The following is a 55319-nucleotide window of genomic DNA, read 5'->3' on the forward strand; positions in this document are numbered from 1 at the left end:
GGAAGGACTATTCGGCCCTCACCATCTCGCGGGAAAGCTACCTGAAAAACGTGCTGGCTTCGCGCGAGTGGGCCATCAACGACAACGTAAAGAAATTCGGGAAGCCGATTGACCGCAAGGAGTGGGGTATGACGCCGCCTACGGTGAATGCCTACTACAACCCGAGCATGAACGAAATCGTGTTTCCGGCCGGCATCATGCAGCCGCCGTTCTTCGACCCCAAGGCCGACGATGCGGTAAACTACGGCGGTATGGGCGCGGTAATCGGCCACGAAATTACGCACGGCTTCGACGACCAGGGCCGGCAGTACGACGCCGAGGGCAACCTGAAAGACTGGTGGACCAAGGAAGACGCCGAGAAGTTCGACGCCCGCGCCGCCATCGTCGGCAAGCAGTTCGATGCCTTCTCGCCGCTGGACTCGGTGTACGTGAACGGCAAGCTGACCATGGGCGAAAACCTCGCCGACCTGGGCGGCCTCAACATTGCTTACACGGCTCTGCAGAAGCAGCTCCAGAAGCAATATGGCAGCAACCCGCGCCCGAAATACGACGGCCTGACGCCCGAGCAGCGCTTTTTCCTGGCCTACGCCCAGATCTGGCGCACGAATGCCCGCCCCGAGTACCTGCGCCAGCAGGTGATGACCGATCCGCACTCCCCGGCTCAGTTCCGCACCAACGGCCCGCTCATGAACATGCCCCAGTTCTACGAGGCTTTCGGCTGCAAGGAAGACGCCAAAATGGTGCGCGTGCAAACCGAGCGTGCCAAAATCTGGTAGTCGGTAGCGCCGTTTGCTTAAGTGAAAAAGGCGGCCCGCACGATGCGGGCCGCCTTTTTTGTGCTGCAGTAGGCCGAGTGATGCCTAACCACCAGCAAACTGCAACGTATCTTGCATCATGCCTAAAATCTTCCGCCTACTGGCGTGGCTGCCGCTGCTGGCTGCCTGCTCCCGCTCTGAATCTGTGCAAGAGCAAGTTGCTGATCCGCAAGTAGGCGACGTGTACGTGGTGCAGTTTCAGCCCCAGGGCAGCCCGGCGCCGCGCTATTACTTCTACCACCTGTTCCGCGTAGCACCCGACAGTGTGTACCTGCACCCGGCGCGCCAGGACTCGCCCCGCCCCGACGCCGACCTACGCCAGCTAGCCTTCGAGCCGACGCCCAAAACCATTGCCTATACCCGGGCCGAAGTGCGCGAGCTGCTGCTGCCCCAGCCCGGCGACGTCACGAAAAGCCAGCTGATTCAGGTGCGGCGGCCATAGGTGCGTTTGCCAAGTGTAGGCAAGACCAGGATAAAAGAACGTCATGCAAAGGCGCAGCCGAAGCATCTCGCCAATATGGTAGAATCAACTTACTACACTGGCGAGATGCTTCGGCTGCGCCTTTGCATGACGTTCTTTCAATTAGCGGTGAACCACCTTACGGCAGTATCTCCACGCGGATGCCCACGTCCTTAAGGGGCCATTTGTAGGCGTCTACGGGCTCGTTGGCTATCTTATCGATGACGTCCAAACCCTCAGTGACTTCACCGAATACGGTGTATTTGCCATCCAGGGAAGGCACGCCGCCCACGGTGGCATATACGCGCTGCTGCTCGGGCGTGAGGGTGCGGCCAGCCATGGCCTGGCTTTGGGCGGGCGTCATCTTTTCGCCCTGCACGAAGTAGAAATCGGTGCTGGAAGAAAGCTGGCCGGGGTTCTGCTCGTCGTCGTAGCGGGCCATGCCCAGGGCGCCGCGCCGGTGGAAGTGCTGCGGGCGCTGCTCAGGCGGCAGGCGGTAGCGGTTCAGCCGGATGGTGCGGTGCTCAGAAGCGCCGCCCTGCACGGCAAATCCCTTCACCACGCGGTTGAACACGGATTCATCGAATACGCCACGGCGGGAAAGCAGCAGGAAGTTGGCTTTGTGGATGGGCGTATCGTCGTAGAGCTTCACCCGGATGTCGCCGTGGCGGGTGTGTAGCACCACGCCGGAAGCCCGGTACTGCCGGCCGTAGGGCAGCAGCAGGGCGGCCGCCGTACTGTCGCTGAGGGCGGTGAGGGCCGGGCCGGGCGTGGGCTTTTCCTTGGAAACCACGGGCGCGGCCGTTTCTTCCACGGGCTGCTGGCGGTTGCAGCCGCCAGCCAGCAGCACAGAAAGCACAAGCACAGCAGGACGCACAGAAACAGGCATACAGAGTAGATGAGGCAGAAATGAAAGAGGTGGCTACCGTTCGGTAGCCACCTCAAACATACTACTCCTCGGTGGTTTGTGCCTTGCTGTAGGTTGTTTGGCCTGAGTTGGGAACAGTAAGCTGCGAGCAACGAGCGGCTAGAGCTTGATGCCCATCTTTTTGGCCATGTCCATGAACATCTGCGGATCGTACTCGTCTTCGCCGGGTGAATTCAGCTGGGGCTCCTCTTCCAGATCGGGGGCCGGGTAGCCTTCCATGCTGCCTTGAATGAATTCCAGCGGCTGCCCGTCTTCGGGGTGTACGCCACCTTCCCAGATCATGCCGGCCTGCTTGTAGTCGTCTTTGCTGAAGGTGTAAAGCTTGAGGTGCATCTTCTCGTCCATGAACTTCTTGGCGTCCGGAAACCGGTCGTTGCTTAAGTTCGGGATGGGCAGCAGCTTATCCACGGCCACACCGGTCAGCTTTTCGAGGGCGCGGGCGTAGGCCACCACGTGCACGCCGCCGCGTACCAGCAGGTAGCCCACCATCTTGCGGGCCGTAGGGTCGGTCACCATTTCGTATACCCGCATCTTGTTGGCGCGGGCCCCACACTCCAGAAAGAAGTTGTGCAGCAGATCGAGGCGAAGGTTGCCAGAGCTGAACACGTTCTGGCCATTCCAGAAGTGGCCCATCGAGTCCATGGGCAGTGCGGCCTGGCCGCTGGCAATGTAGTGGTGCGTGTTGCGCAGGTCGACGGCAGCTTTCAGCGGCGCTTCGGCCGGGTTGTGGCCCCGCTTGGTTACGCCGGTCAGCAGCAGGTTAATAGCATAGCTGACCACCTCAATGTGGCCGTATTCTTCACCGGCAATACTGGCTGTCAGGTCGTAGAAAGGCCGCAGCTTGTTGCGGCCCCGGAAGTTAAACGACTGATAGGTGTAATTCATCAGCGTCGACATCTCGCCAAACTTGCCACCGAGTAACTCCTGGATGGCAGCGGCGTCGTTGGGCGACGGATTGGTGGGGGTGGGCAGCTCAATCGGCAGCCGATCCATACGTAAGATCATCGGACAAATAGATTAGGTGAAAAGAATAAGGCACCTGCTGCCTCACGCAACAGGTGCCTTATTGCTAACGCCATCTGCTAACTGCCGGACGTACAACTTTTTAGGTCGAGCTTCTACCAGCCGGAACCGGACGGGGTGCCCCAGCCGTCGTCTTTTTTGGCGGCTTTCTTTTTGCGGGCTGGCTCTGCTGCTTTTTCCTTCTGCTTGGCCGTGCCGTCGGCTGTCTTGGTTTTTACCTTCACTTTCTCGGCCGATGGAGCTGGCACAGCCGGCGCTGCGGGTGTACCGGCTGCCGGCGCCGCACTTGCCGGCGAGGTGGTTTCCAGTACGGGTGGCGCCATATCGGTGGCGGCATTAATCTGGTCGGCCTGCACGGCGGTGGCTTGCTTCTGCAGGGCCAATAGCTGCTGCTCTGCCACCAGGCCGTTGTCTTTCCAGGTTTTCAGCTGCGCATCCAGCGAGTCTTTGTCGGCTTTGCCGGGCTTGCGGCCCATCAGCTCATTCAGGTTGGGGCTGCCGCCATCCTTCCAGGCCGTCAGCCACAACGACGAAATGAAGGTAGGCGCCAGCTTCAGGCGGAAGGCCACCATACCGCCTACTTCCTTATGGTAGGCGTCGGCAAAAGCATCAGAATAAAAGCGGCGGGTTTTGCCAAACTTGTGCGAGAAGCTGTATTTGGTTTCGGGCGTAAACTGCCGGGTTACTTTCTCTTCCCGGTCAAAGGTTTCGCCCAGGAAGCCATACGACTCCTGCAGCACCTTCCAAATGTCGTTGAGCGGGTCTTTCACGTATTTGGCTGGGTCCGAGTCCAGCTTGTATTCGGCAATGTGGCGCTCGGGCAGCTTGCTTTCCCAAAGCGAATGCAGGCCCGCCTGGTTGGTGAGCTGGCCATCGTAGTTTTCGGTGGTATGCAGCGGCACGTAGGCATCGGCTACGTAATGGCACAAATCGGCCGAAAGCCGCACAATGGCCACGGTGTCGCGCTGCTTAAAGGCCTGCGTGAGCTGGTCTTTCACGTCAATAATAGTCCAGGGCACGGTGCCGTACTTGCGGAGTGTGTCGGCCGTGTACTTGGCTTCGGCCTTTTCCCAGGCTTTGGGCATGGCCCCGAACGGGTTATCGCCAAAGTGGTCGAGGTCGATGAAGTGCTTGCTGGCTTCCGTAGGGTCAGAGTCACGCCGCTCGTCGGGGGCAATGGACAGGCGCACAATTTCCCGCATGTGCCGGAAATAAAACGACTGCATGCTGGCCGGCAGCGCGTATATCGATATCTGGGCAATGGTGCGATGCGCAAAAAAGCCCCAACCCGGCGACGTAACCGGCACCAGCAGCACCAGGCACAGCAAGAGAAGAAAATGTTTTTTCATGACGGACAGGCAAGTCTGGTAATGACCTTTGCGAAGGTAGCGGATTGACGGATTGCTACGATAACTCCATGATAGATTGCGCGCTAGTTCTGCGTATAAGCAAACCCAATCACGGATTAGCACGACTTTCAACACCGCAGCCCGGCCTGCCGTTGAAGAAGCCTGGCCTGCGTGCCAGGGTGCTAAGCTATACCGCACCAGCTACGCTGCCCGGGCAATTCGCAACAACCTGTGCTAATCTGCGCTACATGACGCTCATCACCAAGAAGAAAATCACCTACGCCATTCAGGAGCCGCTGCGCATTTACCTGCAGCACTACGACCGGGAGGCCTCCCTGCCCATTACGTACCAGGACCTGACCTACAGCAGCGGCTCCTATCCGCTGGCCGACCGCCAGGGCCGCGACACGATGTGGGAAACCGTGGTGTATGAGCCCCAGGCCCTGCGCGAATTGGGCGCTGGCCTGGCAGAAGTGTACGCCTTGCTGAAAACCGGCGGCGACCTGAGCTTCACGGAGCACCTGCTGGCCGACCGGATAGACTATTGCCGCTTCGGCAACTCCAATCCGTTTCGGGTGCGCATCGTCAATCAGCTCAACGACAACTACGACTATTTCTACGTGAAGCGGGCCGACGCTTCGCGGGTGTATGGCCTGGAGCTGGAACATCTGCTTTCGCCCAACAGCCTCAACTACCTGGTTTCCGGCGACACCATTATTGAGGAGCATATCGTTGGGATTCCCGGCGACGATTTCATCCGCGACCGACTGGCTGCGCCGCACCTCAACCAAGTGCGTATTGCCAAGGAATTTGTGAAGTTCAATGAGCGGTGCTTTGCGCGCCTGCTGGGCGATATGCGGGCCTATAACTACGTTATCGACGTAACGCCAGACTTTGAGGACGAGCAGTACCGCGTGCGCGCCATTGACTTCGACCAGCAGTGCTACGAGGGCAAAAAGACCATGTATCTGCCGCAGTATTTCAAAGACAACCGCGCCGTGGTGCAGCTCTGCAGCCGCCTGCTGAACGCCGAAACCACCCGCCAGTACCAGACCGAAGAGCGCGCCCTAATGGCGCGCCGGGCCCGCTCGGAGCGCTACCGCCTCAAAGACCTTATCGACTGCCTGCGCCGCGACGAGGTGTCGCCGCCGGAAAAAGTAGAGCAACTCAAAGAGCAGCTAAGCCAGCACCACCACACCGACCAATTCCGCCGCTGCCGCTCCATGGGCGACATCGTGCGCCTCAACCTGAAGCTCATGCTGACAAAGGGCAGGAGTGACAGGTGATTTTTGATGATGAGGCAATGGAGGGATGAGGAATCTTGCCAGTATGCTAATGCATGGAAACGCAACGTCAGCACGCGAGATTCCTCGCGCTGCTCGTAATGACGTTCTTTCCTGATGACCTCATCACTTCATTACCTCATCACCAAAAACCGCCTCACCGCTCAAAAGCCTCCACACGCACGTCGTCAATGAGGATGCGTTGGGGGCTGTCTGTATTCCAGAAAGCCACGCGGATGTTGTCATAGGCCTGGTCGTGCGGGGCCTCCAGGTCCAGGTAAACTTCGGTGGGCCAATCCTGGCCGACTACGCGCTGCAGCCGGATCATGCCCTCTTTTACCTTCTCGTCGCCGCGGCGGTAGCTCACCAACAGTTGCGTCATTTTCCAGGTGTCCCATTCTTTCTGCACGCACTTGGCGCGGGCGCGCACCCGCACCCAACGCACATCATTCTGGAAAATATCGATGCGGTATTCGGGGCTGGACTGGTGGGCTGGGTCGAGGGCCAGTGAGCAACGGCCCTGCAGTGCGGGCGTGCCGCAGCCAGCCGTAGTGTCCTGCTCGAAATCGGTGTGCCACAGCTCCCGGACATTTTTGCGGTCGGAGTCATTCACCAGCTGGTCGGGGTTGTCGAGCAGCCAAAAGGTGGAAACCGGCACGGCATTGCGGCCTACTACCTGCCAGAAAAACGACCGAGTCATGTCGCCGGCCGCAATCAGGCCGGAGCCGCCGTGGGCCTGGTGCGTCATCCAGAGGTTGTAGTAGATGCCCACCATCAGTACCACCGCAAAAGCCGCCACGCGTATTCGCTGGGCTAGCAGCCAGCTCATGGCGGCGGCCAGCGGCCAGGCCAGCACCGGGTAGCTCTGCACCATGGCGCGCTGCCCCAACGAGCCGCCGTACCACCAAATGTCCCAGGCAAACGTGACGTAGATAAACAGCACCGTATACACCAGCATTGCCCAGAAAACCTCGGGGTGCCGCCGCCACAGTGCCCCGAAGCCCAGCAGGGCCGCCGCCATCAACGGCGAGTAGGTCAGCCATCCACTCCGGAAGCTGAAGATACCGTCCCAGAGGTGGGGGCGCAGCCAGCTGAAGCTTTGGTCGCCGTAGCTGTACACCAGCCAGCGTCCCGTCACGTAGTGCCAGTAGAATAATTGAATGCTGCCAATGGCCACGGCTGCCAGTGCCGCCAGTAGCAGATGGGGCAGGTGCTGGCGCCAGAAAATTAGCCGGGCAGTTAGCACCTGCCGGTTGGGCCGCAAGCCCCATAGTATCGGAATCAGTGAAGCCAGAACTTCGGTAGGCCGGGTTAGGGCCATCAAGCCACACAGCGCCCCAATAGCTAGAGCCCGGCCCAACGTGGGCCGTCTGTAAAACGCCTGTGTAACCAGAATAAGGCCGGCATATAGCGTAAACAGCCAGTTATGGGTCATGGCCGCGTCGATGGCGGCGTAGTTGAGGTAGTTGGAGCCCAGAGCCAGCACCACCAGCGTCAGGGAAGTAGCCGGCTCGCTGAACCGCCGCCGCAACGCCCACCAAACCAGCACAAAGCCCAGGATAGCCACCAGCTCAGCCCCGATCTGTAAGCTCAACTGGTAGGGAGCCGAAAACCCATCGGCGGGGTAGCCCAAAGCTTTGGCGGCCAGGTGGCCGGCTGCAAAAAACGGCAGGCTTTGCACGGCCAGGCCCGCCGGATACTTCATCACCTTATTGCCGCTGGTCGAGTCCAGATAGGCCTGGTTCTGGTACGGGTCGGGGCTGTATTTCTGCGTGATGGCCGGCAGAAAGTCCAGCTTCTTTAGGTCATGGTAAATGAACGTTGCCGGCAGATACATGTAATACCCCGAGGCATCCCAGCTGATCAGGGCCTCTGTCTGGGATTTATTCCAGCGCGGATAATACAGAAACGAAGTCAGTAAGATAGAGGCAGAGCAGAACAGCAGCACCCAAAAGGAAGGAGACTTGCGAAGAGGCATTAGTACAGCAGGTGGCCGATAGGGATGAGCCAGCAAATTGCTCAAAAAATCAGCAGCATGTACCCAGGCAGCAGCAAATCAGGACGCGCCGCAAAACCGGATAGGCCCCGCCGCACTACTATGCCAGCTTTTCCGCTACTGCCTCGTTGGCAAGCTCCTCGGAATAGGTGGTCAGCAGCTCATGCAGCTGCTGGAAGATGAAGTCCACCGCCAGCTGCCGCACCGTATCACAGGAGCCTTCGAACTCCTGGCGCAGCTCGTGGGCCCGCTTCTTATGCAGAATAGTGAAGTACATAGTACCCACAGGCTTGCTGTCTGACTCGGAGGCGCCACCGGCGCACAAACCCGTCACGGCCACGCAGATATCGGCAGTTGGCAGGCGCTTGTGCAGGCCCATTACCATTTCGTTGGTTACCTGCTGGCTTTCGGCAGTGTACAGCGTTAGGGTTTCCTTTTTCACGCCCAGCAGCTGGTGCTTGGCCTCCGGATGATACGTCACCACAGAACCCAGCAGCACTTCACTGCTTCCTTCGGCTTTCACAAACTCGGATGCCAGGAGCCCGGCCGTACAGCTTTCCGCAAAGGCCACCTTGAGCTTGTACTGCAGAAACTTCTTAACTAAAGCATTCAGTTCGGCAGGCTTCATAGCAAAAGAAAAGGATGAGGAAATAGCCTCCTTACGCTGCCGGGCTGGTGCTTGGTTATTGTTGAGTTGCTGTGTTTTGGATGTAAACTGCTGACAATAAAAGTATTGTACTTGTGTTATTCGCTGCGGTATACCACGCCCTGCTTCATCACAAAACGCACGCGCTGCATGGCGTTGATGTCCTGCGTGGGGTCGCCGTCTACAGCCACCACGTCGGCCAGCTTGCCGGGCTCCAGTGTGCCCAGGCTGGGCGTCTGGCCCAGCAGCTCGGCCGCCGATACAGTGGCAGCGCGCAGCGCCGCCAGTGGTGGCATGCCGGCTTCCACCATGTAGCGAAACTCCAGCGCATTCACCCCGTGCCGAAACACCGCTGCGTCCGTGCCGAAGGCAATCTTCACCCCGGCTTTGTAAGCGCGTCCAAACGTGTCCTGCAGCCGCGGCCCAATGGCCAGGGCCTTGGGCGTCACGAGAGCCGGGTAGTAGTTCGGGATTTTGGCCGAGTCGGCTACCGACTTGCCGGCTGTGATGGTGGGCACGTACCAGGTGCCGTATTTCTTCATCAGCTTCATGGTTTCGTCGTCCATGAGTGTGCCGTGCTCGATGCTCGTGACGCCTGCCCGGATGGCGCGCTTCATGCCTTCGGCGCCGTGGGCGTGGCAGGCCACATTCAGGCCTAGGTCGCGGGCAGTTTGCACGATGGTGCGGATTTCCTCCTCAGTCATCTGGGCGCTGCTGCCGTCTTTGGCTACACTCAGCACCCCGCCGGTGCTGGCAATCTTGATAAGGTCGGCGCCCCGCTTGTACTGCTCGCGCACCGCCTGCCGGCCTTGTTCGGGGCCGTTGGCCACGCCTTCGGTGGGGCCGGGCATGCCCATCAGGTCCTGGCGGTAGCCGTTGGTGGGGTCCATGTGGCCGCCGGTGCCCGATATGGCCTTGCCCGCCGTGAAGATGCGCGGCCCCACCACCTGCCCCCGGTTGATGGCGTTGCGCAGGGCAATGTTCACGCCCGATCCACCTAAGTCGCGCACCGTGGTGAAGCCCGAAAGCAGCGTTACGCGGGCGTGAGCCAGTGTGCCGAACGCCACATCGGCCGGGTTCTGAGTGAAGCCTTTCAATTGGTTGTCTTTGCTGGTTTCGCTCTCCAGGTGTACATGGCAGTCAATCAGGCCTGGCAGCACCGTACGGTTTTTCAGGTCGATTACCTTATCAGAGGCATTAGGCGGCGTGGTATAGCCGCGTTCTACGGCTAGCACGAGGCCTTTTTCCACCACCAGCGTCATTTCAGTCTGGGTACGGTCCGAGCGCATGTCCAGCAAGCGGCCGCAGTGCAGATACGTGCGCTGGGCCATGGTGGCAGCAGGCAGCAATAGGGTAGCGGCCAGCAGGCCGGGGAGTAGTTTTTTCAGCATGAGCTTGAAGCGCACAAGGTGAGGCAGAGAGGGCAAGAAAGATACAGCAAGAAAAAACGCTGCATGCCGCCTATTTTTCCAGCAATCCGTATCTTTTGCCACTGGTTCCGGTTTGTCGGAACAGCCAACCCTCTATTTCACCCCTTCACTTTTCACCCTATGGCCACTCCCGAAGAATTTGAAGCCGCCGCGGCCCGCAGCAAAGAACTGCCCGCCAAGCCCGACAACATGACGCTGCTCAAGCTTTATGCGCTCTACAAGCAGGGCAGTGAAGGCGACATTTCCGGCGACCGTCCGGGCGGCTTCGATTTTAAAGCCATTGCCAAATACGATGCCTGGGCTGGTCTGCGCGGCAAAAGTCAGGACGAAGCCCGCCAGGAATATGTGGATTTCGTGACGTCCCTGTTTTAAGAAAGCGAGGGTAAGCCTGCGTAAAGCGCGAAGTTCCCCTTCGTGAGGCGTTAAAACAGAGTCGGCGGGAGTACCCGGTTAACTCAGTTGCAACGCTTCGCGAAGGGGAACTTCCTATTTCCCTGCTGCCAGCTTACGCCAGCGGCGCAGCACTAGCATCAGGCGCAGCGGGGGGCACTACGGGCGGCGTGGCAGCTTTAGGAGCCGGCAGGTCGAAGGCTACGGCCGCATGCTCGAAGTGGCCTTTGTGTGAGCCGTCGCAGAAGGGCTTCTGGCTGCTGAGGCCGCAGCGGCAGATGCTGATTCGCTCCCGGCCGGCCAGGCCGTAAGGCTGGCCCTGGGCATCTACGAGTTCGAAATCGGTGCCTTCCACGCGGAGGGAGCCATTGCTGAGGACGGTGAGTTTGGTGGTGGCCATAACTGAGGTGGTGAAATGATGAGCTGGTGTTTCAGGTACGCAAATTGGGTATAACGAACGTCAAACGCACTATCAAACTACCGGCACATTGCACCCTACAGCTCTTTCCGCATTACGTAGTCGTTCATCCAGTAAGGGCCGATGGCAATATCTTCTTCGCGGTGCCGCGCAAATCCAGCGTGCTCGTAGAAGGCCAGTGCGGGGTTGTGGCGGTTCACGTTCAGCTCCAGAATGTGGCCTCCCGCGGTTCGCACGGCTGTTTCTACGGCGTGTAGCAGCAGCTGCCCAAAGCCCTGGCCCTGGTGCGAAGGCAGGATGTAGATCTTGTTGAGGTGATAGGAGCCGGGCGTTTCCTTAGCCGAATAGGACGCAAAGCCGCCCGGCTGCTGGTCGGCGTCAAGCAACAGCAGAAACTGGTGGCCCTGCTCGGTCATCTGGCGCAGCAGCGAGGCCGGCGTGTAAATCACGCGGTACATGTAGTCAATCTGCTCTTTCGAGATGATGAAGCGGTAGGTGGGCTCCCAGGTGGCTTCGGCCAGCTCAACGATAGTGGAAATATCGGCCGTAGTGGCCGCCCGGATAGTAGCAGAAGCTGGTTCAACGCGTGACATAGGCCGCAAAAACGGCATTATTTCACGAAAAACCGAACCCAAAACGCCCGCTCACTCGTTTTTGGGCCAGAAGTTGCCTGTTGGGGCATACGGCAGCGCGGCCAGTCAGCGTTGCTGATTCTTCTCCCGTTTTCTCTAGGCTCATGAAACCATTTCCCTTTTTACTGGCAGCGGTGCTGCTGTCTGCATCGGCTGCAATGGCCCAGCAAACTTCCGCGCCTAAAGCGCCTGCCACAAAAGCACCGGCCACGAAAGCCCCTGCTACAAAAGCGCCGGCCAGCTCTACAACCCGCCCCACAACCAGCAGCACTGCCTCGGCGGTGGAGCGCGACCTACGCATTTTCTCTGATTGGGTGAGCGACAAAGTAACCCGCGTAGCCGACGATATTGCGCGCGAAACGCCCCGCATCACCGCGGAGTTTGACCGCCAGAGCAAGCGCATCGACAAAGCCGTAGATAGCCTCACGGTGGAAGGCAAGCGCGAATACGACATCCAGAAAAAGCGCTATGGCTCCTGGCAGGCCCGCCAGGATAGCCTTGACCGAGCGGCCCGCATACCCGAAAATGCGCAGCAGGCCCAGAATAAGCTGCTGGGTGAAAACGTAACCATCAGCCGGGCCCGCGCCACCGAGCTGCCGGACCTCTACAGCCGCTTTATTGAAGCCACCCGTACGCAGCGCCGCCAGTGGGCTGCTGCTGACTGGAGCAATGCTTCTGCCGTGCTCGACCGCCTGAACGCGCGCTACGAGCAGGTGCGTGAGCAACTGCCGCTGGAAGAGCGGGTCCGTATTCGGTCGTGGCAGGGCGAATTCCGTACGCTGGAAAAGGCGCGCGACGTGAAAGGTGTGATGGCCGAGTAGCTCTTGCCACCCCCTGATAACCGCAACCCCGATAGTGCGCTACAGCAGAGCATTGTCGGGGTTGCTGCTGTTGTAGCCTAGACTTACTATAACTGCTTTGTCAGCCATTCGTGAGCAGAGTCGGCGTCGTAGAAAAGCTTGATAGCTACGTGTGGGCGGATGCGGGTAAAGAAGGCCAGCGCGGCCAGCTGATTGTGCATGTCGGGCGCAAAAACGTAGGCAAAGGCCCGCATACCGTATTGCTGGGCCAGCGGCAGCCACTCATATTCCAGCCAGTCCATGGCTTCTGTCCAGTCGCCGGTAGCTACGCTTTTGTCGTTGAGCACCAGTGCCGGCCGGATCTGCTGCATGCCTTGTAAGCTGGCCCGGGCGCCTGCAATCACCGATTCGGCTGTGAGGTTGCCAAACCACTGGCCGCAAAGCAGCTGCTCGGGTGCGTAGTAGAGCTGGCGCAGCAAAGGGGCACCGTGTTCATCACGCAAAAAGCCTAACTCCTGCGTACCCGGAGGAAGTGCGTGTTCTGACTCGGGTGAGGGAAAATGGGAAGAGAAAGGCGCCAGCATAAAAGAGAGGGTAGGAAAGAAGTATTAATATAGTCATTATTAAATATAATATAGGTGCCTAAGCTCGTCTGCTTTTGACTTGCGGCGGGTTGTGTACTTTTGTGGTTCGGGCCGGGCCAAGGCGGCTGGCCGCCTTTTCTCTCAGACGTATGCACATTGCCATCGTCGGCAACATTGGGGCCGGCAAAACCACGTTAGCCAATAAGCTGGCCCATCATTTCAACTGGGAAGTATTTCTGGAGGATGTTGACCACAATCCGTATCTGAAGGATTTCTATGATGATATGCCGCGCTGGGCATTTCATCTGCAGGTGTATTTCCTTAACAGCCGCTTTCGCCAGACCCAACAGATCAAGCAGTTGCAGCAGGCCAGCAAAGGCGTGATTCAGGACCGCACTATTTATGAGGATGCCCACATCTTTGCGGCCAACCTGCACCAGTCCAGCCTGATGACTGAGCGTGACTACCGCAACTACCTGGGCCTCTTCGAGTCGATGGTGAGCATGGTGGATCCGCCGGACCTGCTGCTCTACCTGCGCGCCGACCTGCCCAAGCTGGTGCAGCAGATTGAGCGCCGCAACCGCGACTACGAAAACAATATCAAAATCGACTACCTCAAGCATCTCAACGAGCACTACGAGGAGTGGATCAGCAACTATAAGCACGGCAAGCTGCTCATCATCGACGTCAACAACCTCGACTATGTAAGCAAACCCGAAGACCTAAGCGGCATCATCGAAAGCATCAACAGTACGCTGTTCGGGCTGTTTTAGGGCTTAGGGCTTGGTGCCTAGTGCTTAGGAATGAACAAGCAGAAAATAGGAGGCCCCGCCGTAACCCGGAGGGGCCTTTCACATTTACCCTAATCCCTAATCCCTAATCCCTAATCCCTAATCCCTAATCCCTAATCCTAGCTTCTCATGGCTTCATTGAGGAAGCGTACGAAAGGCTGAGCCACGCGCCATGATTCCAGGACCTGGGCCGGAAAGTCAGGGCGCAGCACGTCGGTATCGGGAATGGCCCGCCACACGAAGAAGCGCTTCAGGCGCAGCCACTCAATGTCGGGGTCCAGCTTGTCGTAGCCCTTGGGAGCTGTTTTGAGGGCGTCGCTGGGGTCGAGGCCTGCGGGAAAATGGCGCTGGAAGTCGGGATTCTGGAGCAGGGTACGGAACGCTGGCCCGTTGTAGTGGATTTCCTGCCGGATGCAGGCCAGTTGTGCCGGCTCAGGCTCCCAGCGGCCGGCTCCCACATACGACTCGCCGCCTGGCTCCAGCACCACGTAGTAGCCGGCCCAGGGGCTGTGGCGGCCGCCAGGCTTGAGGCCCGCACTCATATGGCGCTTGTAGGTTTCAGGGTCGCGCTGCGAACGGTCGTTTTTGTGCAGGCGGTACATCACATCGGCCGGGGTAAGGCCGCGGATGGTGGGCTCAAACTGCTGCAGGCCGTCGAGCAGCTCGCGGAGCAGGATTATGAATTCGCTGCGCGCCTGCTGGTAGTCGGCCCGGTGCTCATCCATCCAGGCTTTGTGGTTGTGGGCGGCCAATTCGCGCAGAAACGCCAGCACCAGTGCTCGGTCCATGAGGCAGGAGTTACATGAAAAGGAAACCCTGATACGACGAACCAGCCTTTCAGATGCACCTAGGCTTCTGGCAGACTATATTATTTGTGCAAGGCCTGCGTCGCCGGTAGCGGCTGCTGGTCGTTGAGCGTCCAGCTAAAGGGCAGAAAATCAGGAGTAGCGGCGGCGGCCACAGGTGCTGTAGCGTAGCGGTTGATGAATTCCAGCAGCTGGGTTCGGCTCCCAAACTCGGTGGCGTAGAAGTTGAACAGGCTGGACAGCTGTGGCTGGGCGCCGGTTAATACGTTGCGGGCCGGGTCGTTGATGAAGCGTTTGGTTTGCCGCTCCAGCTGCTGCGCTAGTTGCTCGCCATTGTACGCCTCGGGCAGCAGCTGAGGTCCTGAAACAGCGCCCTGCACCAACGCAAAGTGCAAACGTGGGTCCTGGAAGCGTGCGGTCAGCTTTTCACGCTCAATCTGGTTGAGCGAATACTCTTTGTCGCCGACCTGCACGCAGGGCGCTTCCCACAGGGAGTGAATCCGGCCTTTCGGATGAATATCGTTGATGTTGCTGACGGGGTAATATTGCAGCACCATATACACTATGGCGGCATTGTAGATGTTGATCCAGTAGGCTTCCTGCTCAGCGGCCGACCAGCCAGCTGCTTCCGGCGACACTTTGCGCTGGGCCATCAGATAATCGAGGAGCTTGTCTTCCTCCTCAAGCATGCCTTGGTAGTTCACGAGCCCATCAGGCGCTACGTATTGGTGCAACAGTTCATCCCAGGCAGAGTGCAACTGGGTGCTGGAGGATGTTTGGGCCGCGCCGATCCGGGGCAGGCTGCCCGCCAGAAACAGGAGCAGAACGATAGCCCGGCCGAGAAGCACGCGCGTCATAGGAAAGCAGTAAGGAGAAAACAACAGGTGTGCAGCCCGCAGGCCAGCCAGCATGTTGCCAGGCTGGGTAAGAGGTAGTATAGAGGAGCGGCGTAAAGAGGAATACCTGAAGCAGATGCAGTTAGAAAACAAGTCGGCCCGACCTGCTGTCTGCGCAGAAAGCAACATAGTATCCGGCAAATATACCTATTTCAAGGATATGTACAACCTAGGCAAGATTGCAACGTGCGAGCAGCGCACGATTCACCATTTATGCCTACCTGGCGCAGCAGAGGTAGAAAATAAAGCAATTAAGTGTAGCGGTAAAGCTTACTTCAGGCTGAGCACCTGCAGGGCGTCGCCCAGGCGGAGCTGGCCGCGGCCCGGTCCGGTCACGTTTTGCCCAAACATCACCTTGCTGCCCTGCGTGCGGAAGGTGGCCAAAGTGCGCAGTGGCTCCCCCGCAGTATTCTTTTGCGCCGACTGCTGGTCGATGGTGGTAAGCACGCACCGGCCGCAGGCGCGCACGGCCCGGAAAGGCACGTCACCCACCTGAAACTCCGCCCAGCTATCTTCTTCAAACGGTAGGCCGCCACTGAACACGAGGTTGGGCCGAAACCGGTCCATGGGTACGGGTTCGGCGAGGCGGTTATTGAGGTCATCGAGGGCACTCTGGCCAATAAGCAGTAATGGGTAGCCGTCGGCAAAGCTCACCAACTGGCCATCCGGATTGAATTCCGGCTCTACGTCGCGCCGCACCATATCCGACATATACACCAGCTTACAGGGGCGGCCCAGCGCCTCGCACAGCCATTCATCGGCCTCGCGGGTACCGCGCCAGGCAAACACCATATCGTCCCAGATGGTGACGAACAGGGTGCGCTCAGGAGTAGCCACGAAAGGCACGTACAACGGTAGCAGATCGGGCCGTTGGGCATGCGTGAGCAGAAAGCCATTGTAGGCCGAACTCACCCGCAGCAGCGCCATGTCGGGCGTCTGACGTTGGGTCATGAACTGGTTGCGTTCATCTACCAGCAGCCAGCGCCGGTCGTGGCGCAGGCCCCGGGGCTCAACGTGCGCCTCGGTGAGGCGGATGCCGCCCAGCGACTTAACCGGATAGATATAGAGGTCTTGCAGAGTGAAAGTAGCGGCCATGCCGCGAAGGTAATAGCCGGCACCCACCATTTGCAGTATTAAAAAAGTCTGTTATTTGCGATGTGCCTCCTCATCTTCCCTGCCATGTCTGTTGCTGCCGCCCCCGAAGGAGCCTGTTTGAACTGCGGGCATCCGCTGCCGCCCGGCACCTACTGCCCGCACTGCGGGCAGTAGGTGCCGGGCGGCAGCGGCTTACGCTCGGGCACGTTGCCCACGAGGTGCTGCACGTCTTCACGCACACCGACACGAGCATCATCGGGTATGCGCCGCAGATAGTGCTGCAACCCGGCCGCGTAGTGGCTGACTACTTGGCCGGCCGGCGCAAGCGCTACTTCAATCCGTTTCAGTTTCTGCTGCTTGTGGTAGGTCTGGCCGCCGCTGCTGCCCTGCTGCTGCATTATTATGAGGACACGGGTGCCGAAATCCAGCAGCGCTACGCCAGCCGCATACCCGCGGCGTATGTGGCCCGCATGGGGGAGTACTTTCACTATGTGGGCAAGTACTACAACCTGTGGTGGCTGCTGCTTATGCTGCCGACCTATGCCCTGATAACGTGGTTGGTGTACCGGCGCCAGGGCCTTAACTATGCCGAGTCATTTTTTGTGCACGTTGTAGTGGGGTCGGTATTTCATTTGCTGGTGGCCTGCGTGATGCTGGTGCTGTGGGCCCTGCACATTCGGGCGGTGGCCAGCAGCAACATTGCCAGCAGTATGCAGGTAGGTACCATCACGCTCTACCTTATCCTGATCGGCCGGCAGGCTTTTCAACTCACGTGGGCCGGAGCCATCTGGCGCGCCTTGCTGGTGGTAGCAATTGGGGCCGCGGCCAGTGTGGGCTACAATTACGTGGCTTTTCAGTGGTACGTGTTCCGGTAGCTTATACCCCCAAAAGGCTGGGTTGGAAAAAACAGCCAGCACTTGCTGGGCTACTTCTCGGGGCAATAGGGCCTAATGCAAGGGACGCTTCTTGATCATGCCGCCCTTGGTGTCTTTCACGCTGTGCATCACAATGAAGGCCTGCCGGTCAATCTGGTCGACTTCGCCTTTAAGGCGCGACAGTTCCAGACGCGTAACAACGGTAAATACGATTTCGACGGGGTTGGGCTGGTCGCCGTGGGTGCCATAGCCGCGCTTGCCCAAGTACACGGTGGCACCACGGCCCAGCTTTTCGGTGATCATGCGCCGGATAGCATCGGAGCGGCCCGAAATGATGGTGACGCCGGTGTACTCCTCGATGCCATCAATCAGGAAGTCAATGGTTTTGGCCGCCGAGAGGTACGCCAGAATGGAATACAGCGCCGTTTCGATGGACAGCACCCAGGCGGCCACGGCAAAAATAGCAATGTTAAACAGCAGAATAATGTCGCCGACAGTGAGGCTGGTTTTCTTGCTCAGAAACACAGCCAGGATTTCGGTACCGTCGAGCACACCACCGCCGCGCATGGCCAGCCCAATGCCCGCCCCAAGGAAAAATCCCCCAAAAACGGAAATCAGCAGCTTATCCTGGGTCAGAGTGGGAAACGACACGACCAGCAGTACCGCCGCCAACGCCAGAATAGCGCACAGTGATTTAAGCGCCAGCGTGCGGCCCATCTGGAAGTAGGCCATGGCAATAAACGGCGCGTTGATAATGACAATCAGCAACGAGAGCGGCAGGCCAGTAAGCTGGCGTACCAGCAGCGAAATGCCGGTTACGCCTCCATCGATAAAGTCATTGGGAAGCAAAAAAGCCTTGAGCCCGAATGCGGCCGACAGCACCCCCAGCGCCAGATACAGAGCACTGAACAGGTGGTGCCGAAACCAGCGGCGGGTTGCGGCCGCCGTGCGGTGCGGCCGGCGTTTGAGGCGGCGCCTGGGCCCACTCGGTGGCGCGCCGGTAGGGGTTTTGTTGCGCAGCTTGTCGAGGAAAATCAGTTGAGGTATAAGCATACGGACGCTGGTAGAACTCCTCGGTAGTACGCCGGCTATGGCTGAATGTTGAGAATCTGCCGGAATTGGACAGAGTTGGCCTGGATTTTGGAAACCGCCGCTCCGGTGCTACCAGGAGTAGCGGTACAATTCGTCAACCCGTAATTAGTATGAAACAATACGAATTCTTGCAAGGGCGTTTGGGCCGTTCCGATTATGCGTTGCGGCTGGCGCTGGCCCTGGTGCCGTTGCTGCCGGTATTCTTTCTGCCAGCGCCACAGACTTGGTATCAGGTGCTGCTGGCAGGGCTGGTGCTGGCAGCCAGCACCGCTTTAGCCGCACTGTTTTCGGTGCGCCGCCTTCACGATATGTACCTGAGTGGCTGGTACGCGCTGGTGCTGCTGGTGCCACTGCTGAATCTGCTGGCCTACCTGCTGCTGGTTGTGCGGCCCGGCACGCGCGGCCCCAACCCCTGGGGTCTGGCCCCCGGTGCTCAGCAGTTGGCGTTGGTGCCGGTAACGCGCCACCCAGAGCAACCAGCAGCCAGGCACTGGCTGGCCAATCCGGCAGAATAGCCGCGTAGCCTCCTTCCGGCAATAGCCATAAAGCCGCGTAGCGGCGACAGATCGGGGATTCTCCTGAACCTGTCACCGCTACGCGGCTTTATGGCTTCGGGCAGCGCTATTTCGTGGCTTCCGCGTCGGCGAGCTGCACGGCGCGGTAGAGGTTTACAAGGCCGCCGGTAGCCGATAACTCGGCAAAGTCCACTTGCTTGGTGGTGCCGGGTCTGAGCACTTTGGTGTGGTACATCACCGCCGATTGCAGGATGATACGCTTCAGGTCCGTAGCCGTGAGGGTGGGGAAGTACGACTTCAGCACGGCTGCCATGCCCGATACCACCGGTGAGGCCATGCTGGTGCCGCTTTTGTTGCCGTATTGCTGGCCGGGCAGTGTGGAGTAGATCTGGTTGCCGGGCGCAAATACGTCCACGTTTTTGCGCCCGTAGTTGGAGAAGTCTGCCACCAGGTGCTGGTCGTTGGTGCGGGCACTGGCACCCACCGTAATCATGTTCGGCACGGGCTGGCCATCAGGGTACACCGGCGACGGAAACTCCACATTCACGTCGATATCGTCGTTTTCGTTGCCAGCCGAGTGAACCAGCAGCACCCCTTTGGTGGCGGCGTAGCGCATAGCTGCATCCACGGCCTCGCGCTGCGGCGAGTAGTACTTGCCAAAGCTCATGTTGATGATGCTGGCCCCGTTATCCACGGCGTAGCGGATGGCGTTGGCAATGTCCTTGTCCCGCTCGTCGCCGTTGGGCACGGCCCGCACGGCCATCAGGCGCACGTTGTCGGCAATGCCGAGGATGCCCAGCATATTGGTGCGGTCGGCCCCGATGATGCCGGCTACGTGGGTGCCGTGCATGGGGTCGGGGCCGTGGTTGTCGCGGTTGCCGTAGCGGCGGTCCTGGGTATCGGTGGGGTTGTCGCCGATGATGGCTGCGCGCGGGTTGTAGGCGGGGTTGAGGCTGAACTCCAGCTGGCTGCGGCTATCATCGAGGCCTTCTTTCATATCAGCCAGCACCGTTTCCAGGTCGGCGTAGCCGGCAGCGCGCAGGTTGGCATAGAGGCCAAGGGCGGCGCGGTAGAGGTTGGGGTCGGTGGGAGTTGCGGCGCGCAAACCAGCCGTGTCCAGTCGCGCCAGGCCCAGGGCTTCGCGCAGATTGTCGGCGCCCTTTTTGTTGACCGTGTACGCCTGATCCAGGGATGCAACCCGCTCTTTGTTTTCGGCTACCTTTTCGGCCTGGCTTTTCTTGACTTTCTGGTACAGGTCGTACTCGGCGCGCTTGGCGGCGGGCACCACGGTGCGGGCTTTGCCCTCATACAGCGGCCGGAGCCGGGCTACAAGGCGGGTGTCCTCGTAGGTTTCCACGTCCACGTTGCGGCCGTCGGCGCCACCCAGGAAGTTCCAGCCGTGCACATCGTCTACGTAGCCGTTCTGGTCGTCATCGAGGCCATTGCTGGCAATTTCGCGGGGGTTGGTCCAGAGCAGGCGCCGCAGGTCGGCGTGGGCCGTGTCGATGCCGGCATCAATGATGGCCACCACTACCGGCGTGGAGGGCCGGTTTTTGAGCAGTTCATCGTAGGTTTTACGCACGCTCACGCCCATCACGCCGTCGGCGACGGGGTCGAGTAGGTACCACTGCTGCGGCGGCACGGCGGGTTGTGGGGCAACGGAAACAGCATTCTGCGCCGTGCCCAGCAGGGGCAGCAGCAGGGCCACGCCCAGCAGGCGCAGGCGGGAAGGAACAGAAAAAAGCATCAGCAGATATCAAACGGATAAGGAAACGGCCTATACGCAGCCCCGCCCACGGCGGACGTTGCGTGCTAAACCCCGCTGCCATAGACCCGGTTCCGCCCGGCCCGGACGCATGTCCATTCCGGTCCGACGGCAGCCGTCTGACCGGGAAAGACCCGCTTCCCCGCTTTCCTGAACAGGGTCGGCGGCTCTGGGTTATCTTCACGCCCTCAAGCTGCTTCCCTCTATGCGTACTCGCCTGTTCCGCGCCGCCCTGTCGGCATTACTCATTGCTAATTTTTCATTACTAATTGGCGAAGCCCAGGCCCAGGCTCCCAAAACCTGGTCGTCGTCGGAGATTCTGCTGGGGCTGAAGAAGCTGAACGTGCTGGGCTCGGCCCTGTACGTGGCTGCCCACCCCGACGACGAAAATACCCGCCTGATTGCCTACCTCGCCAACGGCCGCCTCGTGGAAACCGGCTACCTGAGCTGCACCCGTGGCGATGGGGGCCAGAACCTCATCGGGCCGGAGCTGCGCGAGGGGCTGGGCGTCATCCGGACGCAGGAGCTGCTGGCGGCCCGCCGCATCGATGGGGGCCGGCAGTTCTTCACCCGCGCCAACGACTTCGGCTTCTCGAAAACGCCCGAGGAAACCTTCACCATCTGGGACAAGGAGCAGGTGCTGGCCGATATGGTCTGGGTGATCCGCCAGCGCCGGCCCGACGTCATGATTACCCGCTTCCCGCCCGATGCCCGCGCCGGACACGGCCACCACACGGCCTCGGCTATGCTGGCCATTGAGGCCTTCTCGGCCGCCGCCGACCCCAAGCGTTTCCCCGAGCAGCTCCAATATGTGCAGCCCTGGCAGGCAAAGCGGCTGCTCTGGAACACCGGTTCCTTCTTCGTGAAAGCCGGTGAGGACATGAGCCAGTACCTGAAGCTGGATGCCGGCGGCTACAACCCGCTGCTGGGGCAGAGCTACGGCGAAATTGCCGCCCGCAGCCGCTCCCAGCACCGCAGCCAGGGCTTCGGCAGTAGCGCCCAGCGCGGCGAGGCCCCGGAGTATTTCCAGCTGCTGAAGGGCGACAAGGCCACCACCGACCTGTTCGAGGGTGTGGATATGACTTGGAACCGGGTGCCCGGTGGCGCGGCCGTAGGCAAGCTGGTGGATGAGGTAATTCGGAAGTACGACCCGGCTAATCCGTCGGCGAGTGTGGCAGGACTGCTGAAGGTGCGGGAGGCGTTAGATAAGTTTCAGCTTGCTGCGGTAGTCAAAGAAGGAACGGTAAAAGGTGTTGCCAATTTTTGGTACGATGAAAGGCTGGTGCAGATTGAGAAGCTAATTCAAGCCTGTCTGGGGCTGTATATAGAAGCCGTTGCAATTAGCCCAACGGTCACAAAAGAGGATTTAGTGTTGGGTAGAAAGGCAGTCCGTTCTCTGGTGTTGTATGAGATAGTAAATCGTTCAGCTACACCTGTGCAACTGCTCGACGAAGTGGCTTATGTCTATTCACCAGAGTTGGATAAAGTATTTTCTCGGGGTGGTATGAGCGGTATGCATAGTACCAATCCGCATCGTATAGATCTTATGCCAGGTAAAAGACGACAGGATACTCTCTTTATCAAGGAAGATTCGAGGGGCTCGGTCGGAAACTCACAACCCTATTGGTTGCAGAAAAATGGCTCTGTTGGAATGTACACCGTTGAGGATTTACTCAGCCGTGGAAAAGATGAGAATGAGCCTGCAGCTAAGGCGCGTTTTGTCTTTGATATTCCAGGGCATCGAATAATGCTCACCGTCCCCGTCCAATACAAAAGCACCGACCCAGTGGAAGGGGAGAAGTACCGCCCGCTGACGGTGGTGCCGCCGGTGATGGTGAACGTGGGCGGCCACGCCTACGTGTTTGCCGATAACCAGCCCAAAACCATTCCCGTGACGCTGCGCGCCGGCAAAGCGGGCGTGAAGGGCAACCTGACCCTGAATCTGCCGAAAGGCTGGACGGCCGAGCCCGCCAGTATTCCGTTCGAGCTGGCCGCCAAAGATGCCGAGCAGACTGTGCAGTTCCGGGTGCAGCCCGGCGCGGGCGCGGCGGAAGGTAAATCGGAGCTGCGGGCCGTGGCTACCGTGGAGGGGCAGGCGTACGCGCGCGGCTACCAGACCATAGCGTATACCCACATTCCCACCCAAACGCTGTTCCCGGAAGCCGTGGCCCCGCTGGTGAAGCTGGATCTGCGGCGCAAGGGCCAGGAAATCGGCTACCTGATGGGGGCCGGCGACGAGGTGCCCGACGCCCTGCGCCAGATCGGCTACACCGTCACCCTGCTCAAGCCCGAAGACCTCACCGAGCAGAATCTGCGCCGCTACGACGCCGTGGTGCTGGGCGTGCGCGCCTACAACACCGTGGACCGGTTAAAAGCCCTGCAACCCACGCTGCTCAGGTACGTGGAGCAGGGCGGCAACTTAGTGGTGCAGTACAACACCAGCCGCAGCACTGTGCTGCCCCAGGTCGGCCCGTACCCGCTCACGCTCTCCAACGACCGGGTGACGGTGGAAAATGCTCCCGTCACCTTCCTCAATCCCACGCAGCCGCTGCTCAACACGCCCAACAAAATCACGAGCAAGGATTTTGAAGGCTGGGTGCAGGAGCAGGGCCTCTACTACCCCAGCCAGTGGGACCCAAAATACAAGACTGTATTCAGCAGTCAGGACCCCGGCGAGAAAGCCAAGGAAAGCGCCATTCTCGTCGCCGACTATGGCAAAGGCCACTACATCTACACCGGCCTCAGCTTGTTCCGGGAGTTGCCCGCCGGCGTACCCGGCGCCTACCGACTGCTGACCAATATGGTGTCGTTGGGCAAGTAGGGCAGACGTATCAGCCCGACGGTGGTAGCCGTCCAGCTGATACGTTTGGGGACATTGCGCCTTTTGTGGCTGGTGTTGCAATGCTTTACTTTACCTTCGTTTTCTATGTCTGCTACCCCTGAATCTGAAAAGCCCCCGCTGCTGCCGTCGTGGCGGGCCTGGTACTGGTTGGTGCTGGGCGCGCTGGTGGCGGAAGTGGCGTTTTTTACTTACCTCACCCGCGCTTTCGCTGCATGAGTACCTTCGACTGGCTGGTGCTCAGCAGCACGCTGTTGTTTATTGTCGGCTACGGGGCGTGGCGCACGCGCGGCGCCGGCGCCTCCCTGGATTCCTACCTGCTCGGCGACCGGGACGCTTCCTGGTGGGGGGTGGGCCTCAGCATCATTGCCACCCAGGCTTCGGCCATTACCTTCCTCAGTACGCCCGGCCAGGCCTACGACGACGGTATGCGCTTCATTCAGTTCTACTTTGGCCTGCCCCTGGCCATGGTGCTGATTGCGCTGTTTGCGGTGCCCATCTACCACCGCCTGAAAGTTTTTACGGCCTACGAATACCTGGAAGGTCGGTTTGATAGACGCACGCGCACCCTGGCGGCGTCGCTGTTTCTGGTGCAGCGCGGCCTGAGCAATGGCCTCTCGCTGTATGCGCCGGCGCTGGTGCTGTCGGCCATTCTGGGCTGGAACATTATGCTGACGGTGTGGCTGCTCGGCGGCATCATGATTGCCTACACCGTGGCCGGCGGCACCCGCGCCGTAATGGTGACGCAACAAGGCCAGGTGGCCGTGATTTTCACGGGCATGGTGGTGGCCGGCTACCTGCTGGTTCATTATCTGCCCGCCGAAGTAGGCTTCAAGGAAGCGCTGCAGGTGGCCGGCCACCAAGGCAAGCTCAACCTCGTCGACTTCACCTTCGACCCCACGGACCGCTACAACTTCTGGTCGGGCATGACGGGTGGCCTGTTTCTGGCGCTGTCGTATTTCGGCACCGACCAAAGCCAGGTGCAGCGCTACCTGGCTGGCCGCAGCGTAACGGAAAGCCGCCTGGGCTTGCTCATGAACGGCCTCGTGAAAGTGCCTATGCAGTTTGCTATTCTGCTGGTGGGCGTGCTGCTGTTTGTGTTCTACCAGTTCAGCCCGCCGCCGCTTACGTTCAATGGCCCCGTGCGCAATCAGGTGGCACGCTCGGCCACGTATGGCCCGCAGCTGCGCGAGCTGGAGCAAACGCATGCCACGCTGTTTCTGGCGCGCCGCCAGGCCACTACCCAGCTGGTAGAGGCCCTGCACGCCGAAGACCCCGCCCAGCTGGCCGCCGCCGAAACCCACTTGCAGGCTACCACCGCCGCCACCCGCGGCCTGCGCGACCGGGCTCAGGCCCTCATCAAGAAAGCCGTACCCTCGGCCGAAGCCAAAGACACCGACTACGTGTTTCTGACCTTCGTGCTCAACAATATGCCACAGGGCCTAGTAGGGCTGCTGATTGCGGTGGTCCTGTCGGCGGCTATGGGCTCGGCGGCGGCCGGCCTCAACGCCCTGGCTTCCACCACCGTCATCGACCTGTACCGGCCCAGCCGCCCGCTGGCCAGCGAAGCCCACAATGTGCAGGCCTCGCGCTGGGCGGCCATCGGCTGGGGTGTGCTCGGCATCGGTTTTGCCACCTTCGCCGCCCGCCTCGAAAACCTGATCCAGGCCGTAAACATCCTCGGCTCACTGTTCTACGGCACCATTCTGGGGATTTTCATGGTGGCCTTTTTCCTGAAGCGCGTGGGCGGCACGGCGGTATTCTGGTCGGCCATTGTAGCCCAAACGGTGGTGCTGCTGCTGTTCTGGAAGACCGATATCGGCTACCTGTGGTTCAACATCATCGGCAGTCTGCTGGTGGTAGGGCTGAGCTTGTTGCTGTCGGTAGTGCGGCCGCAGCCTCAAGATTTGCCTCACGAGGGTATTACTCCTTAGTCCCCTCTTCTGGGGGAGAGTGGGACTAGCTATAAAGATTTCACAACAAAAAAGCCCGCCGGAGTGTCCGGCGGGCTTTTCTTTTTTCATAGCAAACGGCTAAGCCACTCTAAAAAACTAGTAGCTAGCTCCCCCTCTCCCCCAGGATAGGGAGTTAGGGGGTGAGGTAAGCAGGGAGCTTACTTCGCGCCGTTCTTCTTGGCCATGGCGATGATGTCGTCGTTCATCTTCACGTAGTCGGCGTTTTTGGCGGTCTGGGCCAGGGTGCGCGACTGCTCGGCGGCGGTGAGGGCGCCTTTGTAATCCTTCATCTTCATGCGGATTTTCGCCTCGGTGTGCACGTTCCAGAACTTGGGCTCCTTCTCGTTGACTTTCTGCATCCAGGTCAGGGCCTGCTTCAGGTCCTTGTCGTTGTCGTAGTAATAGACGGCGGCCGCGGCTAGGTCGTTGGTGCTTGGGGAAGCATTTTTGGTTACTTTCTCCTCAATCTGAGCCATCACCTTCGGCTCCACCTCGGTCACCACTTTAAACTTGACACCCGTCGTTTCCCACTGCAAATCCACGTTGGCGGTGGCAGGCGTGAGGTCGATGAAGTTCATGGTGAAGGTTTCCACCTTGGCGGCCGTTTTATAGGGCTTCACCAAGAAGGTGGCTACGTCATCCTTGGCTTCGAAACCGTCGACGTTAGCGCCCTGCTTGGTGTTCTTGCTCAGCACCATCTTCCAGGAGGCTTTGCCGGGCACCGTGTACAGGCCATACTCGCCGGCCGGCACTTTTTTGCCTTCCACCGTCACGTCATCCGAAAATTTGATGGTGGTCGTTTGATTGGCGCCCGTGCGCCAGCGCTTGGCGTAGGGCACAATGGCTTTGGTGGTGGAGTCGCCGAACACCATGCGGCCCTTCACGCCGGGGCGTGAATAGGTGAGGGTGATGTCGGTGAGGCCCACGCGCTGCATGATGGTGCTTTTGGGGCTGGCCGCCGGCGTAGCAATCTGGGCTTGCATGGTCAGCGGGGCCGCCAGCACTACCAAGCCGGCCGAAATAGAGAGAAGAGCTTTCATGAAGTGGGAAAATGATGGAATGGGGTAACAGCCCAAAAGTAGCAAACCCCACGTTGGAACTAGGGTTTGACAGAAATCGTAGAGGCCGCCAGTGGAAATCCGCCCGGTCCGACGGCGTAGCCGTCCAACCGGTTGTCGCCTCCTAACATCGCAGGCATTGGTGGACGGCAACCGGTCGGACGGCTGCGCCGTCGGACCGGAACTACAGCTCTTGCACCGGAATCTGGTGCTGTTGCAGCAGCGCTAGTACCTGCTCAGGCGTGGCCGGGGCTGTCAGGCGGCGCAAATCCAGGTAGTAGCAGGCGGCTTCGACGGGATAGAGCAGCAGCCAGTCGGGGTGCACCCACACGGCGCGGCGCAGCACTTGCCAGCGTATGGCGAAGTGCCCGTTGTCGCTGCGGCCGCGGAGCTGTTCAGCATCCAGCTCGAAGCTGATGGGCGTGTGCAAACCGGTATTGCGGGCGTAGCCGCGCCGGAGTTGGTAGCGCACTAGCTGCATCCGCACCAGCGCATACAGCACCGCCACGGCCAGAAACACGACGGTACTTTGATTGACAACCTGGCCCAATCGGATGACTTCCAGCACCACGCTACTGGCCAGCAGCAGAATAGCTGCTCCCAGCAGCCAGTGGTTGAAGCGGGTGCGGGGCCGGCGGCGCCATAACCGGAAACTCACGGCCACAAACTCGTCGGCCGTCATCTGGACGTTGGGCAGTAGCAGTGGATACGTAGGCACGGGCTAGTGGGCAAGGAGTTGAAAAGTGCCGCTAAACCGACTCGGCCAGCTGGTGCCGCTCGTTTTTCACCACGTTGGCCAGCGTCCAGGGAATTTCCTGGCTGAAAGCATGCTGGCGCACCGGGCAGTCAGTCATGTGGCAGTGCGAGCAGGCCGAGAAGGCGCAGGGGTCGGCGTGCACGAACATTTCCACGTCCACCTCAAACCGGTCCCGTACCAGCTCCTCGATGCGGTGCACTTCCGCATGGGTTTCTTCCAGACTGAAGTAGTAGGGCATGGTCACGTGGCAGTCGATGTGCAGGTTGGAGCCGTAGCGCTGCACACGCAGGTTGTGCACATCAATCCAGGCGGCGCGGCGCTGCTGCTGCAGCTCGGTTATCACCTGCAGCACCGTGACTTCGTCTGATTCGTCCATCAACCCGCCCACCGAGCGGCGCACCATCCGGTAGCCATTCACCACGATGAAAAGGCCCAGAATAACCGAAGCTGCCGCATCGAATAGTACCTTGCCCGTGAGTATCACCAGCACCAGCGCCAAGCAGGATACCAGCGTACTCACGGCATCCAGGTACAGATGCTGCCCATCGCCGACCAGCGCCAATGAGTGGTGCCTGCGGCCCGCCCGCACCAGCACGAAGCCCACCAGCAGGTTCACGACGGCCGTAGCCGCCAGTAGCGCCATGCCCCAGCCCGGCTGCTCCAGCGCGTGCGGCACCAGCAGCGCCCGTACAGCCGAATAGAAGATGTAGCCGCCCGCCATCAGAATCAGCCCGCCTTCAAACCCCACCGACAGATGCTCGATTTTGCCGTGGCCATAGGGGTGGTTTTCGTCTTTGGGCAAGCTGGCCAGATACACGCTATAGAGCGCAAAGCCGCTGGCCACCACGTTGATGATGCTTTCTAGCGCGTCGGTCAGGACGGCTTGGGAGTGTGTGAGGAAGTAGGCGTAGAACTTCACCAGCACCAACGCCACGCTCACCACGAGCGAAAGCAAAGCCAGACGTTGTTTGAGGCGCTTGGTGGTCATGGGAGCGGTGCTGGTTGGGTTATGAGGCGAAGCCACACAGGAAGGGTAGTACAAAAATAGGCCGCTCCGGATTCCGGAGCGGCGCAGAAAAGGACGCGGGCGGCCAATTTCCCGTCTGCCTAGCTCATCTCAAACTGCAGCTTGAGCAGGTTGGCGTACAGGCCGTTATCGTTGTGGGCCAGCTCTTCATGGGTGCCTTGCTCCACAATGCGGCCGCCGTCAATCACCAGAATCTTGTCGACTTTGCGGATAGTGCTCAGGCGGTGGGCAATAATGATGCTGGTGCGGTGCTGCATCAGCTCGTCCATGGCCTGCTGCACCAGCTTCTCACTTTCCGAGTCGAGGGCCGAGGTGGCTTCGTCGAGCAGCAGGATGGCGGGGTTTTTCAGGATGGCGCGGGCAATGGCAATGCGCTGGCGCTGCCCGCCGGAGAGCTTGATGCCCCGCTCGCCCACTAGCGTGTCCAGCCCTTCGGGGAAGGAGCTGATGAACTGCCAGGCATTGGCTTTGCGGGCTGCCTGCATGATTTCCTCGTCGGTGGCGCTGGTTTTGCCATAGGCAATATTCTCCCGGATCGAGCCGCCAAACAGGATTGTTTCTTGGGGCACGATGCCAATGTGGCGGCGCAGCTCCGTAAGATCGTACTGCCCAATGGGGCGGCCGTCGATGGTAATCTGTCCGCCGCTGAGCTCGTAGAACTGCATCAGCAGCTGCACGATGGTGCTTTTGCCGGCGCCCGACGGGCCCACCAGCGCAATCTTTTCGCCGGCTTGGATGGAGAACGTAATGTCCTGCAGCACCGTCAGGTCGGGGCGGGTGGGGTACTGGAATGCTACGTGCTCGTACGCAATGTTGCCCTGCAACTGCACCGGCTGCGCGCCCGGCTGGTGGGTGGGCTCGGTGGGCTCATCCAGGATTTCGAGGATGCGCTCGGAAGCGCCCAGCGTGCTTTGCACCTTGCCGTACAACTCGCCTAAGCCCGCCACCGAAGCCCCGATGAACATGGTGTACAAGGCAAACTGCGTCAGGTCGCCGATGGTCATCTGGCCGGCCTGCACCAGTGTGGCGGCGCGCCACAGTACCAGCACGATGCCGCCGAACAGGCCAATAATAACGAACGACACGAAGCCGCCGCGGTAGAGGTTGCTTTTCAGGGCGGCCCGCACGGTGTTGGTGAGCGAGGCGGTGTAGCGCTGGGTTTCAAACTGCTCATTGGTGAAAGCCTTTACCGTGTTGATGCCCTGCAGCGTCTCCTCCACAATGACGTTGGTTTTAGCCAGCTCGTCCTGGGTGGTTTTGGCCAGCCCCCGGATTTTCTTGCCGAACACCATGGCCAGCACCACAATCGGCGGAAACGTCACGAGCATAAACATCGACAGCTTCACCGACACCACCATGATAAACACGATGCCCGCCAGCAGGGTCGTCACCTGCCGGAACAGCTCAGCCAGCGTCAGGGAAAACGAATCCTGAATGATGCTCACGTCGGAGGTGATGCGCGAGGTGATGGCGCCCACGCGGTTTTTCTCGAAGTACGGAATGGGCAGCGTCACGAACTTGCGGTAGAGCGCCTGCCGGATGTCGCGGACGGTAAACTCGCTCACCTGCGTGAAAAACCAGATGCGCCCGAATGAAAACAGGCCCTGCAACAAAATCAGCACGCCAAAGCCCAGCGCAATCTGATTGATGGAAACGGCCGTACCGTTGGGCAGCACCACCAAGTTGCCGTTGGCGGCGTCGGCCAGCTTACCAATCAGCCACGGAAAGGCCATGGTGCTGGCGCTAGACAGCGTGAGGAGCACCGTGCCCACAATGAATTTGGCGCGGTAGGGCAGCGTGAAACGGAAAATCCGCAACCCCTGCTGGAAGCTTTCCTTCGATAATTTCTTTTTGGGTGCGTCCGGGTCAAGCGTCGCACCGCTGGTATTCATTCCGCTTCGGGCCATTCGGTATGGTAGAAGTGAGACAGGAGACGGGAGAAGCAAAACCTACGCGGGCATCAACCAGATGACAACCGCCATGTCTTGCTTCTGACTTCTGCTATTTCAACTCGTTAGTTGAATTTGGGTTTTCCTTGTTCCACCTTCAGGATCTGGGAGTTGCCGAACGGCACGGGCAGCCGCACCTGCACGGGCACCGGCTCGCCCTTGCGGGTAGCAGGCTTCCAGGCTGGCATGAGCGCCAGCACCCGCAGCGCCTCCGCGTCGCAGTCGGGGGCCAGGGATTTGGCCACTACCGGGTTGGTCAGGCGCCCATCAGCCCCGACGGTAGCCGTGACTTCCACGTTGCCGGTAATACCCTTGACGCGCGACGCCTCCGGATACTGGATCTGCTGCTGAAAAAAAGCGCCCATAGCCTGCGCACCGCCCGGATACTGGGGCGCTACGTCGGGCCGGTTGGCAGCCGGGCGGGCCTGGGCCTGCATGCGGCCGGCCTTCAGCTCGACCGGCGTTTTGGGTGCGGCCGGCTGCTGGGCCTGCGCGGCGTGGGTGGCCACTACCGACAGCAGAAGGAAGAAAAGGTGTTTCATAGGAGAAGGAGGGCGGCGCAAAACGGCATTTTGCGCCACTTGCACAAAGGTACGCCTACTTCCCCGGTAAACACGCCTCAGAAAGCAGGGTTCAATTCGGTGGCCTGGCGCGGCCGCGAAACCGCCAGCAGCCCCAGGAAGGTGAGGATGCCGTTCAGAATCAGAATCTCGAAACCGAACTCGTAGCCCCACCACGCCTTGGAGTTGGCGTTGATAAACCATGTGACAAGCGGCGCGGCCACGCACACGGCCGGCACCAGCCGGTCGTGCAGGCCCCGGCTCGTAAACAGCCCGAACGAGTAGAGGCCCAGCAGCGGCCCGTAGGTGTAGCCGGCCGCCTTAAACACGGCCGTAATCACGCTCTGGTCGTTGATGGCGCGGAAAATCAGGATGATGACGATGAGCACCAGCGAGAAGCCAAAGTGCGTGAGCTGCCGCACGCGGGTCTGCTTTTTCTCGTCGTACTGCTTGATGTTGAGCATGTCCACGCAGAACGAGGTGGTGAGGGCCGTCAAAGCCGAGTCGGCGGAGGCGTAGGTCACGGCAATGATGCCCAGAATGAACACGATGCCCGCAAACAGCGTGAAGTGGCCCGTAGCCAGCAGCGGAAACACGTTGTCGCCGATGATTTTGCCGGTGGCCGGGTTGGTAGGCAGCGCAATGCCCTTGGCAGCCGCGTATTGGTAGAGCAGCACGCCCAAGGACAGGAAAAACACGTTCACCAGCACAATGGCAATCGTGAACCAGAACATGTTTTTCTGGGCGTCCTGGAGGTTGCGGCAGCTCAGGTTCTTCTGCATCAAATCCTGGTCGAGGCCGGTCATGACGATGGTGATGAAGGCGCCCGAGGCAAACTGCTTCCAGAAGAACTTGTCGTCTTTGGGGTCGGAGAAGTAAATCTGCGACATGCTGCTTTCCTTCACCGTTTTCACCAGCCCGGCAAAGCCCAGGTTCAGCTCGTCGGCCATCAGATAGATGCTCACGGCCACGCACACCAGCATGGCCATGGTCTGGAAAGTGTCGGTCCAGAGGATGGTTTTGAGGCCGCCGCGGAACGTGTAGAGGTAAATCAGGAAGATGCTGACCGTCACGGTCACGGCAAACGGTACGCCCAGCGCATCAAACACGGCCAACTGCAGCACGCCCGCCACCAGAAACAGCCGGAACGCCGCGCCCACGGCCCGCGAAACCAGGAAAAAGAACGCGCCCGTCTTATAGCTCCAGAATCCAAACCGCTGCTCCAGATAGGTATAGATGCTCACCAGCCGCAGCCGGTAGTAGAGTGGCATGAGCACGGTGCCAATCACGAGGTAGCCCACAATGTAGCCCAGCACCACGGCCATGTAGCTCCAGCTCTGCGTGGCCACCATGCCCGGAATGGAGATGAACGTGACGCCCGATAGCGAGGTGCCAATCATGGCAAACGCCACCATGTACCAGGGGGCATTGCGGTTGGCAATAAAGAACGATTCGCTGGTGGCTTTACGCGAAGTCAGGATCGAAATAATGATCAGAACAACGAAATAGCCCGCAATCAGGCTCAGAATAAGGGTGGGCGACATGTGCTGGACGTCAGGAGGTAGTTGTCAGTTGCTGATTGTCAGGCTCAATTTCAACAACGGACCCGATCAAACAATAAAAAGGTACCAAAGCTACCAACTCGCTGCCAACAATCGGCAAACATCTGATAACTGCCCACACAACCGGTCAGCTATTTCCTTATTCCCAATCCTGCCAGCGCAGCACCTCGCCCACGGCGGGGGCATGCAGCTCGCCCCGGAGCATGCCACCCTGGGCTACTTGTTGCAACTCGCGCAGCGGCTCCGAGGCTGGCTCGTCGCTCAGATCGAAGGTGCCGTAGTGCATGGGCACCATATGGCCGGCACGCAGCAGGTTGGCTGCCTTCGCCGCTTCGTGTGGGTTTACGTGGCTGAGCTGCATCATGTAAGCCGGCTTGTAGGCCCCGATGGGCATCAGCATAATGTCGAGCGGCCCAAACTGCTTTTCAATCTCCTCGAAGTGGCCGGACATGGCCGTGTCGCCAGCGAAATAAATGGTGCGGCCGTCGGGCAGGCGCAGCAGAAAGCTGCCCCACAGCACCTGGTTTAGGTCGGCGAGGCCGCGGCGGTGCCAGTGTGAGGCGGGCAGATAGAACAGTTCAAAGGGTGGCTGTTGAGGATCTTCCCACCCCATAGCTTCCCAGTCGATGACGTACTGCTGCCACCAGCCGGCTTCCTGCACCGAAATGTTAGGAACCATACCCCGGAGCAGCGGCGTCATACCTAACGAAGTCAAAACTTGCATGGTCCGGTTTTGCCGGGCCAGGAATTTCACCGATTGCTCGTCGAGGTGGTCACGGTGGCCGTGGCTGAGCAGCAGGAAATTAATGTTGGTAAGATCTTCGGGGCGGCAGGGCAGGGCGTGGCGGCGGCGCAGCCCTAAGGAGGAAAACAGCACCGGGTCGAAGAGAAGAGTGGTTGCCTCGATGCGTAGCAGAAACGTGGCGTGTCCCAGCCACACCAGGCCGTCGTCGTGGCCGCGCAGGAATTCGGTGCAGTCCACCACATCCGGTGTCCAGAGGTCTGCTTTCTTCTCTTTTTTCTGCAGATTCTCGCTCAGCTGCCACTTCAGCACGGTGCTGAAGGTGGGCTCGTACAGCTCCTCGCCGTTGCAGTATTGCCGGCCAATCATCTTATTGCCGGGGTAGTTGGGTTTGATGATGGGCAACTGCGGGTTGCTGACGTAACGGGGGGCGGAAGCCATGCGAATAGAACGTTGAAAAGAAATCAAACCTAACACGTCTTACCTACACATGTTCGGCGGGCGCTACCAAGACTCTGCTTTGGCTGGCCGGCAGAATGATGGATAGGGAAATCTGCGTAGGACACGGACCATTTTAAGTGAGCAAAAGCTGCTGGTAAGGCCAGCCAGAACGGAATACATTGGCGATACTGGCTAAAGTCATATATTACTGACTAACTGCTATTTTCTCACCTTTAATTCCCCATTCCTATGCGTGCTCTTACCCTTATTCTCGTCTGCGGCAGTTTACTGACTGCCTGCCAGCACGAAACCGACGTAGCGCCAACCCCTAAAGCACCTCCCGTTGCGCAAGACGCCACCGGCTCGTTGGGTTTGGTTGGCGATGCGGCCGATGTGACGCCCGCTACCGCCGGCGGCACCGTGCTCATGGGCGGCGGCACCGACGTGGATGCGGCTATGCAGTGGATGATTGCCAAATCCGGCGGCGGCGACTTTCTGGTGTTGCGCGCTACCGGCACCGATGCGTACAATGCCTACATCTACGGACTGGGTGGCGCCAACTCGGTGGAAACGCTGCTGATCAACTCCCGCACGCTGGCCAACGACCCGCAGGTGGAAGCGAAAATCCGGGCGGCCGAGGCAGTATTCATTACCGGTGGCAACCAGGCCAATTACGTGAATTTCTGGAAGGATACCCGCGTGGAAGATGCCCTCAACTACCTGCGCAACACCAAGCAAGCTCCCATTGGTGGCACATCGGCGGGCTGCGCTATTCAGGGCAGCACCTATTACAGCGCCCTTAACAACAGCGTTACGTCGGCGCAGGCCCTTTCCAATCCGTATAATGCCGACATGACGCTTGGCCGCAATGATTTCCTCAGTCAGCCGTATCTGGCTAATGTTGTGACAGATACGCATTTCAATAACCCCGACCGGCGTGGGCGCCTTGTGGCATTTCTGGCCCGCATGACTCAGGATAATGGCGTGGTAAGCCGCGGAATTGGGGTAGATGAAGCCACTGCCGTGTGCGTGGAGCCCAACGGCACGGGCAAGGTTTTCGGGACGGGAACGGCCTTTTTCCTGAGTCAGAACGGCGCCTCTGCCACTCCGGAAACCTGTGTTAGTGGCTCCCGCCTCGATTGGTACCGCGCCAAGCAGGCAGTACGGGTTTACAAGATTACGGGCACAGCTACCGGTACCGGCAGCTTCAACCTCAGTACTTGGGGCGGCGGCACCGGTGGTAGCACGCAGTTCTACTACGCCGACCGCGGCACGCTGGGCATTTCGTATTAGCCCCGGCAGGCTCTCACGGACAACGCCGGCCCGGTAGCTTTGAGTAGCTGCCGGGCCGGCGTTGTCCGTGAAAGAGGAGTGAATGCGCTAATGAGCTCTGGCCTACCAGAACCCGCCCGACAGCCCCGGCACGTAGCCCGGGAAGTTGGCGCCTTGGCCGTTGCTCATGCGCAAACCTCCTGAAATAGACAGGTTTTCGGTAATCAGGTAATCGGCCCGCAAGCTCATGCCCGAGCCCATGCTACCGAAGCCGGCGTATGGGTTGATGCGCGGCTGCGCGCCCGGAATTTCCTTCCAGGCCGTGCCCGTGAGAGCCAGCCGCGGCGACACCAGATACTGCGCGCCGCCCTGCATCAGAAACTGGTTGTAGCCGGTCCAGGGGCGCAATTGGTTGTCGGCGGTGGCGCTGGGGTAGTAGGCGGGGCCGGGCGTAAGGCGCAGATAGGTGAGGCCGCCGAACACACTCAGGCGCGGCGTGAGGCGGTAGCTGGCAATCGGGCTCACCCAGGCCGCCGTGCCCAGCCGGCCGGCCGTCATCATGCCGGCGCTCAGCTGCACGTTCTGGCGCGAATTGCGCAGACCAAGCAAAGGGGTGCCTACGCCGAGCGTGGCGCCGGGCAATGGGCTTTGGGCGAAGGCGCCGCCGGCCAGCAGCAAACCGGTAGCGAAAATGGATAGGCGGAGAACAAGCATAGCGCAAAGTACAGAACGACGTACAGCTGATAGACGCGCGCCGCCACCGAAAAGTGGCACGAGCCAAGCGCGGCTTCTGAAAAGGTACCACCAGCCCGCGGAAAAGTTGGTATCTAGCGAGGAATTATTCCCGTTGCGCTATGCCCGCCGAGTTTATCCAGTACCAGACCTTCCTGACCTCTGAAGCCGCCCAGCCATTGCTCTTGCTGCTCAGGCAACAGGAAATTCCCTTCGAAACCAGCTCCGACCAGCACAGCTTCGACCCTGCTTTTGCCTACAACACCACTCGCGCCCAGTTCACGGTGAAGCTGCGCCAGCAGGACTTCCTGACAGCCCGCGGCCTGGAAGCAGCCATCAACGAGCAGCGCACCGCCGAAGTAGATGCCGACCACTACCTGTTTGGCTTCACCGACGACGAGCTGTTCGACATCCTGGCCAAGCCCGACGAATGGAGCAATTTCGATGTGACGCTGGCGCGCCGGATTCTGGAACAGCGCGGCCGCAACGTGTCGGAAGATACGGTGCAGCTGCTGCGCCAGAACCGGCTGGCGGCCCTGGCCCGGCCCGAGGAAAGCCAGCGCGCCTGGATAATGGCCGGCTACGCACTGGCGCTGCTGGGCGGCGTGATAGGGCTGTTTATCGGATGGCACCTGTCGTCGCACAAAAAGCTCCTGCCTGACGGGCGGCAGGTGCCGGCCTTTGCCGCCGCCGACCAAACCCACGGCCGCCGCATTCTGGCGCTGGGCGCCGTCAGCCTGGTTATCTGGACTACGCTGCGCTGGTATCTGCGGGAGTAGCGGTGGCGGGGAGCGTAGCGCGGTTCCAGCCGGCCAATACCGCCACGGCGGCCAAACACAGCGCAAACCACGCCCACGGCAGCCGCAGATCCAGCACCGACAAGGCCCCGAATACAATCGTCGTGGCAAAGCTGGCCAGCCCCTGAAACGCCTGGTTCAGCCCGAAAATCTCGCCCCGATCCACGTCGGTGGTGCGCTGGGCCAGCAGGCCTTCCAGCAGCCCCTGAATCAAGGACAGCGTGAAGCAGTCAATGACAACCAGTACGTAGAGCGCCACCACCGACGTGCCCACCAGCCCGTAGGCGGCCAGCACCGGCGCACCCAGCGCCGCCAGCCACACAATGGCCTTGCGCTGGTTGATCCGGTCGGCGAGGTAGGTGTAGAACCCGTAGTTGAGCGCCACGCTCAGGGCGCCGAAGCACATGAAGAAGTACGAAATGGCGCGGGCATCCATCTGCAGCGGCCCCAAACTCAGAAACGGCACCATGTAGAAATAGTAGCCAGTGCTGAGCGTGAGGGCCACTTGCGTGAGCACAATGCGCCGGACGCCGGGCGTAGTAACTTCTTTTTCGCGCAGCCGCGCCCAGAGCGTGAGCGGGTTGAAGGCCAGCGCCAATTCGGCCCGCAGCTCGGCGCCGCGTACGCCGTTGCGGCGGGTGTGAGTTTCACGCAGCAGCACGCTCAGCACTACGTTCAGGGCGGCCAGCACCAGCGCCAGGCGCACCACGTAGGTGGCTTCCTGGCCCGGCGGCACCTGCAGCAGCGTCAGCAAAACACCCGACACCATGGGCCCCAGTACGAAGCCCAGCGAAATGATGGCGCCCTCGATGCCCAGGTTCTTGAACAGCTTCTCGGGCGGCGAAATGTCGGTGAGAGCCGAGCGGACGGTGGCGTACATGCCGTTGGTGAGGCCGTCGGAGGCGCGGTTCACGAAGAACAGTCCGGCCCGCACCGGCAGCAGCAGCGCATTGGCTAGTAGCGTGCCCACCGCCGATAAAATGAAGATGGGCCGCCGCCCGTAGCCGTCGGAGAGCCGGCCCAGCACCGGCGCCGAAAACAGCTGCACCCCCAGAAATAGCCCCGTGCCCACCGACAGCCACAGCTGCGGCTGCGGAAGGCCCTGCACAAACTCCGGCATCACCGGCCCGATGGCCGCCCCCACAATCACGTCAATCAGGATAATCAGGTAGATGTGGGGCAGGCGGCGGTCCTTGGGGGCGGGCATGGCGCAAAGGTAGAGGCTTTGCGCTACGGCATCGGCAGCGGGCGTTTGGCGTTAGGTTAACCTGCCGCAAACCCCTAATTTGCCTCGACTTTATTTTCACCTCTCATCCTATTCAAATGGAAGATTTTACTTCTTAAAACTATCAGGAGCCGCAACCCCAACTGACCCTTTCGCCGGAGGAAGCCTCCCAGGTAATGGCGCGCTTCATGACGCAGGTGTACGGCTGGATGGCCGGCGCACTGGCCGTGAGTGGCGCCGTGGCTATGCTGGTGGCTTCTTCGGCCGCGCTGCAGGAGCTGGTGTTCGGTAATCGGTTTGTGTTTCTGGGGCTGATTGTTGCCGAAATTGCGCTGGTCGGTTTCCTCTCGCGCAAGGCGTTTGACTGGTCGGCGGGCACTACTACGGCGGCGTTTATGGGCTATTCGGCGCTCAACGGCCTCACGCTGGGCATCATCTTCATGGTGTATACCATGGAGTCCATCAGTTCCACGTTCTTCATCACGGCCGGCACCTTTGGCCTGATGAGCCTCTACGGCTACTTCACCCGCACCGACCTCTCGCGCTGGGGCAATCTGCTGTTTATGGGCCTGATTGGGCTGGTGCTGGCCTCGGTGGTAAATATTTTCCTGAACAGCGAACTGCTGTACTGGATTTCCAGCTTCGTGGGCGTGCTGCTCTTCACGGCCCTCACTGCCTATGACACCCAGAAAGTGAAGATGCTGGCCTTCCTCGGCTACGAAGACGAAGCCACCGACCGCAAAGCCGCCGTGCTGGGCGCCCTCACGCTCTACCTCGACTTCGTGAACTTGTTCCTGTTCCTGCTGCGCCTGTTTGGCCGCCGCCGGTAACGGAAACTATCTGTCATCCTGAGCAAAGCGAAGGACCTTGCTACGTCGGAACGATTCGTACACACGATGGTCGTTCCGACGTAGCAAGGTCCTTCGCTTTGCTCAGGATGACAAACGCTACAGTTCTACTTCGCCTTTCCGCTGAGCCAGGCTTTGCGGAAGGCCAGCTGCTTGCGGGTGGCTTTGTCGTTGAGCACTACTTCCAGGTCGGTGTTTTCCTGCAGCGTGACCGGCACGGTGCGTTTGCCGTCGCGTGCACGCACTTCCACCTGCACCACGTCGCCGGGCTTGTGGGTGGCTAGTAGCTTCTGCACCTGCGGGTTGCCGGTTAGCTTCTGGCCGCCGAGCTTCAGTAATACATCTTCCCGGTCAAGGCCGGCCAAGTAGAGCGGGCTGCCGAGCAGCGTAGTGCCCAGCGTGGCGCTGCTGTCGGCGGGGTTGAATTGCAGGCGGGCGCCCAGCGTGGCCTGGCCGGGGTGGGCGCGGCGCACCAGCAGGCCGGCCGGGGCCAGCAGCTCGTCGTACTTCGGCAGCTCGTGGCCGGTGATGTGCTGGCGGAAAAACTGCCCCGCAAACGTGGTGTCGCGCGTGACTTCGCCTAGCACCCGCTGCAGGTCGCGCAGGTTGTAGGGCTTGGCGGGGGCGTAGTTCTGCTGGGCGCCGTGCTGCTGCCAGAGCGTGCGCATGTAGGTGTCGAGGTCGGTGCGGTAGCGCTGGCGCAGCTCCAGATCTAGGGCCAGCGCATTGGCCGCCCCGATGTAGTAGTAGCTCAGGTAGGTGTTCGAGCGGTTGTTGGGGTCGATGGCGGCGGCGGCATCCACAAACGGCGCCTGCTGGCTCATGTGCACCGGCGAGTACCGCTTGGGCCCCGGCATACTCAGCATGGCATCCACAATGCCGCTCAGGGCTTCCTTGCAATATTCCTCATCGGTGTATACGCCGGCCCGGCGCAGCAGCAGCTCGCCGTAGTATTGGGTAAAGCCTTCGGCGAACCACAAGTTGCTGCTCATGTTGGCCCGCTGAAAATCAAACGGCTCAAGGTCCTGCGGGCGCAGGCGCTCCACATTCCAGCTATGGAAAAACTCGTGCGCCACGGTGCCCAGGTTGTCGATGGCCTCGGGGCCGCGCAAGGGGCGCCGGCTGGTCAGCGACGTGGAGTTGCGGTGCTCCATACCGTCGCCGCTGGTCTGGGGCAGGTAGTTGGCCACGAAGGTGTAGCGCCCGAAGTCGTACTCGGGCAGGCCCCCGAAGATGGCCGCGGCTTCCTTCACCACTTTTTTGGTGTTGGCGGTGTAGGCATCCAGCTCAGCGTCGGTGCCGTCGTGCAGCACCTTCAGCTCGATGGTGCGGCCACCTTCCTGCCAGGTGCGCACCTGCTGCTCGCCCAGGGAAGTAGGCGAATCCATGAGGTATTGCAGGTTGGGCGCCTGCCAGACGGTGCCGGCGGCGTTGGGCTGCAGCTGGCTGGCTACCGTCCAGTTGGCGGGCATGGCAAACTGCACCTCGGCCGGCCGCTGGGCCAGCGCGGGGGCGTAAGCCAGCGTAGCGGGCATGTTCAGGTGGGCGTGGCGAGTATCAATGCCGACGTACGTGCCGTCGGTCCGGTCGCCGAACAGCGTGTAGGTGAACACCACGGTGCCATCGTGGCCGGGCACGTCCCAACCGTAGGGGTCGGGGTGCGTCACGGTCAGAACCTTGCCTTTCGAGTCAGTGGCCTGCACATCGTACACGTTCTTGGCGAATTCGTGCAGGGCATAGCGGCCCGGCGACGAGCGAGCCATGCGCACCTCCAGCGGCCCGGCGGGCAGCTCCCGAAACGTAGCCGTAATACGGGCCTCGTGGTGCACGGCGTTCGGAAAGGCTACCTGATAGGCAACGGGCGCCTGCGCGGCCGCTGGCCGGGCCAGGGTTAGTGACGATGCCAGGAAAAGCAGAGCGGCAAATTTTTGCATGGACAAGGGAGGAGGAATAGGAGTGAGGGCTGGCCGTAAATGTAAGAGGACGCGGGCCTTCACGACCACAATTCGTCACAATGTCACGTCCTGCCACACCACGGCTTCCACCATCCCGCCAAAAAACCGCAGCTCTTGCACCGGGCGCAACCCCAGGCCGCCCAGCGTCTGATGAATAGGGGGCAGGCTCCGGGCGCTGATGCCGGTGGTGAGACGGAAGAAGCCGTACATAGACATCAGTAGGCCGCGCTGCCACCACGTGCGGGGCGCCGCAAAGTCGGCCAGCAGCCAGGGGGCGCCGGGCTGGCGCGCCTGGTGCAGGCGGGCCACCAGCTGCCGCAGCCGCCCGGGCTCAAACAGGTCCAGCAGAAAAAACGTGACGATTACCTCAAACCGCTCGGTGGGGAGCAGCGTTGCTTCCGTGCCCAACCGGAACTCCACCTGCGCGGCCCCAGCAGTAGGCAGCAGCTGGCGGGCACGAGCCAGCATCCGGGGCGAAGCTTCCAGATACAGCACCCGCGCCTGGGGCCGCTGGTGGAGCACTTCCAGCAGTACCCAGCCCGTACCACCCCCGATAATGAGCACCCGCGGGGCTCCGCCTGGCAAACCCGCCTGTAGTGCGGCCTGCTGCGCGGTGTGCAGTGCCCGGCCGTACACCAGCCGTGCCAGCGGGTCGTAGAAGGCGGCTACCCGGTCGAAACCGGAATCTGGCAAGGAGTGTGGCATAAGTCAGGGTTTGTATCGTACGTATAGGTGTGCGCACCCCGGCTGGCCCGGGCCTCAGGACTGGGCTACCAGCTATACGGTCCTGGCGGCGGCCTATACTACAGTTTGTTTCTATGACCAATCATTTGCGCCGGCTGCTGGCTGGCAGCGTACTGTTTCTAACCGAGTTTGCCGTGACGGTGCTGCTCGGCATTGTGGGAATAGTCGGGTTTCTGGCGCTGGGCCGGGAGGTGTTCGATCAGGACGCCGCCACCTTCGACGCGGCAGCTTTCCGCTGGGCGCGGCACCTGCTCGGGCCCAAGCAGCAGTGGGTGGAAGCCGTGACGTTTTTTGCCTCGCGCAACTTCATTACGGTTACGGGGCTGCTGCTCATCAACTGGCTGCTGCTGTTGCGCCGGCACCGCTGGTACTCGCTGCTGGTGCCGGTGGTGGCGCTGGGCAGCATCACGCTCAATCTGGTACTCAAGCAGTTATACAACCGGCCCCGGCCGCTGTTGCCGCTGGTGTCGGCGTCGGGGCTGAGCTTCCCGAGCGGGCACGCCATGATTTCAGCTTCGTTTTACGGGCTGCTGGTTTATCTGGTACAAACGCACGTGCGGCCCCGCTGGCTGCGCTGGCTGCTCACGGTTTTGCTGGTGGCGCTCATCCTGCTCATCGGCCTCACCCGCGTATACCTGCGGGTGCACTACGCCACCGACGTATTGGCCGGCTTCACGGCCGGACTGGTGTGGCTGGTGGTGGCCATTCCGGTGCTGAAGCAGATAGAAAATCGGGTGAAAAATAGATTTAGAAATCAATTGCAATCAACTGAAAAACAGCCTGAATAGCCTGAATAGCTAATTTCTGCACAACTATTTATCGACTTTTTTTGCGCAAAGCTTGTCTGATGACAAAAGATGCCCCTATCTTTGCAGCATCAAAAGCCACCCCGCTAGGGCAAAATGGCCGCTGATACACAAGATGCGCTTGTGGCGAAATTGGTAGACGCGCTGTCTTCAGGCGGCAGTTCCGCAAGGTGTGGGAGTTCGAGTCTCCCCGAGCGCACGAAAGCCGGTCCAGAAATGGACCGGCTTTTTCGTTTTTATTCGTGCTAATCTAACCTGCATGAAGAATCTGACGGCTCGTTTACTGGCACTGTTTAGCTTCCTGACCCTGGAAATCCTGCTGGTGAGCAGCGTGTTTCTGGCGTCGCTGCTGCTGTTTTTCTACCTCACGCGCATCGTGTTTGGGGCTCACTCATTGGTTTTCGATAACTGGGCCATCGGGCAGGCCAATGCGCTGCGGGCCTTCTGGCCGCCGATTACCAACGGGGCCCTGTTCATTACTTTCTTCGCGTCGCTGCCGTTTCTGGTGGCGGCGGCTGTGTTGCTGCCGGCCGCGCTACGGTGGCGAGGGCGCAAGCGCGAAGCCTTGGAGGTTTTTCTGGCCGTGGCGGGCGCCTCGCTGTTCAACCAGCTGCTCAAAACGCACTTCCAGCGGGCCCGACCCGCTACGGCTTTGCTGCCTCAGCTGGGGCTGAGCTTCCCCAGCGGCCACGCCATGATTGGCATGGCGCTCTACGGCTGCCTGGCGTGGCTGCTCTGGCGGCACGGCCGCCACCCGGCCTGGGCACTATTACTGCTGGTCTGGGCTGTGCTGATCGGCCTCACCCGCATCTACCTGCAGGTACACTACGCCACCGATGTGCTGGCCGGATTCGCCGCCGGCCTGCTCTGGCTGATTCTGCTGCGCACCGCGCTACGGCTGTACTGGCGGGAAAAGCAGGAGTTGAACATCAAAGGATAAGACATAAGAAAAGGCCGTTCGATGACTCATTACGAGCTACTAAACGGCCTTCTCATGCTTTAGTGGTCGGTTTCTAGCTGATCCGGACTTTCACCCGCAACGCCAGCAGGCCTTTTACGCCCTGCAACTCTTCCAGCTCCAGCTCCTCAATCTCGTCTTCGAGCATACCACGGTCCTGGAGGTAGTCGAGGTATTCGAGGTATTCGTCGGCTTCGCGCTGCTGCGAGTATACCAGCGCAATGCGGCCGGGCTGCGTGAGCCGCTCGCCGGTGCCCTGCACAGTAGCCTTGTCAATGCGCTTCTTGATGATTTCGTAGCGAATATTGTAGGCGCCGTCCACATCAAACTGGCGCTCATCCTGCCGGAAGCGGATGCCCAGCGGCTGGCTATGAATGAGGATGAGCTGCGTGGTATCGAGCGGCACGGGCAGTTGCGGCTTGAGGGCCACTGTGCGCCGCGTAATTTCAATCATGGTGAGCAGCTGCCACAGCCGCAGGTTCTTCAGGAATACCATGTCGAACGGCTTGTGCTCCACCAGTGATGCGCCCACGTAAATATTGTACTCCACGCCGTCGGTTTTGAAGCGCTGGAAATAGTGTGGGAACATCTGCTGAGCCTTTTCCTCTTCCTCATCGAGGTAGTCGCTCACGGCGTCGTTGAGCAGGGTGGTGCTTTGCTCGAAGGCCTTGCGGCGCTTGTAAAGCACCCCCAGCTCCGGGTCGATGTTCGACCAGTACTGGCTGATGACGGCCTGCAGCTCGGGTGTGTTCTGCCCCAAATACTCAAACAGCGGCTCTACCTCTGTCCTGAGCGACTCAAAGATGCTCACCTCATCGCCCGAAATCAGGCCCTGGCGCAGGCGGCGCAGGTTTTTATTGACGTAGAACTTCAGCTCGTCAAGAATGGGCAGCGCCTGAAACTCCGACGCTTTTTTCAGCACTTTATTGGCCAGCGTGAGGTGCTCCACCAAGTCGCCCTGGATGGCCTCGTTGCGGGCCGTGCTGGACCCCCGAATGTCGCAGGAGCCGTGCAGCGGATACACGTCATGGAACACGATGTCTTCCATTTCGGCGCCCCGGTTGCCGTCTTCCTGCTTTTGCAGCAGATTTTCAGCCGCGTTGGTGAAGCGCCATTCCATGCTCGGATGGATGGCCGTAAATTTCTCCTTGATGATGGATTGCACGCGCGTCTGGATTTCCTCGGCGTTGCGTTTCACGGCCACCGCAAACAACGGCGCAAACTGCGCTACTGTCTCAAGATCAAACTCGTCTAGGTCACCCACGTTTGGCGAGCCCAGCTCCAGCAGGCCCACGGTGTCGTCGCCGTAGCGAAGCAGCGCCAGGATGGCCGAGCGAATGCCAATGCTCAGGATCTGCTGGCGCAGGTCTTCCGGAATATCAGCGGTTTCCACGTCTTCAATCACCAGCGGCTGGCGGTTCTGCCAGAGCTCAGAATAGATCTGGCGGAAGCCGGAGCCGGCATCCTGGTTGTGGAGTTGCTTGGTCAGGAAGCTGTGGTTGATTTTGCGGCCAAAATCCACGAAGGCCCGCTTTTTCTCGTTGTAGGCTGCAATGCCAAGCTGCAGAAACGGCCGCTTAAACAGCACCCGTAGTTTCTCCTGAATCTGCTCCAACCGGTCAGAAGCCTGCAGAACGTCGCGCTCCAGCAAGTCGTACTTCAGCTCCGACAGAATTTCCTGCTCGGTCACATCGGCCAGGTGCAGGATATTGAAGCCTTCCAGCGCGAAGTGTGTTGGCGGCAGCAGCTCCTGCCAGATATCAGGGCGGTTAGGGTTACGCGTCAGCAATTCCACCTGCTCTGATGTTAGCTCGGGCCTGGGCCCCACAAGCCGAACGTCCAGAAATGTGGAGTCGAATACCACGCTATAATGCCGGTACAGGCCGATGCTGTAATCAGGCACGGTGAAGATGATGGTGCCGTTGTCGGGCATCTGCACGCCGTATACTTTATCCAGTACCAGCTGGTACGCCATGCGAGCGGTGTGCACTTCCAGCGTGGCAGCATCAATGTTGAGCGGCTGCTTTACGGTTTTGGCACTCGTAAGCAGTACCTCGGCGAAGCGTGGCGTGTGGTAGAAGCTGTAGCGCTGAAACGGCACAATAGCACCGCTGATATCATGGCGGAAGGAAGCCGGCGGAAACATGGCCAGCATCAGCGTATCCACCAGGTCGCAGTTGCATTCCAGCGTGCTCATGTCGGTGATAGGGCCACGGCACCAGGCTTCGGCCGCCACTTTTTCGCCAATGGCGCGGGCCAGCAGTGCTACCCCGGGATTAGCATCGTTTTCACGCGCCTGCCAATAGGTAATGATAGGCTCCAGACTAAGCGAAACCTGGAAAGGAAATACGGCCAAAGCCGGGCGGTCAACGGTGAGTTCAGGAGGCATATAGCAGCAGCAATTCCGAAGGTAGCCAATTCACAGCAGCTGGTCTTCGGGTGAAGAGTATACGTAAACGCCCGGCCTGCGGACGTACACGAAACTGCCCTGCCAAGCGGGTTAGCGGCTCAAAACCACCGGCACGGGTTTGTCCTGGCCGCTGGGGTCGGTGGCATCGATGGCCTGCGGGTTGCCGTTGAGGAATACCCGCTTGAGCGTGTTGTTGTTGCAGGTGCAGCAGCCGTCGCTCTGCAGGCGGCTGTTAAGCTGGATGCTATCAATGCGGAAGCGCACTGTGGGGGCCCGGCGCTTGCCCAGGTACAGCAGGTAGCGGTATTGGTTGAGCTTGCGGGTACCGCGCTGCCCAAATGGCTGCGCATTGTTGAGCACTACATTGCTGGCGCGCTGCTCGGCAAGGCGCACCAGCAGCACGGTGTCGATGGTGGGCCGACGAGCAGTATCGCGGCGCAGCTCACGCACAAAAAACACTGAATCCAGCTCGTCCAGCGTGAAAGGCCGGGTGGCGCCGGTGGTCTGGTTGAAGCTGAATGTAACGGCATCATCCAGCGAATCCTGGCAGTCGCAGGCAACGGAACCGCAGCAGCCGGCCAGCACTGTGGCGGCAATAAAGAACAGAAGCCAGGTAAACGGAGTGCGCAGCATAGGGCGTAAAGATAAGCAGCAACTGGCGCAGAGCAGGCGGTTGAGCGGCTGGCAACAGGCCTAAATAAAAAGCCAGCCCCAAGGGAGCTGGCCTTCAACGAATAGTAAGCCGCCTTATTCCTTGAGGAAACGCCGGGTTTCGGCGCCGGTGCGGGTAGTGATTTTGTAGAAATAGGTACCGGCCGGCAGCTCACTCAGGCTGATGGACAGCGTGTGCTGGCCTTTTTCATGGCGGCTCTCCTGCCACACCGTACGGAGTGTGTTGCCGCGCCCATCCAGCAACTCAATGGTAACGGGGCCGGTCTTCTGCACCGCATAGGTAAGCTGGTTGGCGGCTGTGGCCGGATTAGGGTAAAGGCTGGCCGCGGCGGCCCTGGGTTGTGGCTGGGTAGGAGCAGCAGGAGTGAGGAGCAGAAAGCGAACCGGGCGCAACAGGTGGCTGGCGGGGCCGCCGCGGCGCTGGTGGCCCAGTGCTGTCGTGTCTGCGTGGCGGGCCCGGATGGCGGCCAGATCAGCCAGCCACTGCTGGTGCTGGGGCTGAATTTCCTGGGTTAGCTGGCTGATATCGGCCTCATACTTCCGGGCTAACTGAGACACGTTCAGCAGGATGGTTTTAGTGGAAGTGCGCAGCTGCTGGCGTTGCTCCAGCTGTGCAGGTGTCAGGGCAGGGCGGGCAGTTCCGGGGGCCGGCTTGGTAGCTTGGCGCAGCGTGTGGGCTTGCTGGCGGAGCGCCTGCAACTCGGTGCGGTAGCGGGTCAGTTGTGCTTTGTCGGCTGCACTAAGCACAGTTTCCAGCTTCTGGCGCTGCTGCCGCACAACCGGTAGCACGTTTTGCCGGATATACGCCTTCGACTCGGTGCGGGCGGGGCTGCCAGGATGTAGCCGGCGTGGGTGGGCATCTGTGTGAGCAGCCAGCAGCAGCCCCAAGAGGAAAGCCAGTAGTGTAAGAGAAGATGTTTTCACGAGCAAAGCACAAAAAGGGGGAGTAAACTACTGCCATAGATGCGCAGCCTACTCAGTGGTTTAACCTGCCAAACGAAAAAAACCGCACCAGTTATGCACTGGCGCGGTTCTGCAACAAACTAATGCGGGCGTACCAAGTCTAGGGTTTAGCGCAACAACTCACTGCTTAACAGCTCACTGCCCGCTGGAAGTGCTGGTGTCAATGGCGTCTTCCTGCAATGGACCCGCACTAAGCAACTGTTGCCGCAATGTATCAGCATTGGCCTCCAGCTGGGGCCGGATCTGGTCGAGGGCCAGGCGGAGTCCTTGGATATCGGCCAGCCGGGGGGCAGTGGTTTGCGAGTACCCATGGTACATAGCTACACGCACCTTCGAGCGGCCTGCACCGGTATAGGTCCCAATGACTTCGTTCCGAGCGTTCAGAATTTGTACTTCGGCCTGCACGGTGGTTCGGTAGTACTCTACCGGTAAGCCCAGCAGGCTGGGCACCATCATGGTCAGAATCTGCACTCCCTGAAAAAACCGACCGGTGCGCGTTACGTCGGCCTGCTTTACCAGCAGCTTCACGTAGCCGTAGCGGCTGCTGTCGGCGGCTTCCATCAGGTTCTGGCCCACTTCCTGCCGAAACACCCGCAGCGGATCTTCAGGCAAAGCACCTTCGGTGAGAGCCATCGGGCCATTGTCCACGGTGACTTCAAGCGGGGGAAGCTGGCTGCTGAGCCGGTGGCTGGGGGTCTGGAACATCACCCGATCAGCAGATTTGCATCCGGCCAGTGTGGTGGCAGCAAACAACAGCAACAACGAGAAGCGGAGAAGTGAAATCATGCAGTTGAACGTTTCTGGTTTCGTATGTCAGAACCCTGAAATTAGGGAATAGAGTTCAGGCGAAATAGGACTACTAATATAACTTAAAAATGAAAATATATTGCTCTGATAATATTTATTTGAAAAAACGTAAAGCCCCAAATCATACTTGAATTGGGGCTTTACTTGAAGTGCTGAAAAAAAGGTGCCTACCAGCGACTAACCGTGCTGCGCCAGGCTGCTATCGGTTTCAGCCAAGTCCAACACCGGGTCCGGTGCTACGTAGTTATCAATGAATTCGCCTTCCCACCGAGCCACCACGGCCGTAGCCAAGCAGTTGCCGATGACGTTGACGGCGGTGCGGGCCATGTCCATCAGCGCATCGATGCCCAGAATGATGAACACCGGCCAGGCCGGCAGGTTGAACGAAGCCACCGTGGCCAGCAGAATCACGAGCGAGGCGCGCGGCACGCCGGCCACGCCCTTCGAGGTCAGCATCAGGGTAAACACCATAATCAGCTGCTGCCCAAACGACAGGTCGATGCCGGCGGCCTGCGCCACAAATACCGCCGCCAGCGACAGGTACAGCGTGGTGCCATCGAGGTTGAACGAGTAGCCGGTTGGCATCACGAAGGCCACAATGCGGCGCGGCACCCCAATGCTTTCCATGGCTTCCATCGCCCGCGGCAGGGCCGCTTCCGACGACGTAGTGGCAAAGGCAATGCTCACGGGCTCGGCAATGGCCTGCACAAAGCGCTTCACCGGAATACGGGCTATAAAGGCAATGGGCAGTAGTATCACCAGCAGGAACACTGCCAGCGCGGCGTACAGCGTCAAAAGCAGCTGGAAAGCGTTCAGCAGGGGCGCAAAGCCCATTTTGCCAACCGTGTAGGCCAGCGCGCCGCCCACGCCCAGCGGCGCGAAGAACATCACCACGTTGGTGAATTTGAACATCACCTCCGACAAACTTTCGGCCCACTCCAGCATGGGGCGGCGGTGCTTTTGGTGTACCATAGCCAGCCCGATAGCGAAGATGATGGCAAACACCACCACCTGCAGCACTTGGCCTTCGGCAATGGATTTGGCAATGTTTTCGGGAAAGATGTGCAGGATAATATCGGACGTGGACTGCTCCACGGCTTGCAGCTTCTCGGTATCGGCGGCCACGCCGGCCTGGCTGATGCCCACACCGGCCTTGGTGAGGTTGATGGCAGCCAGACCGATGAACAGCGCGAAGGTGGTTACGATTTCAAAGTACACCAGCGCCTTGAGGCCCATTTTGCCTACCTGCTTGAGGTTGGCGTGGCCGGCAATGCCTACCACCAGCGTGCCGAATACCAGCGGCGCAATAATGGTTTTCACCAGCCGCAGGAAGGCGTCGCTGAGCACCTTGAGATTGACGGCGAAGGCCGGATAGTCGTTGCCGATTTCAGCGCCCACGAACATGCTCACCACAATCCAGAACGTGAGGGAGCGGCGCTGCACGCCATAGGCCACGAAGGCGGCCAGGAACAGCCAGCGGGCCGCCTGGGCCACGCCAGGACTGATACCGCCCGTATTATAGGTGGCCAGCACAGTGAGGAGCACGGCCACTACGGCCAGCAACAGAACGAGAGGAAGGAGTCGCGAAAACTTCATGCGCGGCGGCAAAAGGAGGAAAGTGGGGGGCAAGGGAACAGCAGCAAAGGTAGTTTCTGGTTTCTAGTTTCTGGTTTTCGGTTATTGCCGCCCGATTGATGAGTTTTTAAGTTGTCAGTTTTTGGTTGTCGGGTGGCGGTTTTTACCTCTCTACTCACAATTGAATTGTTTTTAACCCAATAAAAACGAGGGAGCTAACAACCGACAACTGGCAACCAACAACCTATTCCAATCTATGCCTACTTGGTCGCTTACCGCCCTCGAACTGCCGCTGCGGTTCACCTGGAAAATCTCCCGCAACGCTTCCACCGCCAAAACCAACCTGCTGGTGCAGCTGCGCGACGAAGCCAGCGGCCCCACCGGATACGGCGAAGCGGCCCCCAACGTGCGCTACGGCGAAACTCCGGCCGGCCTGCAGGCAGAATTTGCGGCGCTGCTGGCAGCGGGCCTGAATCGGGTAAACTCCGAGGCGGCGCTACACGAGTTTCTGGCTGGTCAGCCGGTGGCGCATGCGCTGCGGTTTGCCTTGGAGTCGGCGGTGGTGCACTGGGCGGCGGCGCGGGCCGGGCGGCCGGTGTGGCAGTGGCTGGGCGTGCCGGCACCAGCGGCGGCGGTGCCCACGGCCTTCACGCTGCCCATTATGGAGCCTGGCGCCGTGGCGGGGTTTCTGCACGAACAGGATATGGCCCGGTTCGCGCTGCTCAAAATCAAGGTGAACCAGGAAATGGGCTACGAACTGCTGCGCGAGGTGACGAAGGTTTTGCCCGGCCGGCCGCTCATCATCGACGGCAACGAAGCCTGGACCGACCCGGATGCGCTACTGCAATTCGTAGAGCAGGCTGCCACGCTCCCCGGCCTGCGCGTGCGCCTGCTGGAGCAGCCCATGCCCGCCGCCGAAGAGGCTGCCTACCGCTACCTGCACGGCCGCACGCCCTGGCCGCTTTTCGCCGACGAATCGGTGACGGATGCGGCTGACTTTGGAGATATTGCCCGGCAGTTTCACGGCGTGAACATGAAGCTGATGAAGGCCGGTGGCTACCGCAACGGCATCCGCATTCTGCGCGAAACCCAGGCCCACGGCCTACACACCATGATGGGCTGCATGGTGGAAACGTCGCTGGGCATCTGGTCGGCGCTACAGCTGAGCGGGCTGGCCGGCATCTGCGACCTGGACGGGTTGCTCATCATCCGCGACGAGCCGTTTGGCTTGGTGCAGGAGCAGGCCGGGCAGCTTTACCCGCTGGCGGAGCTGCCGGCCGCGCTGCCTGTTGGTTGACCGAACAGCTAAATAAAAAACCGCGCCCAGCTTCAGCTAGGTGCGGTTTTTTGTGTGAAGGCTAAGGCTGCCGCCGATTACTAACGGCCAATCTGGGCGTCCAGGGCCTGCAACTGCTGGTTGAGGCTGTTGATGGCCGCCTGGTTGGCTGGGTTGGGCGTCATCAAGTTGATCTTCTCGGTCAGCAGCTGCACTTTGCGCGTCAGCAGCGACGTCAGGTCGTTGGGAGTGCCAACGGCCGTGACGCTGGTGGTGGTGGGCGCAGTAGGAGTTGCGCCTTTCTGCACGTACGTGGTGTACTGCGCGTTAGCCGGTACCGAGTTGTCGCCGCGGGCGGCGGCGGCGCTGGCGGGCGTGGCAAATACGATGTCGCCGGCGGCAGTTACGTAGTCGCCTTCGCCCAGCGTAGTTTTCTTGCCCGTCGTGAATTCCACAATACCGCTCTTATAATTTACCTTCGTGCCGTTGGCCAGCACCACGTTTTTGGTGAGGGGCATCAGGCGCGAGCCTTGCCGCAGCATCACTTCTGCATTCTGCATGACATACTGGTCGGAACTACTGGTGGTGCCGGCAGCTTTCGGCGCGGTTTTCGTTTGGGCGGTGCCGCAATATGGTGCTGCCACCAGCAAAGCAGCCGTAGCTGCCAAAAAAACAAGATTTTTCATACAGTTGAGTGCTTGGAATGGGGGAAGATTTCTGCTTACGGAAGCATTCGCCAAAAGGCTGGAACGACCAGTCGGATAAAAAGAAAAAATAATTCAGGGGAACAAATGTTGCTACATAAGATGTATGTACATATATTTGCAACACCATTTCCCCGCAGCGAATGCCGGCCATGAAAATTGAGGACGAAATCAAGCAGCCAGTTTTCCGCGATGCACACCAGAAAGCCCAGATCAACGTGATATTCACGGCTGGCTGGCTGGGGCAGCGGCAGGCGGCGAATTTCAAAGTATTTGGCATTACTATGCCGCAGTTCAACATTCTACGCATTCTGCGCGGTCAGCATCCTAAGCCGGCTACCGTTAATCTACTGATTGAGCGCATGCTGGACAAAACCAGCAACGCTTCCCGTATCGTCGACAAGCTGGAAAGCAAGGCCCTCGTGACGCGCACTGTGTGCCCCAGCAACCGCCGTGCCGTGGATATCCGCATCACCGAGTCTGGCCTGGAACTGCTGCAGCGCATGGACCAGGTGATGGAGCAGCAGCCGATTGGCATGCACAACCTCACCGAAGCCGAAGCCACGCAGCTTAGCGCTTTACTCGATAAAATCCGGGACTAATCGTCTCGTTTCTTCCGCTTACTAACCACATCTTTTCTTTTTTTTCAAGACCATGAAAAAGCTCCTTTTGCCCGCTCTTATTGCTGTTTCGCTGCTGGCTGCTCCGGCTTATGCCGGCAACCCTGCCACGGCTGCCGCTGCTGCCCGCACCAGCAAAGCTGCCGATAAGTCGTACAAGCTGCAGCCGCAGCTGAGCACGCTGGGCTGGGTAGGTAAAAAAGTAACCGGCCAGCACAACGGCACCATTCAGTTCAAGGATGGCAACGTGCTGGTGCGCGGCACTCAGATTGTGGGCGGCACGTTCACGGTTGATATGAACTCGCTGAAAGTAGAGGACATCAAGGAAGCCGAATACAACGGCAAACTGGTGGGCCACCTGCGCTCCGAGGACTTCTTCAGCATTGACAAGAACGCCACCTCAACGTTCAAAATCACGAAAGTAGCGGCCCTGAAAGGCGACGCTGCCGGCAACAACGCCACCATCACCGGCGACCTGACCATCAAAGGCATCACGCAGAGCATCAGCTTCCCCGCTAAGGTTGGCGTGAAAGGCGGTGTTGCTTCGGCCACCGGCGTTGCTACCATCGACCGCACCAAATTCGACATCAAGTACGGCTCCAAGTCGTTCTTCGAGAGCATCGGCGACAAGGCCATCATGGATGACTTCACGCTGAGCTTCAACGTTATTGCCAAGCAATAATGCCCCAGGCTGAATGCCGTTGAATGGATGATCTGGCATTCAGTTGAAAAGCCCCTCTGGCAGTAGCCGGAGGGGCTTTTTTTGTGGATTCGGGGGCTACTGCTGGCGGCTCTGGCGCTCCAGCATCTGCTGCTGCAAGGCGGCGGCAAGGGCGGCAGTGGGCTGCCGCACCGGAGCCACGGCCAGGTTGCGCAAATCGAAGCGTAGCCAGTAGGTGCCGTCGGCGTTGGTGTATTCCCGGTCGTGGTTGGTGTCGGGGCGCACTTCCACCAGCAGCAGGTTGGTGTCGGGCAGAATCAGGCGGCTTTCCAGGCGGGTGCCGTCAGGAGTGAGCTGCCGCAGCCGTTGCCCTCCCCGGTCAGATACGAACAGGGCGCTGGCATCTTCCTGATCCTGGTGGCCGTCGGCGTTGGTATCAGCCTTTAGCATAATGTAGAACAGGTAGGGCCAGCGGCTGTCGGGCTTTTTGTCGTCGTCTATTTCGGTGATAACGAAGCGGCCGTGCGGCAGCAACGCCTGCTCGGCCTGCGCGGTGGATTTGCGCAGAAACAGCACGTTGTAGCAAGTGCCCAGAATCCGGTTGGAGGAGCTGCTTTCGCCGTCGTAATAGGAGCTGCTTTCCAGAAGCCGGGTGGTACGGTTGTTGTCCTGCGCTACCACCGAAACGGGCTGGTAGTAATAATCGGTGCTGTCGAGGCTGACGGGCGAGTTATAATGCACGCGGTACTGCTGGGCGGCTTTGCGCACGGCGGCCGTATCGGGCGCGGCCTTGGCCGCTGTGCCGTTTGGGTTCGGGCCGTCACCAGAGCTGTTGGAAGAGCAGGAAAATAAGGCGCCGAGCAGCAGGGCCGGCAGGTAGCGGAATAAGGGCATAGGACGGATATTTTCCGGCAAGTAACCAGTTATTCCGATACCGCCAGCCTATTCCGGCAGCAGCAGCTCGCGGAGCAGCTCGAACTTGAGGCTGCGGCTTTTGGCGCGGGCGTGCAGCTGCTGCAGAAAGTCGTCGATTTCGGCTTTGTACTCCAGCCACAGGTCTTCGTGCAGGTTGTTGAGCACCAGCTGGGCCGTGCGGGCCGCCAGCCGGGCCGTGCCGGTGTAGAAGCCGGCGTACATGCTCTCAAACTGGCCGGTATAGTTGTCGAAGATGTGGCGTAGCGTGTAGAGGTTCAAATCCACTTCCAGGCGTTTGTCTTTGGTAATGCGGCGGGCGCGGGCCACTTCCTTGGTGGCTTTGCCTAGCGCTTTGGTGAGGCTGCGGTTGAGCAGCCGGCCGGTAGCGCCCACCGCAAACAGCTCGTGAATCTGGTCGGAGGCCTGCTCGAACACGGTTTCGGTAGTTACGTCGGGCAGCAGCTCGTAGCACAGCGTGTCGTAGAGCTCGGCGTCGCGGCGGGCGGCCCGTAGCAATAGCGCTTCCTTTTCCTTGTCGGACAGCTTCTTGAGGGCGCGCTTGAATTCGGCAGACGGAACGGGCATTGCTGGGAAAGGAGGGGTCGGTGGGAGAAAGTAAAAATGGGGTACGTTTGCCGGATGAATTTGGCAAAAATGGCGGATTTATTTTTGCTGATTGCTAAATTTATTAGTATATTCAACTCTGTTAGCAAACCCTCTTTTCTATGGCCTTACTTACCATCCAGGATGAAACCGCTACCGGCAGCATCCTCAACCGGCTGGAGCTGGAAATAACGCAGGAAACCCTCACCGTGCGCGAATTAATTGCCCAACGCGTGCAGCAGGAAGTGGAAGCCTACAATTCTCGGCAGTCGGGCGTATTCAATGGGCTGGTGCAGCCCACCGCTTCGGAGCAGGTGCTTAACGGCTTTCGGCTGCGCCAGCCCAAGCCCATTGATGCCGAAGAACAGCTGTATCGGGCGCTGGAGGGCTTTCAGCAAAATGGCTACTTCGTGCTGGTAAACGACCGGCAGGTGGAAACGCTGGACGAGGAAGTATGGCTGGGCGCGGGCGCCACGGCCAGCTTTATCAAGCTCACGCCTCTGGTAGGAGGGTGATATGCCCTTTTCTCTGACCGATTGGCTGTCCCGCCTGTGGACACCAGGCAGCACTGAACCTACGTCTTCTATGGATACCAAAGAAAAAAAATCCTTTACCAAGCTACTGAGTGGCACCAGTCCCGAAGCTATTGAAATGCAGCCGTTTCTGCTAAGCTACCTGACGGAGCTGCAGACGCGTGAGATAGGCTACTGGGATTTGAAGCTGTCGGAAATCGAAGCGTATCAGACGCTGAAAATGCAGGATGCCGCCTACAAGGGCCGCCTGGCGCAGGCTACCGCGGAGGTAATGCAGAATGTGAGCATCGATTACCAAACCCGCAATCAGTTGAGTGCGCTATTGCAGGCACTGCTGCGCACCACGCTGGAGTTAGCTCCAGCCGCCTGGATACAGTTGTTGCATACTTACGGGTTTGATGCGTCAGGCAAACATCCAGACCGGAAGCCTGCTCAAGCACTTGCTATGTTTCCGGTGCTTCTGACGCTGAGCCATCTGGAAAAGCAGGCCAAAAAGGAGCCGCTGGCCGAGGAGCTGCTAACTTACCTGCGCGAATTGCTGGCCACCTCTGCTGCCCATACCACTGATACCGGGGTGGTGAAGCTGCGTGGCAAAATACAGGATATTATGCGGCTGAGCGGGGTGCAAGAGCTGCCAACGGTGGTATTTGCCGCCGATGATGCGTTTGGGGTAGCGCTGAATGAGTTTGTGCGCGGCCTAGGTTCCGGCCCTGAGGCCGCCGCGTGGCTGCGCCTGCTTCAGCTGTGGCCGAAAGCCAGTGGCG

54 protein-coding genes and 1 tRNA gene (2 of these 55 cut by a window edge) are annotated in these 55319 nt (G+C 59.9%); 22 read left to right on the forward strand and 33 right to left on the reverse strand.

Annotated elements, in window-relative coordinates; translation table 11 throughout:
- Together H8B14_RS07285 and H8B14_RS07290 are read left to right on the forward strand one after the other, a co-directional pair.
- A protein-coding gene (locus tag H8B14_RS07285) for a M13 family metallopeptidase (RefSeq protein ID WP_187314954.1) crosses the window boundary here: on the forward strand, positions 1–776 show its final stretch. It extends 1336 nt beyond the left edge of the window; the window shows 776 of its 2112 coding nt (coding positions 1337–2112); its start codon lies beyond the left edge, outside the window; its stop codon occupies positions 774–776.
- Between the two features lie 118 nt (positions 777–894).
- Positions 895–1257 (forward strand): hypothetical protein, encoded by a 363-nt coding sequence (locus H8B14_RS07290; protein WP_187314955.1) that lies wholly within the window; start codon positions 895–897, stop codon positions 1255–1257.
- A 157-nt stretch (positions 1258–1414) separates the two neighbouring features.
- Here the strand turns inward: H8B14_RS07290 and H8B14_RS07295 are convergent, their stop codons facing one another.
- The 3 genes from H8B14_RS07295 to H8B14_RS07305 all read right to left on the reverse strand — a co-directional run bounded on the left by H8B14_RS07295 (position 1415) and on the right by H8B14_RS07305 (position 4575).
- Positions 1415–2164 (reverse strand): peptidylprolyl isomerase, encoded by a 750-nt coding sequence (locus H8B14_RS07295; RefSeq protein WP_187314956.1) that lies wholly within the window; start codon positions 2162–2164, stop codon positions 1415–1417.
- A 138-nt stretch (positions 2165–2302) separates the two neighbouring features.
- Positions 2303–3196, reverse strand: coding sequence for a manganese catalase family protein (locus H8B14_RS07300; RefSeq protein ID WP_261989930.1), 894 nt, complete (start codon positions 3194–3196; stop codon positions 2303–2305).
- Positions 3197–3321: 125 nt separating this feature from the next.
- On the reverse strand, positions 3322–4575 hold the full coding sequence (locus H8B14_RS07305) for a zinc dependent phospholipase C family protein (protein WP_187314958.1): 1254 nt from the start codon (positions 4573–4575) through the stop codon (positions 3322–3324).
- 248 nt (positions 4576–4823) lie between these two features.
- On the opposite strand from H8B14_RS07305, the gene H8B14_RS07310 reads away from it, so the two are divergent.
- Positions 4824–5861: a hypothetical protein gene (locus tag H8B14_RS07310; protein WP_187314959.1), complete on the forward strand. Its 1038-nt coding sequence runs from the start codon at positions 4824–4826 to the stop codon at positions 5859–5861.
- Positions 5862–6015: 154 nt separating this feature from the next.
- On the opposite strand, the gene H8B14_RS07315 is transcribed toward H8B14_RS07310, so the two are convergent.
- The 3 genes from H8B14_RS07315 to H8B14_RS07325 form a co-directional block, all read right to left on the reverse strand.
- Positions 6016–7836, reverse strand: coding sequence for a hypothetical protein (locus H8B14_RS07315; protein WP_187314960.1), 1821 nt, complete (start codon positions 7834–7836; stop codon positions 6016–6018).
- A gap of 118 nt (positions 7837–7954) precedes the next feature.
- Positions 7955–8482 carry a CinA family protein gene (locus tag H8B14_RS07320; protein WP_187314961.1) on the reverse strand — a complete coding sequence of 176 codons (528 nt, stop codon included), beginning with the start codon at positions 8480–8482 and terminating at the stop codon, positions 7955–7957.
- A gap of 116 nt (positions 8483–8598) precedes the next feature.
- The gene (locus H8B14_RS07325; RefSeq protein ID WP_187315248.1) at positions 8599–9891 is read right to left on the reverse strand and encodes an amidohydrolase family protein; all 1293 of its coding nucleotides are present in this window, start codon (positions 9889–9891) and stop codon (positions 8599–8601) included.
- Between the two features lie 159 nt (positions 9892–10050).
- On the opposite strand from H8B14_RS07325, the gene H8B14_RS07330 reads away from it, so the two are divergent.
- A complete protein-coding gene (locus tag H8B14_RS07330) occupies positions 10051–10302 on the forward strand; it encodes an acyl-CoA-binding protein (protein ID WP_187314962.1) in 252 nt (83 codons plus the stop codon).
- Between the two features lie 133 nt (positions 10303–10435).
- Here H8B14_RS07330 and H8B14_RS07335 read toward each other — a convergent pair whose 3' ends face one another.
- Positions 10436–10720, reverse strand: coding sequence for a CDGSH iron-sulfur domain-containing protein (locus tag H8B14_RS07335; protein WP_187314963.1), 285 nt, complete (start codon positions 10718–10720; stop codon positions 10436–10438).
- 95 nt (positions 10721–10815) lie between these two features.
- The gene (locus H8B14_RS07340) at positions 10816–11331 is read right to left on the reverse strand and encodes a GNAT family N-acetyltransferase (protein ID WP_187314964.1); all 516 of its coding nucleotides are present in this window, start codon (positions 11329–11331) and stop codon (positions 10816–10818) included.
- A 143-nt stretch (positions 11332–11474) separates the two neighbouring features.
- Between H8B14_RS07340 and H8B14_RS07345 the strand changes: the two genes are divergently transcribed.
- Positions 11475–12191, forward strand: a complete 717-nt coding sequence (locus tag H8B14_RS07345) for a hypothetical protein (protein ID WP_187314965.1) — start codon at positions 11475–11477, stop codon at positions 12189–12191.
- Positions 12192–12277: 86 nt separating this feature from the next.
- Here H8B14_RS07345 and H8B14_RS07350 read toward each other — a convergent pair whose 3' ends face one another.
- Positions 12278–12673 (reverse strand): hypothetical protein, encoded by a 396-nt coding sequence (locus H8B14_RS07350; protein ID WP_187314966.1) that lies wholly within the window; start codon positions 12671–12673, stop codon positions 12278–12280.
- A 230-nt stretch (positions 12674–12903) separates the two neighbouring features.
- Here H8B14_RS07350 and H8B14_RS07355 point away from each other — a divergent pair, with 230 nt between their 5' ends.
- Positions 12904–13527: a deoxynucleoside kinase gene (locus H8B14_RS07355; protein WP_187314967.1), complete on the forward strand. Its 624-nt coding sequence runs from the start codon at positions 12904–12906 to the stop codon at positions 13525–13527.
- 137 nt (positions 13528–13664) lie between these two features.
- On the opposite strand, the gene H8B14_RS07360 is transcribed toward H8B14_RS07355, so the two are convergent.
- The 3 genes from H8B14_RS07360 to H8B14_RS07370 form a co-directional block, all read right to left on the reverse strand.
- The gene (locus H8B14_RS07360) at positions 13665–14333 is read right to left on the reverse strand and encodes a DUF2461 domain-containing protein (RefSeq protein ID WP_187314968.1); all 669 of its coding nucleotides are present in this window, start codon (positions 14331–14333) and stop codon (positions 13665–13667) included.
- Between the two features lie 80 nt (positions 14334–14413).
- Positions 14414–15208 carry a DUF547 domain-containing protein gene (locus H8B14_RS07365; protein WP_187314969.1) on the reverse strand — a complete coding sequence of 265 codons (795 nt, stop codon included), beginning with the start codon at positions 15206–15208 and terminating at the stop codon, positions 14414–14416.
- A 309-nt stretch (positions 15209–15517) separates the two neighbouring features.
- Entirely contained in the window at positions 15518–16342 is an 825-nt protein-coding gene (locus H8B14_RS07370; protein ID WP_187314970.1) for an MOSC domain-containing protein, read from the reverse strand.
- Between the two features lie 218 nt (positions 16343–16560).
- Between H8B14_RS07370 and H8B14_RS07375 the strand changes: the two genes are divergently transcribed.
- The gene (locus H8B14_RS07375) at positions 16561–17217 is read left to right on the forward strand and encodes a DUF3667 domain-containing protein (protein WP_187314971.1); all 657 of its coding nucleotides are present in this window, start codon (positions 16561–16563) and stop codon (positions 17215–17217) included.
- 72 nt (positions 17218–17289) lie between these two features.
- Here the strand turns inward: H8B14_RS07375 and H8B14_RS07380 are convergent, their stop codons facing one another.
- Positions 17290–18270, reverse strand: coding sequence for a YitT family protein (locus H8B14_RS07380; protein WP_187314972.1), 981 nt, complete (start codon positions 18268–18270; stop codon positions 17290–17292).
- A gap of 149 nt (positions 18271–18419) precedes the next feature.
- Between H8B14_RS07380 and H8B14_RS07385 the strand changes: the two genes are divergently transcribed.
- A complete protein-coding gene (locus H8B14_RS07385; protein ID WP_187314973.1) occupies positions 18420–18824 on the forward strand; it encodes a DUF805 domain-containing protein in 405 nt (134 codons plus the stop codon).
- 106 nt (positions 18825–18930) lie between these two features.
- On the opposite strand, the gene H8B14_RS07390 is transcribed toward H8B14_RS07385, so the two are convergent.
- Complete coding sequence (locus H8B14_RS07390; RefSeq protein ID WP_187314974.1) at positions 18931–20571, reverse strand: S8 family peptidase; 1641 nt, start codon at positions 20569–20571, stop codon at positions 18931–18933.
- Positions 20572–20794: 223 nt separating this feature from the next.
- Here H8B14_RS07390 and H8B14_RS07395 point away from each other — a divergent pair, with 223 nt between their 5' ends.
- The 3 genes from H8B14_RS07395 to H8B14_RS07400 all read left to right on the forward strand — a co-directional run bounded on the left by H8B14_RS07395 (position 20795) and on the right by H8B14_RS07400 (position 25362).
- Complete coding sequence (locus H8B14_RS07395) at positions 20795–23410, forward strand: PIG-L family deacetylase (protein WP_187314975.1); 2616 nt, start codon at positions 20795–20797, stop codon at positions 23408–23410.
- A 105-nt stretch (positions 23411–23515) separates the two neighbouring features.
- A complete protein-coding gene (locus H8B14_RS21045) occupies positions 23516–23647 on the forward strand; it encodes a hypothetical protein (protein WP_261989931.1) in 132 nt (43 codons plus the stop codon).
- The gene (locus tag H8B14_RS07400; protein ID WP_187314976.1) at positions 23644–25362 is read left to right on the forward strand and encodes a sodium:solute symporter family protein; all 1719 of its coding nucleotides are present in this window, start codon (positions 23644–23646) and stop codon (positions 25360–25362) included. Before H8B14_RS21045 ends, H8B14_RS07400 begins: the two co-directional genes overlap by 4 nt.
- A gap of 179 nt (positions 25363–25541) precedes the next feature.
- Here the strand turns inward: H8B14_RS07400 and H8B14_RS07405 are convergent, their stop codons facing one another.
- From H8B14_RS07405 to H8B14_RS07435, 7 genes are all read right to left on the reverse strand, one after another.
- Positions 25542–26423 carry a DUF2911 domain-containing protein gene (locus tag H8B14_RS07405; protein WP_187314977.1) on the reverse strand — a complete coding sequence of 294 codons (882 nt, stop codon included), beginning with the start codon at positions 26421–26423 and terminating at the stop codon, positions 25542–25544.
- 202 nt (positions 26424–26625) lie between these two features.
- Positions 26626–27159, reverse strand: a complete 534-nt coding sequence (locus H8B14_RS07410) for a hypothetical protein (RefSeq protein WP_187314978.1) — start codon at positions 27157–27159, stop codon at positions 26626–26628.
- A gap of 31 nt (positions 27160–27190) precedes the next feature.
- The gene (locus tag H8B14_RS07415; protein WP_315984811.1) at positions 27191–28222 is read right to left on the reverse strand and encodes a cation diffusion facilitator family transporter; all 1032 of its coding nucleotides are present in this window, start codon (positions 28220–28222) and stop codon (positions 27191–27193) included.
- Between the two features lie 83 nt (positions 28223–28305).
- Complete coding sequence (locus H8B14_RS07420) at positions 28306–30132, reverse strand: ABC transporter ATP-binding protein (protein WP_187314979.1); 1827 nt, start codon at positions 30130–30132, stop codon at positions 28306–28308.
- A gap of 107 nt (positions 30133–30239) precedes the next feature.
- Complete coding sequence (locus H8B14_RS07425; protein WP_187314980.1) at positions 30240–30716, reverse strand: energy transducer TonB; 477 nt, start codon at positions 30714–30716, stop codon at positions 30240–30242.
- Positions 30717–30793: 77 nt separating this feature from the next.
- Entirely contained in the window at positions 30794–32278 is a 1485-nt protein-coding gene (locus H8B14_RS07430; protein ID WP_187314981.1) for a sodium:solute symporter, read from the reverse strand.
- Positions 32279–32435: 157 nt separating this feature from the next.
- Positions 32436–33479, reverse strand: a complete 1044-nt coding sequence (locus H8B14_RS07435) for an MBL fold metallo-hydrolase (protein WP_187314982.1) — start codon at positions 33477–33479, stop codon at positions 32436–32438.
- A gap of 249 nt (positions 33480–33728) precedes the next feature.
- Between H8B14_RS07435 and H8B14_RS07440 the strand changes: the two genes are divergently transcribed.
- Positions 33729–34772 carry a cyanophycinase gene (locus H8B14_RS07440; RefSeq protein WP_187314983.1) on the forward strand — a complete coding sequence of 348 codons (1044 nt, stop codon included), beginning with the start codon at positions 33729–33731 and terminating at the stop codon, positions 34770–34772.
- Between the two features lie 102 nt (positions 34773–34874).
- On the opposite strand, the gene H8B14_RS07445 is transcribed toward H8B14_RS07440, so the two are convergent.
- The gene (locus H8B14_RS07445; protein WP_187314984.1) at positions 34875–35465 is read right to left on the reverse strand and encodes a hypothetical protein; all 591 of its coding nucleotides are present in this window, start codon (positions 35463–35465) and stop codon (positions 34875–34877) included.
- Between the two features lie 140 nt (positions 35466–35605).
- Between H8B14_RS07445 and H8B14_RS07450 the strand changes: the two genes are divergently transcribed.
- A complete protein-coding gene (locus H8B14_RS07450; protein ID WP_187314985.1) occupies positions 35606–36262 on the forward strand; it encodes a hypothetical protein in 657 nt (218 codons plus the stop codon).
- Here the strand turns inward: H8B14_RS07450 and H8B14_RS07455 are convergent.
- Positions 36234–37487 carry an MFS transporter gene (locus H8B14_RS07455; RefSeq protein ID WP_187314986.1) on the reverse strand — a complete coding sequence of 418 codons (1254 nt, stop codon included), beginning with the start codon at positions 37485–37487 and terminating at the stop codon, positions 36234–36236. The two genes, H8B14_RS07450 and H8B14_RS07455, sit on opposite strands and share 29 nt — an antisense overlap.
- A 194-nt stretch (positions 37488–37681) precedes the next feature.
- On the opposite strand from H8B14_RS07455, the gene H8B14_RS07460 reads away from it, so the two are divergent.
- A complete protein-coding gene (locus tag H8B14_RS07460; RefSeq protein WP_187314987.1) occupies positions 37682–38335 on the forward strand; it encodes a Bax inhibitor-1/YccA family protein in 654 nt (217 codons plus the stop codon).
- Between the two features lie 125 nt (positions 38336–38460).
- Here H8B14_RS07460 and H8B14_RS07465 read toward each other — a convergent pair whose 3' ends face one another.
- Complete coding sequence (locus H8B14_RS07465) at positions 38461–40287, reverse strand: M61 family metallopeptidase (RefSeq protein ID WP_187314988.1); 1827 nt, start codon at positions 40285–40287, stop codon at positions 38461–38463.
- A 75-nt stretch (positions 40288–40362) separates the two neighbouring features.
- On the reverse strand, positions 40363–41013 hold the full coding sequence (locus H8B14_RS07470; protein ID WP_187314989.1) for a class I SAM-dependent methyltransferase: 651 nt from the start codon (positions 41011–41013) through the stop codon (positions 40363–40365).
- A gap of 113 nt (positions 41014–41126) precedes the next feature.
- On the opposite strand from H8B14_RS07470, the gene H8B14_RS07475 reads away from it, so the two are divergent.
- From H8B14_RS07475 to H8B14_RS07485, 3 genes are all read left to right on the forward strand, one after another.
- Positions 41127–41840, forward strand: a complete 714-nt coding sequence (locus H8B14_RS07475) for a phosphatase PAP2 family protein (RefSeq protein ID WP_187314990.1) — start codon at positions 41127–41129, stop codon at positions 41838–41840.
- A gap of 135 nt (positions 41841–41975) precedes the next feature.
- Positions 41976–42057, forward strand: a tRNA-Leu gene (locus H8B14_RS07480).
- Positions 42058–42117: 60 nt separating this feature from the next.
- Positions 42118–42798: a phosphatase PAP2 family protein gene (locus H8B14_RS07485; RefSeq protein ID WP_187314991.1), complete on the forward strand. Its 681-nt coding sequence runs from the start codon at positions 42118–42120 to the stop codon at positions 42796–42798.
- A gap of 73 nt (positions 42799–42871) precedes the next feature.
- Here the strand turns inward: H8B14_RS07485 and H8B14_RS07490 are convergent, their stop codons facing one another.
- From H8B14_RS07490 to H8B14_RS07510, 5 genes are all read right to left on the reverse strand, one after another.
- Complete coding sequence (locus H8B14_RS07490) at positions 42872–45205, reverse strand: GAF domain-containing protein (protein WP_187314992.1); 2334 nt, start codon at positions 45203–45205, stop codon at positions 42872–42874.
- 111 nt (positions 45206–45316) lie between these two features.
- Positions 45317–45859 carry a hypothetical protein gene (locus H8B14_RS07495; RefSeq protein WP_187314993.1) on the reverse strand — a complete coding sequence of 181 codons (543 nt, stop codon included), beginning with the start codon at positions 45857–45859 and terminating at the stop codon, positions 45317–45319.
- Between the two features lie 114 nt (positions 45860–45973).
- Positions 45974–46822: a T9SS type A sorting domain-containing protein gene (locus H8B14_RS21295; RefSeq protein ID WP_187314994.1), complete on the reverse strand. Its 849-nt coding sequence runs from the start codon at positions 46820–46822 to the stop codon at positions 45974–45976.
- A gap of 174 nt (positions 46823–46996) precedes the next feature.
- The gene (locus H8B14_RS07505; protein WP_187314995.1) at positions 46997–47647 is read right to left on the reverse strand and encodes a hypothetical protein; all 651 of its coding nucleotides are present in this window, start codon (positions 47645–47647) and stop codon (positions 46997–46999) included.
- 198 nt (positions 47648–47845) lie between these two features.
- Complete coding sequence (locus tag H8B14_RS07510; RefSeq protein WP_187314996.1) at positions 47846–49264, reverse strand: dicarboxylate/amino acid:cation symporter; 1419 nt, start codon at positions 49262–49264, stop codon at positions 47846–47848.
- A gap of 235 nt (positions 49265–49499) precedes the next feature.
- Here H8B14_RS07510 and H8B14_RS07515 point away from each other — a divergent pair, with 235 nt between their 5' ends.
- The gene (locus tag H8B14_RS07515) at positions 49500–50540 is read left to right on the forward strand and encodes an enolase C-terminal domain-like protein (protein WP_187314997.1); all 1041 of its coding nucleotides are present in this window, start codon (positions 49500–49502) and stop codon (positions 50538–50540) included.
- An 80-nt stretch (positions 50541–50620) separates the two neighbouring features.
- Here the strand turns inward: H8B14_RS07515 and H8B14_RS07520 are convergent, their stop codons facing one another.
- Positions 50621–51205 (reverse strand): DUF6799 domain-containing protein, encoded by a 585-nt coding sequence (locus H8B14_RS07520; protein ID WP_187314998.1) that lies wholly within the window; start codon positions 51203–51205, stop codon positions 50621–50623.
- Between the two features lie 161 nt (positions 51206–51366).
- Between H8B14_RS07520 and H8B14_RS07525 the strand changes: the two genes are divergently transcribed.
- Both H8B14_RS07525 and H8B14_RS07530 read left to right on the forward strand, forming a co-directional pair.
- Positions 51367–51825 (forward strand): MarR family winged helix-turn-helix transcriptional regulator, encoded by a 459-nt coding sequence (locus H8B14_RS07525; RefSeq protein WP_315984812.1) that lies wholly within the window; start codon positions 51367–51369, stop codon positions 51823–51825.
- 52 nt (positions 51826–51877) lie between these two features.
- Positions 51878–52525 carry a YceI family protein gene (locus H8B14_RS07530; RefSeq protein ID WP_187314999.1) on the forward strand — a complete coding sequence of 216 codons (648 nt, stop codon included), beginning with the start codon at positions 51878–51880 and terminating at the stop codon, positions 52523–52525.
- A 96-nt stretch (positions 52526–52621) separates the two neighbouring features.
- On the opposite strand, the gene H8B14_RS07535 is transcribed toward H8B14_RS07530, so the two are convergent.
- Positions 52622–53398, reverse strand: coding sequence for a hypothetical protein (locus H8B14_RS07535; RefSeq protein WP_187315000.1), 777 nt, complete (start codon positions 53396–53398; stop codon positions 52622–52624).
- Between the two features lie 48 nt (positions 53399–53446).
- Positions 53447–54004 carry a hypothetical protein gene (locus tag H8B14_RS07540; protein WP_187315001.1) on the reverse strand — a complete coding sequence of 186 codons (558 nt, stop codon included), beginning with the start codon at positions 54002–54004 and terminating at the stop codon, positions 53447–53449.
- 140 nt (positions 54005–54144) lie between these two features.
- Here H8B14_RS07540 and H8B14_RS07545 point away from each other — a divergent pair, with 140 nt between their 5' ends.
- Together H8B14_RS07545 and H8B14_RS07550 are read left to right on the forward strand one after the other, a co-directional pair.
- The gene (locus H8B14_RS07545; protein ID WP_187315002.1) at positions 54145–54537 is read left to right on the forward strand and encodes a hypothetical protein; all 393 of its coding nucleotides are present in this window, start codon (positions 54145–54147) and stop codon (positions 54535–54537) included.
- 70 nt (positions 54538–54607) lie between these two features.
- Positions 54608–55319: the 5' portion of a DUF4132 domain-containing protein gene (locus tag H8B14_RS07550; RefSeq protein WP_187315003.1), read on the forward strand. 1841 nt of this gene lie beyond the right edge of the window; the window shows 712 of its 2553 coding nt (coding positions 1–712); its start codon is at positions 54608–54610; the stop codon falls past the right edge of the window.

It is taken from the genome of Hymenobacter puniceus (assembly GCF_014333525.1).
In the GTDB taxonomy this organism is placed as follows: Bacteria; Bacteroidota; Bacteroidia; order Cytophagales; family Hymenobacteraceae; genus Hymenobacter.

What these genes read in the sequence shown, in the direction of transcription:
- H8B14_RS07290 (WP_187314955.1), top strand. Translation starts at nt 895, where the DNA reads ATGCCTAAAATCTTCCGCCTACTGGCGTGGCTGCCGCTGCTGGCTGCC.
- H8B14_RS07295 (WP_187314956.1), bottom strand. Translation starts at nt 2,164, where the DNA reads ATGCCTGTTTCTGTGCGTCCTGCTGTGCTTGTGCTTTCTGTGCTGCTG.
- H8B14_RS07300 (WP_261989930.1), bottom strand. Translation starts at nt 3,196, where the DNA reads ATGGATCGGCTGCCGATTGAGCTGCCCACCCCCACCAATCCGTCGCCC.
- H8B14_RS07305 (WP_187314958.1), bottom strand. Translation starts at nt 4,575, where the DNA reads ATGAAAAAACATTTTCTTCTCTTGCTGTGCCTGGTGCTGCTGGTGCCG.
- H8B14_RS07310 (WP_187314959.1), top strand. Translation starts at nt 4,824, where the DNA reads ATGACGCTCATCACCAAGAAGAAAATCACCTACGCCATTCAGGAGCCG.
- H8B14_RS07315 (WP_187314960.1), bottom strand. Translation starts at nt 7,836, where the DNA reads ATGCCTCTTCGCAAGTCTCCTTCCTTTTGGGTGCTGCTGTTCTGCTCT.
- H8B14_RS07320 (WP_187314961.1), bottom strand. Translation starts at nt 8,482, where the DNA reads ATGAAGCCTGCCGAACTGAATGCTTTAGTTAAGAAGTTTCTGCAGTAC.
- H8B14_RS07325 (WP_187315248.1), bottom strand. Translation starts at nt 9,891, where the DNA reads ATGCTGAAAAAACTACTCCCCGGCCTGCTGGCCGCTACCCTATTGCTG.
- H8B14_RS07330 (WP_187314962.1), top strand. Translation starts at nt 10,051, where the DNA reads ATGGCCACTCCCGAAGAATTTGAAGCCGCCGCGGCCCGCAGCAAAGAA.
- H8B14_RS07335 (WP_187314963.1), bottom strand. Translation starts at nt 10,720, where the DNA reads ATGGCCACCACCAAACTCACCGTCCTCAGCAATGGCTCCCTCCGCGTG.
- H8B14_RS07340 (WP_187314964.1), bottom strand. Translation starts at nt 11,331, where the DNA reads ATGTCACGCGTTGAACCAGCTTCTGCTACTATCCGGGCGGCCACTACG.
- H8B14_RS07345 (WP_187314965.1), top strand. Translation starts at nt 11,475, where the DNA reads ATGAAACCATTTCCCTTTTTACTGGCAGCGGTGCTGCTGTCTGCATCG.
- H8B14_RS07355 (WP_187314967.1), top strand. Translation starts at nt 12,904, where the DNA reads ATGCACATTGCCATCGTCGGCAACATTGGGGCCGGCAAAACCACGTTA.
- H8B14_RS07360 (WP_187314968.1), bottom strand. Translation starts at nt 14,333, where the DNA reads ATGGACCGAGCACTGGTGCTGGCGTTTCTGCGCGAATTGGCCGCCCAC.
- H8B14_RS07365 (WP_187314969.1), bottom strand. Translation starts at nt 15,208, where the DNA reads ATGACGCGCGTGCTTCTCGGCCGGGCTATCGTTCTGCTCCTGTTTCTG.
- H8B14_RS07370 (WP_187314970.1), bottom strand. Translation starts at nt 16,342, where the DNA reads ATGGCCGCTACTTTCACTCTGCAAGACCTCTATATCTATCCGGTTAAG.
- H8B14_RS07380 (WP_187314972.1), bottom strand. Translation starts at nt 18,270, where the DNA reads ATGCTTATACCTCAACTGATTTTCCTCGACAAGCTGCGCAACAAAACC.
- H8B14_RS07385 (WP_187314973.1), top strand. Translation starts at nt 18,420, where the DNA reads ATGAAACAATACGAATTCTTGCAAGGGCGTTTGGGCCGTTCCGATTAT.
- H8B14_RS07390 (WP_187314974.1), bottom strand. Translation starts at nt 20,571, where the DNA reads ATGCTTTTTTCTGTTCCTTCCCGCCTGCGCCTGCTGGGCGTGGCCCTG.
- H8B14_RS07395 (WP_187314975.1), top strand. Translation starts at nt 20,795, where the DNA reads ATGCGTACTCGCCTGTTCCGCGCCGCCCTGTCGGCATTACTCATTGCT.
- H8B14_RS21045 (WP_261989931.1), top strand. Translation starts at nt 23,516, where the DNA reads ATGTCTGCTACCCCTGAATCTGAAAAGCCCCCGCTGCTGCCGTCGTGG.
- H8B14_RS07400 (WP_187314976.1), top strand. Translation starts at nt 23,644, where the DNA reads ATGAGTACCTTCGACTGGCTGGTGCTCAGCAGCACGCTGTTGTTTATT.
- H8B14_RS07405 (WP_187314977.1), bottom strand. Translation starts at nt 26,423, where the DNA reads ATGAAAGCTCTTCTCTCTATTTCGGCCGGCTTGGTAGTGCTGGCGGCC.
- H8B14_RS07420 (WP_187314979.1), bottom strand. Translation starts at nt 30,132, where the DNA reads ATGGCCCGAAGCGGAATGAATACCAGCGGTGCGACGCTTGACCCGGAC.
- H8B14_RS07425 (WP_187314980.1), bottom strand. Translation starts at nt 30,716, where the DNA reads ATGAAACACCTTTTCTTCCTTCTGCTGTCGGTAGTGGCCACCCACGCC.
- H8B14_RS07430 (WP_187314981.1), bottom strand. Translation starts at nt 32,278, where the DNA reads ATGTCGCCCACCCTTATTCTGAGCCTGATTGCGGGCTATTTCGTTGTT.
- H8B14_RS07435 (WP_187314982.1), bottom strand. Translation starts at nt 33,479, where the DNA reads ATGGCTTCCGCCCCCCGTTACGTCAGCAACCCGCAGTTGCCCATCATC.
- H8B14_RS07440 (WP_187314983.1), top strand. Translation starts at nt 33,729, where the DNA reads ATGCGTGCTCTTACCCTTATTCTCGTCTGCGGCAGTTTACTGACTGCC.
- H8B14_RS07445 (WP_187314984.1), bottom strand. Translation starts at nt 35,465, where the DNA reads ATGCTTGTTCTCCGCCTATCCATTTTCGCTACCGGTTTGCTGCTGGCC.
- H8B14_RS07450 (WP_187314985.1), top strand. Translation starts at nt 35,606, where the DNA reads ATGCCCGCCGAGTTTATCCAGTACCAGACCTTCCTGACCTCTGAAGCC.
- H8B14_RS07455 (WP_187314986.1), bottom strand. Translation starts at nt 37,487, where the DNA reads ATGCCCGCCCCCAAGGACCGCCGCCTGCCCCACATCTACCTGATTATC.
- H8B14_RS07460 (WP_187314987.1), top strand. Translation starts at nt 37,682, where the DNA reads ATGGCGCGCTTCATGACGCAGGTGTACGGCTGGATGGCCGGCGCACTG.
- H8B14_RS07465 (WP_187314988.1), bottom strand. Translation starts at nt 40,287, where the DNA reads ATGCAAAAATTTGCCGCTCTGCTTTTCCTGGCATCGTCACTAACCCTG.
- H8B14_RS07470 (WP_187314989.1), bottom strand. Translation starts at nt 41,013, where the DNA reads ATGCCACACTCCTTGCCAGATTCCGGTTTCGACCGGGTAGCCGCCTTC.
- H8B14_RS07475 (WP_187314990.1), top strand. Translation starts at nt 41,127, where the DNA reads ATGACCAATCATTTGCGCCGGCTGCTGGCTGGCAGCGTACTGTTTCTA.
- H8B14_RS07485 (WP_187314991.1), top strand. Translation starts at nt 42,118, where the DNA reads ATGAAGAATCTGACGGCTCGTTTACTGGCACTGTTTAGCTTCCTGACC.
- H8B14_RS07490 (WP_187314992.1), bottom strand. Translation starts at nt 45,205, where the DNA reads ATGCCTCCTGAACTCACCGTTGACCGCCCGGCTTTGGCCGTATTTCCT.
- H8B14_RS07495 (WP_187314993.1), bottom strand. Translation starts at nt 45,859, where the DNA reads ATGCTGCGCACTCCGTTTACCTGGCTTCTGTTCTTTATTGCCGCCACA.
- H8B14_RS07505 (WP_187314995.1), bottom strand. Translation starts at nt 47,647, where the DNA reads ATGATTTCACTTCTCCGCTTCTCGTTGTTGCTGTTGTTTGCTGCCACC.
- H8B14_RS07510 (WP_187314996.1), bottom strand. Translation starts at nt 49,264, where the DNA reads ATGAAGTTTTCGCGACTCCTTCCTCTCGTTCTGTTGCTGGCCGTAGTG.
- H8B14_RS07515 (WP_187314997.1), top strand. Translation starts at nt 49,500, where the DNA reads ATGCCTACTTGGTCGCTTACCGCCCTCGAACTGCCGCTGCGGTTCACC.
- H8B14_RS07520 (WP_187314998.1), bottom strand. Translation starts at nt 51,205, where the DNA reads ATGAAAAATCTTGTTTTTTTGGCAGCTACGGCTGCTTTGCTGGTGGCA.
- H8B14_RS07525 (WP_315984812.1), top strand. Translation starts at nt 51,367, where the DNA reads ATGCCGGCCATGAAAATTGAGGACGAAATCAAGCAGCCAGTTTTCCGC.
- H8B14_RS07530 (WP_187314999.1), top strand. Translation starts at nt 51,878, where the DNA reads ATGAAAAAGCTCCTTTTGCCCGCTCTTATTGCTGTTTCGCTGCTGGCT.
- H8B14_RS07535 (WP_187315000.1), bottom strand. Translation starts at nt 53,398, where the DNA reads ATGCCCTTATTCCGCTACCTGCCGGCCCTGCTGCTCGGCGCCTTATTT.
- H8B14_RS07540 (WP_187315001.1), bottom strand. Translation starts at nt 54,004, where the DNA reads ATGCCCGTTCCGTCTGCCGAATTCAAGCGCGCCCTCAAGAAGCTGTCC.
- H8B14_RS07545 (WP_187315002.1), top strand. Translation starts at nt 54,145, where the DNA reads ATGGCCTTACTTACCATCCAGGATGAAACCGCTACCGGCAGCATCCTC.